Source organism: Paenibacillus camelliae (genome assembly GCF_023715345.1).
Classification (GTDB): domain Bacteria; phylum Bacillota; class Bacilli; order Paenibacillales; family Paenibacillaceae; genus Pristimantibacillus; species Pristimantibacillus camelliae.
Map to the genome: position 1 here is coordinate 1 of NZ_JAMBNY010000008.1, position 57,671 is coordinate 57,671.

General features: G+C 42.0%; 54 protein-coding genes (1 of these 54 running past the window's edge). 42 read left to right on the top strand and 12 right to left on the bottom strand.

Annotated features, from left to right (window positions below):
- The first annotated feature begins 605 nt into the window (after positions 1-605).
- The 8 genes from M3180_RS13650 to M3180_RS13685 all read left to right on the top strand — a co-directional run bounded on the left by M3180_RS13650 (position 606) and on the right by M3180_RS13685 (position 7,378).
- Positions 606-1,373, top strand: a complete 768-nt coding sequence (locus M3180_RS13650; protein ID WP_251668412.1) for a Cof-type HAD-IIB family hydrolase — start codon at positions 606-608, stop codon at positions 1,371-1,373.
- Between the two features lie 40 nt (positions 1,374-1,413).
- Positions 1,414-1,893 carry a DUF456 domain-containing protein gene (locus M3180_RS13655; RefSeq protein WP_251668413.1) on the top strand — a complete coding sequence of 160 codons (480 nt, stop codon included), beginning with the start codon at positions 1,414-1,416 and terminating at the stop codon, positions 1,891-1,893.
- Positions 1,894-1,910: 17 nt separating this feature from the next.
- Positions 1,911-2,624 carry a ThuA domain-containing protein gene (locus M3180_RS13660; protein ID WP_251668414.1) on the top strand — a complete coding sequence of 238 codons (714 nt, stop codon included), beginning with the start codon at positions 1,911-1,913 and terminating at the stop codon, positions 2,622-2,624.
- 23 nt (positions 2,625-2,647) lie between these two features.
- The gene (locus M3180_RS13665; protein ID WP_251668415.1) at positions 2,648-4,312 is read left to right on the top strand and encodes a putative polysaccharide biosynthesis protein; all 1,665 of its coding nucleotides are present in this window, start codon (positions 2,648-2,650) and stop codon (positions 4,310-4,312) included.
- A 72-nt stretch (positions 4,313-4,384) separates the two neighbouring features.
- Positions 4,385-4,723: a thioredoxin family protein gene (locus M3180_RS13670; protein WP_251668416.1), complete on the top strand. Its 339-nt coding sequence runs from the start codon at positions 4,385-4,387 to the stop codon at positions 4,721-4,723.
- 90 nt (positions 4,724-4,813) lie between these two features.
- Complete coding sequence (locus M3180_RS13675) at positions 4,814-5,737, top strand: COX15/CtaA family protein (protein ID WP_251668417.1); 924 nt, start codon at positions 4,814-4,816, stop codon at positions 5,735-5,737.
- A 112-nt stretch (positions 5,738-5,849) separates the two neighbouring features.
- Positions 5,850-6,566, top strand: coding sequence for a Cthe_2314 family HEPN domain-containing protein (locus M3180_RS13680; protein ID WP_251668418.1), 717 nt, complete (start codon positions 5,850-5,852; stop codon positions 6,564-6,566).
- A 38-nt stretch (positions 6,567-6,604) separates the two neighbouring features.
- Positions 6,605-7,378, top strand: a complete 774-nt coding sequence (locus M3180_RS13685) for an SDR family oxidoreductase (protein ID WP_251668709.1) — start codon at positions 6,605-6,607, stop codon at positions 7,376-7,378.
- 50 nt (positions 7,379-7,428) lie between these two features.
- Here the strand turns inward: M3180_RS13685 and M3180_RS13690 are convergent, their stop codons facing one another.
- The gene (locus M3180_RS13690) at positions 7,429-7,674 is read right to left on the bottom strand and encodes a NifU family protein (RefSeq protein WP_251668419.1); all 246 of its coding nucleotides are present in this window, start codon (positions 7,672-7,674) and stop codon (positions 7,429-7,431) included.
- A gap of 107 nt (positions 7,675-7,781) precedes the next feature.
- Between M3180_RS13690 and M3180_RS13695 the strand changes: the two genes are divergently transcribed.
- Complete coding sequence (locus M3180_RS13695) at positions 7,782-8,054, top strand: YuzB family protein (RefSeq protein ID WP_251668420.1); 273 nt, start codon at positions 7,782-7,784, stop codon at positions 8,052-8,054.
- A gap of 117 nt (positions 8,055-8,171) precedes the next feature.
- On the opposite strand, the gene M3180_RS13700 is transcribed toward M3180_RS13695, so the two are convergent.
- The gene (locus M3180_RS13700) at positions 8,172-9,236 is read right to left on the bottom strand and encodes an NAD(P)/FAD-dependent oxidoreductase (RefSeq protein ID WP_251668421.1); all 1,065 of its coding nucleotides are present in this window, start codon (positions 9,234-9,236) and stop codon (positions 8,172-8,174) included.
- Between the two features lie 191 nt (positions 9,237-9,427).
- Here M3180_RS13700 and erpA point away from each other — a divergent pair, with 191 nt between their 5' ends.
- From erpA to M3180_RS22770, 5 genes are all read left to right on the top strand, one after another.
- Positions 9,428-9,787, top strand: a complete 360-nt coding sequence (gene erpA / locus M3180_RS13705; RefSeq protein ID WP_251668423.1) for an iron-sulfur cluster insertion protein ErpA — start codon at positions 9,428-9,430, stop codon at positions 9,785-9,787.
- A gap of 243 nt (positions 9,788-10,030) precedes the next feature.
- Complete coding sequence (locus M3180_RS13710) at positions 10,031-10,558, top strand: hypothetical protein (protein WP_251668425.1); 528 nt, start codon at positions 10,031-10,033, stop codon at positions 10,556-10,558.
- A 15-nt stretch (positions 10,559-10,573) separates the two neighbouring features.
- Positions 10,574-12,823 (top strand): ABC transporter transmembrane domain-containing protein, encoded by a 2,250-nt coding sequence (locus tag M3180_RS13715; RefSeq protein ID WP_251668427.1) that lies wholly within the window; start codon positions 10,574-10,576, stop codon positions 12,821-12,823.
- A gap of 24 nt (positions 12,824-12,847) precedes the next feature.
- Positions 12,848-13,375, top strand: coding sequence for a hypothetical protein (locus M3180_RS13720; protein ID WP_251668429.1), 528 nt, complete (start codon positions 12,848-12,850; stop codon positions 13,373-13,375).
- Between the two features lie 241 nt (positions 13,376-13,616).
- On the top strand, positions 13,617-13,739 hold the full coding sequence (locus M3180_RS22770) for a hypothetical protein (RefSeq protein ID WP_285855732.1): 123 nt from the start codon (positions 13,617-13,619) through the stop codon (positions 13,737-13,739).
- Between the two features lie 139 nt (positions 13,740-13,878).
- Here M3180_RS22770 and pflA read toward each other — a convergent pair whose 3' ends face one another.
- The 4 genes from pflA to M3180_RS13740 all read right to left on the bottom strand — a co-directional run bounded on the left by pflA (position 13,879) and on the right by M3180_RS13740 (position 20,462).
- The gene (gene pflA, locus M3180_RS13725; protein WP_251668431.1) at positions 13,879-14,667 is read right to left on the bottom strand and encodes a pyruvate formate-lyase-activating protein; all 789 of its coding nucleotides are present in this window, start codon (positions 14,665-14,667) and stop codon (positions 13,879-13,881) included.
- The gene (gene pflB / locus M3180_RS13730) at positions 14,667-16,919 is read right to left on the bottom strand and encodes a formate C-acetyltransferase (RefSeq protein WP_251668433.1); all 2,253 of its coding nucleotides are present in this window, start codon (positions 16,917-16,919) and stop codon (positions 14,667-14,669) included. Before pflB ends, pflA begins: the two co-directional genes overlap by 1 nt.
- A gap of 39 nt (positions 16,920-16,958) precedes the next feature.
- Positions 16,959-19,496, bottom strand: a complete 2,538-nt coding sequence (locus M3180_RS13735; RefSeq protein WP_251668436.1) for an iron-containing alcohol dehydrogenase — start codon at positions 19,494-19,496, stop codon at positions 16,959-16,961.
- Between the two features lie 204 nt (positions 19,497-19,700).
- Positions 19,701-20,462 (bottom strand): Crp/Fnr family transcriptional regulator, encoded by a 762-nt coding sequence (locus M3180_RS13740; protein ID WP_251668437.1) that lies wholly within the window; start codon positions 20,460-20,462, stop codon positions 19,701-19,703.
- Between the two features lie 199 nt (positions 20,463-20,661).
- Here M3180_RS13740 and M3180_RS13745 point away from each other — a divergent pair, with 199 nt between their 5' ends.
- From M3180_RS13745 to M3180_RS13825, 17 genes are all read left to right on the top strand, one after another.
- Complete coding sequence (locus tag M3180_RS13745) at positions 20,662-21,129, top strand: GAF domain-containing protein (RefSeq protein WP_251668439.1); 468 nt, start codon at positions 20,662-20,664, stop codon at positions 21,127-21,129.
- A 127-nt stretch (positions 21,130-21,256) separates the two neighbouring features.
- A complete protein-coding gene (locus M3180_RS13750; protein ID WP_251668441.1) occupies positions 21,257-21,919 on the top strand; it encodes a response regulator in 663 nt (220 codons plus the stop codon).
- On the top strand, positions 21,912-23,018 hold the full coding sequence (locus M3180_RS13755) for a PAS domain-containing sensor histidine kinase (RefSeq protein ID WP_432806943.1): 1,107 nt from the start codon (positions 21,912-21,914) through the stop codon (positions 23,016-23,018). Before M3180_RS13750 ends, M3180_RS13755 begins: the two co-directional genes overlap by 8 nt.
- A gap of 275 nt (positions 23,019-23,293) precedes the next feature.
- Entirely contained in the window at positions 23,294-23,881 is a 588-nt protein-coding gene (locus M3180_RS13760) for a copper amine oxidase N-terminal domain-containing protein (protein WP_251668443.1), read from the top strand.
- 164 nt (positions 23,882-24,045) lie between these two features.
- Positions 24,046-24,552, top strand: coding sequence for a DoxX family protein (locus M3180_RS13765; protein WP_251668445.1), 507 nt, complete (start codon positions 24,046-24,048; stop codon positions 24,550-24,552).
- 138 nt (positions 24,553-24,690) lie between these two features.
- Complete coding sequence (locus tag M3180_RS13770; RefSeq protein WP_251668447.1) at positions 24,691-25,224, top strand: DoxX family membrane protein; 534 nt, start codon at positions 24,691-24,693, stop codon at positions 25,222-25,224.
- 145 nt (positions 25,225-25,369) lie between these two features.
- Positions 25,370-25,678: a hypothetical protein gene (locus M3180_RS13775; protein WP_251668449.1), complete on the top strand. Its 309-nt coding sequence runs from the start codon at positions 25,370-25,372 to the stop codon at positions 25,676-25,678.
- Positions 25,679-25,837: 159 nt separating this feature from the next.
- Complete coding sequence (locus M3180_RS13780) at positions 25,838-27,568, top strand: sensor histidine kinase (RefSeq protein ID WP_251668451.1); 1,731 nt, start codon at positions 25,838-25,840, stop codon at positions 27,566-27,568.
- A gap of 2 nt (positions 27,569-27,570) precedes the next feature.
- Positions 27,571-28,935 (top strand): response regulator transcription factor, encoded by a 1,365-nt coding sequence (locus M3180_RS13785; protein ID WP_251668452.1) that lies wholly within the window; start codon positions 27,571-27,573, stop codon positions 28,933-28,935.
- A gap of 172 nt (positions 28,936-29,107) precedes the next feature.
- Positions 29,108-30,796 carry a type 2 periplasmic-binding domain-containing protein gene (locus M3180_RS13790; protein WP_251668459.1) on the top strand — a complete coding sequence of 563 codons (1,689 nt, stop codon included), beginning with the start codon at positions 29,108-29,110 and terminating at the stop codon, positions 30,794-30,796.
- A gap of 67 nt (positions 30,797-30,863) precedes the next feature.
- The gene (locus M3180_RS13795) at positions 30,864-31,757 is read left to right on the top strand and encodes an ABC transporter permease (RefSeq protein ID WP_251668461.1); all 894 of its coding nucleotides are present in this window, start codon (positions 30,864-30,866) and stop codon (positions 31,755-31,757) included.
- Between the two features lie 16 nt (positions 31,758-31,773).
- Entirely contained in the window at positions 31,774-32,658 is an 885-nt protein-coding gene (locus tag M3180_RS13800; protein ID WP_251668463.1) for a carbohydrate ABC transporter permease, read from the top strand.
- 17 nt (positions 32,659-32,675) lie between these two features.
- Positions 32,676-35,105, top strand: a complete 2,430-nt coding sequence (locus M3180_RS13805) for a glycoside hydrolase family 31 protein (protein ID WP_251668464.1) — start codon at positions 32,676-32,678, stop codon at positions 35,103-35,105.
- A 208-nt stretch (positions 35,106-35,313) separates the two neighbouring features.
- Entirely contained in the window at positions 35,314-36,072 is a 759-nt protein-coding gene (locus M3180_RS13810; protein WP_251668713.1) for a response regulator transcription factor, read from the top strand.
- Between the two features lies 1 nt (position 36,073).
- Entirely contained in the window at positions 36,074-37,147 is a 1,074-nt protein-coding gene (locus tag M3180_RS13815; protein WP_251668466.1) for a sensor histidine kinase, read from the top strand.
- 118 nt (positions 37,148-37,265) lie between these two features.
- Complete coding sequence (locus M3180_RS13820; RefSeq protein WP_251668468.1) at positions 37,266-38,042, top strand: ABC transporter ATP-binding protein; 777 nt, start codon at positions 37,266-37,268, stop codon at positions 38,040-38,042.
- Positions 38,017-39,966: an FtsX-like permease family protein gene (locus M3180_RS13825; protein WP_251668470.1), complete on the top strand. Its 1,950-nt coding sequence runs from the start codon at positions 38,017-38,019 to the stop codon at positions 39,964-39,966. The genes M3180_RS13820 and M3180_RS13825 overlap by 26 nt, the downstream gene beginning before the upstream one ends.
- Before the next feature lie 168 nt (positions 39,967-40,134).
- On the opposite strand, the gene M3180_RS13830 is transcribed toward M3180_RS13825, so the two are convergent.
- Entirely contained in the window at positions 40,135-40,842 is a 708-nt protein-coding gene (locus M3180_RS13830) for a metallophosphoesterase (RefSeq protein ID WP_251668472.1), read from the bottom strand.
- A 195-nt stretch (positions 40,843-41,037) separates the two neighbouring features.
- On the opposite strand from M3180_RS13830, the gene M3180_RS13835 reads away from it, so the two are divergent.
- The 3 genes from M3180_RS13835 to sda all read left to right on the top strand — a co-directional run bounded on the left by M3180_RS13835 (position 41,038) and on the right by sda (position 44,695).
- Positions 41,038-43,155, top strand: coding sequence for a DNA topoisomerase III (locus M3180_RS13835; RefSeq protein WP_251668474.1), 2,118 nt, complete (start codon positions 41,038-41,040; stop codon positions 43,153-43,155).
- Between the two features lie 433 nt (positions 43,156-43,588).
- Positions 43,589-44,260, top strand: coding sequence for a YheC/YheD family protein (locus M3180_RS13840; protein WP_251668475.1), 672 nt, complete (start codon positions 43,589-43,591; stop codon positions 44,258-44,260).
- Positions 44,261-44,530: 270 nt separating this feature from the next.
- On the top strand, positions 44,531-44,695 hold the full coding sequence (gene sda, locus M3180_RS13845; protein ID WP_251668476.1) for a sporulation histidine kinase inhibitor Sda: 165 nt from the start codon (positions 44,531-44,533) through the stop codon (positions 44,693-44,695).
- Between the two features lie 151 nt (positions 44,696-44,846).
- Here sda and M3180_RS13850 read toward each other — a convergent pair whose 3' ends face one another.
- The gene (locus M3180_RS13850) at positions 44,847-45,848 is read right to left on the bottom strand and encodes an NAD(P)/FAD-dependent oxidoreductase (protein WP_251668477.1); all 1,002 of its coding nucleotides are present in this window, start codon (positions 45,846-45,848) and stop codon (positions 44,847-44,849) included.
- Positions 45,849-46,328: 480 nt separating this feature from the next.
- On the opposite strand from M3180_RS13850, the gene M3180_RS13855 reads away from it, so the two are divergent.
- A complete protein-coding gene (locus tag M3180_RS13855) occupies positions 46,329-47,522 on the top strand; it encodes an NAD(P)/FAD-dependent oxidoreductase (protein ID WP_251668478.1) in 1,194 nt (397 codons plus the stop codon).
- The gene (locus M3180_RS13860; protein ID WP_251668479.1) at positions 47,522-47,806 is read left to right on the top strand and encodes a hypothetical protein; all 285 of its coding nucleotides are present in this window, start codon (positions 47,522-47,524) and stop codon (positions 47,804-47,806) included. The genes M3180_RS13855 and M3180_RS13860 overlap by 1 nt, the downstream gene beginning before the upstream one ends.
- 102 nt (positions 47,807-47,908) lie before the next feature.
- Here the strand turns inward: M3180_RS13860 and hemQ are convergent, their stop codons facing one another.
- Entirely contained in the window at positions 47,909-48,658 is a 750-nt protein-coding gene (hemQ, locus tag M3180_RS13865; protein WP_251668480.1) for a hydrogen peroxide-dependent heme synthase, read from the bottom strand.
- Positions 48,659-48,844: 186 nt separating this feature from the next.
- Here hemQ and M3180_RS13870 point away from each other — a divergent pair, with 186 nt between their 5' ends.
- The 3 genes from M3180_RS13870 (at position 48,845) to dnaI (ending at position 52,315) form a co-directional block, all read left to right on the top strand.
- On the top strand, positions 48,845-49,135 hold the full coding sequence (locus tag M3180_RS13870) for a YuiB family protein (protein WP_251668482.1): 291 nt from the start codon (positions 48,845-48,847) through the stop codon (positions 49,133-49,135).
- Between the two features lie 646 nt (positions 49,136-49,781).
- Positions 49,782-51,338, top strand: a complete 1,557-nt coding sequence (locus tag M3180_RS13875; protein ID WP_251668490.1) for a replication initiation and membrane attachment family protein — start codon at positions 49,782-49,784, stop codon at positions 51,336-51,338.
- Between the two features lie 20 nt (positions 51,339-51,358).
- Entirely contained in the window at positions 51,359-52,315 is a 957-nt protein-coding gene (gene dnaI / locus M3180_RS13880) for a primosomal protein DnaI (protein WP_251668500.1), read from the top strand.
- A gap of 894 nt (positions 52,316-53,209) precedes the next feature.
- Here dnaI and M3180_RS13885 read toward each other — a convergent pair.
- Complete coding sequence (locus tag M3180_RS13885; protein WP_251668502.1) at positions 53,210-53,698, bottom strand: NUDIX hydrolase; 489 nt, start codon at positions 53,696-53,698, stop codon at positions 53,210-53,212.
- 413 nt (positions 53,699-54,111) lie between these two features.
- Here M3180_RS13885 and M3180_RS13890 point away from each other — a divergent pair, with 413 nt between their 5' ends.
- A complete protein-coding gene (locus tag M3180_RS13890; RefSeq protein ID WP_251668504.1) occupies positions 54,112-54,615 on the top strand; it encodes a hypothetical protein in 504 nt (167 codons plus the stop codon).
- 78 nt (positions 54,616-54,693) lie between these two features.
- Here the strand turns inward: M3180_RS13890 and M3180_RS13895 are convergent, their stop codons facing one another.
- Both M3180_RS13895 and M3180_RS13900 read right to left on the bottom strand, forming a co-directional pair.
- Complete coding sequence (locus M3180_RS13895) at positions 54,694-55,062, bottom strand: hypothetical protein (protein ID WP_251668506.1); 369 nt, start codon at positions 55,060-55,062, stop codon at positions 54,694-54,696.
- A 23-nt stretch (positions 55,063-55,085) separates the two neighbouring features.
- Positions 55,086-55,664 (bottom strand): YdcF family protein, encoded by a 579-nt coding sequence (locus M3180_RS13900; RefSeq protein WP_251668508.1) that lies wholly within the window; start codon positions 55,662-55,664, stop codon positions 55,086-55,088.
- A gap of 376 nt (positions 55,665-56,040) precedes the next feature.
- Here M3180_RS13900 and M3180_RS13905 point away from each other — a divergent pair, with 376 nt between their 5' ends.
- Together M3180_RS13905 and cysT are read left to right on the top strand one after the other, a co-directional pair.
- Complete coding sequence (locus tag M3180_RS13905) at positions 56,041-57,168, top strand: sulfate ABC transporter substrate-binding protein (RefSeq protein ID WP_251668509.1); 1,128 nt, start codon at positions 56,041-56,043, stop codon at positions 57,166-57,168.
- A 41-nt stretch (positions 57,169-57,209) separates the two neighbouring features.
- Positions 57,210-57,671, top strand: the 5' portion of a protein-coding gene (gene cysT / locus M3180_RS13910; RefSeq protein ID WP_251668510.1) for a sulfate ABC transporter permease subunit CysT. 366 nt of this gene lie beyond the right edge of the window; only the first 462 of its 828 coding nucleotides appear in the window; its start codon is at positions 57,210-57,212; its stop codon lies beyond the right edge, outside the window.

A 57,671-nucleotide genomic window follows, 5' to 3' on the forward strand; every position in this document is an offset into this window, starting at 1 on the left:
CTTCATGTAAAGCTTCAACAGCAAGTAATTTGATTTCAACTGGATGCTTACTTTTAGCCATAAAAATACTCCCCATCGGATAAACAGATTTTTTATTTAATCTGTCTACCTAATGGGGAGCATATCAGTTTCCTCTGGAGACCTACATGCTTGCTCAATTTGCTTTAAAGCGAAAGAGGAGGTTAGCTACAAGGCAATTTCTCGGTGCTGAAAGCACGACAACTTCAGATTTGAAGCTGACGAGCTCATAGCTTTAACAGTGCAGAAAAGTCAACCTTTAAGGAAAAAAAGTTGCAGTGACGCAACAAAGTCAGCAGCATATACTATATTATCACTTGATGGAGGTGATCGTATGAAAATAGTTGAACAGCAGGTGATCCCAATGAACAGTGCCGTTCGCCGCTTTTTACTTGTCATTAAAATTCTTACCATCGTTTGTATTGCTGCTACAGGAGGACTATTTAAGTGAAGTGGTTAACAGGTATACAACAGGATAACAGCGCGTATCCTAAACATTTAGAGTAGAGAGCTTCATCTTGACGCGGGATGAAGCTTTTTATTGCATAGGTATGATAAGATATTAGAGAGACATGGAGGGGATAAATATGACAGCATATAAACTATTAGCCTTAGATATGGATGGTACATTGCTGAATGACGATTTACATATCACGGATCTGAACTTGAAGTGGATAAGGAAGGCAGTGGAAGCGGGAGTCACTGTTATATTTTCTACTGGTCGCGGTTTTATTAATGCTATCGACTACGCAGTGGATATGGGACTAGATTCACCTATGATTACGGTGAACGGCGGAGAGATCTGGTCGAAACCGCATGTATTGCTGCAACGTAAAACTTTAGATGCGGACTGGATTAGTAAGCTGCACGGTGTTTCGACTCAGTACCCGAATACTTGGTTCTGGGCATATACGACAAAGCGCATTTACAATAAAGACAGCTGGCATGAGCTGCAAGGGGAGCTAACTGCGCATGAATGGCTAAAATTCGGCTATTATGACGAGGATATTGAGATCATTCAAGCGATACGCAGTGAGATAGAAGCTTGGCAGGGGCTGGAAATATCTAATTCTTCCATTTATAATTTGGAGATAAACCCACTTGGGGTGTCAAAAGCAAGTGCGTTAGAAGCCTTATGCGAGCACATGGGGATTCATATGGATGAAGTGATCGCTGTCGGTGATAGCTTGAATGATATTAAAGCAATCGAGGCAGTTGGGCTTGGAGTCGCGATGGAAAACGCCCAAGAGGAAGTGAAGGCTGCAGCGGATGCAGTTACGTTTTCCAACAATGAACATGGCGTAGCCGAGGTCATTCGGCGCTACATATTTAACGAGGCTGAAGCGGAGCTTTAGCGATAGTTGTAGGTTTTTTGCCGATTAAAGGGGGAAGGCAATGGATATTTTAGGTATTATAATTGTAGTCTTACTATTTATCGTTGGGATGATTGGAACGATATATCCGGTATTGCCTGGAGTATTCGCTATCTATGCAGCATTTTTTGTGTACGGATGGTTTTTTAGCTTTAGCGATTTTAATGTTTGGTTTTGGATTCTACAAACCTTTATCCTTATCGTATTAGTCGTCGCGGATTATATCGTTGGCGCATGGGGAGTAAAAAAGTATGGTGGGACGAAGGCATCGGTCATTGGATCGACGATTGGCATTATTGTGGGGCCATTCGTTATTCCGGCCTTCGGACTTGTGCTTGGACCATTTCTAGGCGCGGTTATCGGAGAATTAATTGTTGGTACGAAGCTAAAGCAGGCATTGCTCGCAGGCTGGGGCTCATTAATTGGATTGTTAAGCAGTGTTATTGTTAAAATAGTATTACAGCTCATTATGATTGTGCTGTTTATCATTTGGATATTGTAATTTAGGAGGAAAATACCTTGATTAATGTAACGATTTGGAATGAGTTTTTGCATGAGAAGCAGCACGAAGAGGTAACGCGTGTATATCCAGAGGGTATCCATATTGCTTTACAAAAAGGCCTTGCAAGTGAGCAATTCAATATACGTACAGCAACGCTAGAGGATCCGGAGCATGGACTTACTGAGGAAGTATTGAATAATACAGACGTGCTAGTATGGTGGGGACATATGGGACATGATCGTGTTGAGGATGCGATCGTTGAACGTGTGCATGCCCGCGTCATGGCGGGTATGGGGTTAATTGTACTGCATTCCGCACATTTCTCTAAAATATTCAAAAAGCTTATGGGCACTGGCTGCGATTTGAAGTGGCGTGAAGCCAATGAGAAGGAGCGTCTGTGGGTTGTCAATCCAGGGCATCCGATTGCAGAAGGTCTGCCTGAGTACATTACGCTTGATCATGAAGAAATGTACGGCGAGCATTTTGATATTCCGGCACCAGACGAGCTAATTTTCCTTAGCTGGTTCCAAGGCGGCGAGGTGTTCCGCAGCGGCTGCACATTTACACGCGGTCAAGGTAAAATCTTCTATTTCCGTCCGGGGCATGAAACATTCCCGACTTATTATAATGAGCATATTCTTAAAGTTATATCTAATGGTATCAAATGGGCGAAGCCTACAATGACTGCAACGCCGGTACGCGGCAACGCTCAGCCTTTAGAGCAGCTGTAGGTGAAAAGGAAGAAGAATAACTTATGACAACGTTAAAAAAAGATTCGCTGCTGAAAGGCACATTAATACTAGCACTGGCTGCGCTTGTAGCCAGAATGCTAGGTATGTTTCAAAAAATTCCGCTTGAATATATGCTTAATTCAGAAGGCCAATATGCTTTCTTCGTTGCGAACCAAATTTATTTAATACTACTAGCTGTAGCGACTGCTGGTTTTCCAAGTGCAATAAGCAAGATGGTATCTGAACGAATGGAACGCGGTAACTATGAGGAAGCTCGCCGCGTTTATAAGGCTGCACTCATATTTGGTGCAGTAGCAGGAGTCTTGTTAACTCTTATATTATTTTTTGGAGCTTCTTATTATGCAACTACGATCGTTAAGGAGCCGTCTGTTTCATTAGCAGTACAAGCGATTGCCCCTGCATTAATCGTATTTCCTATTGTTGCTATGATGAGGGGATATTTTCAAGGTCGTCAAATGATGGCCGCTGGAGGTATCTCGCAAATTGTAGAGCAATTTGCTCGCGTAATATTAGGACTTGCGCTAGGATATATATTCCTATCACTAGGCTATAGTGATACAACTGCTTCGGCAGCTGTTACGTTTGGTAGTGTTTTTGGAAGCATCGCAGCATTTGTCATTATGATCTATTATTCTCGTAAGCTTAAGAAACAGGATGCTCGTTTATCCAATACATCAGCAGAGGCCCGTGCGGCATTGCTGCCTAATCAACCGTATTCAGTAAATAAGGGGCCTAAGCTGAAATTTCGCACAATATATGGCGAGATCCTTCGTATGTCCATTCCAGCATTATTGACTGCGATGACGATTAATCTCGTTTATACCTTTGATTCTTCCTTCTTCAAACGCATAACGGAAAAGGTGTACACTTCAGTCCAAGCAACAGATGTTGCAGCCATTCTAGGAATTAAAGCACAATCGCTTGCAGGCATACCGCCTATTCTAGCGATTGCTTTAGGCTCCTCGATTGTTCCGATTATTGCTGCAGCTTTTGCTCGGAAGGATCAATCCGAGGTAAACAAGCAGACATCGATGGTTATGAAGATCGTCTGCATCTCTGGTGTGCCGATTGCCATGTACTTAACAGTAGCCGCATACTCAGTTACTGGTTTGTTGTTTTCAAGCAATGAAGGCTATGATATTGTCGCATTGCTTTGTGCTGGGACGATATTGCAAATTACGATGATGACAACAAACTCAATATTGTATGGTATGGGTAAGCAGAAGCAGACGATGTACAATACGATTATAGGATTAATGATGAAGGTCGTATTTAGTACTTTGTTTGGTTATTATTTTGGGGTCTATGGTTTTATCATTGGGACGACGATTTGCTTCTTAAGCATTACGCTGTTAAATATTCGTCTCATAAAGCGCGACGTGTCGCTTCATGTTATGGGTAGAAAATGGATTCCTTATATTGCAGCAGTAGTCATATCCACTGCTGCCTGCTGGGGTGCTGAACGTGCGATGCTTTCGTTAACAGGTGAGCTAGCACCTAAGCTTTCTTATTTAATCGCCGTGCTTATATCTGGCAGTATATTGTGTGTTATTTACGGCATATTATTGCTGAAGCTAAAAGTGATCACTGCACAGGATGTCGAGGCATTGCCCGGGAAATTAAGAGGCCCGATGAGAAAGGTAATGCGCGTACTTCGTACTGGTTAATCCATTAGTTCTAGAATAACTGCAGAAATGCTTCTGAATGAACAATGTTTAAAGCTCAAGGAGGATAAAGCAATGATTAGAATTACTAATGATGCACAGTTCCATGATCTCGTTGGGAGAGATAAGCTCACAATCGTTGTATTTAAAACAACATGGTGCGGTGATTGCCATTATATCAATCCGTTTATGCCAGACGTTGTGCAGCAATATGAAGGTAAGGCTACATTCTATGAAGTCGATCGTGATGAGCTTCCTGATCTTTGCATTGAGCTTAACATATTAGGTATACCAAGCTTTATCGCTTACAAAGACGGCAAGGAAATCGCACGTTTTGTGAGTAAGCTGCGCAAAACACGTGAAGAGATTGAACAGTTTGTGAATCGAACAATTGAGATGGCTGAACTGTTATAATATTGTTACAAAATTCACATTTTGAACATGGCTTTTACCTAATGTGCTCGATATAATGAAAAGACAGAACAATAAGAATTAGGTGAGTACATGAAGGTTACAAAACGATTTCGAACTTTAGCGAATCTGTCCTGTATTGGAATGCTGCTCGTACTTCTTGCGGGAGCATTAGTTACCAATACGGATTCTGGTCGCGGTTGTGGAGATGATTGGCCACTCTGTAACGGAAAATTCGTACCAGCCTATACGGTTGAGTCGATGATCGAATACTCTCACCGTGTCGTGAGCGGTGTAGAAGGAATTTTAGTGGCGATCGTGTTTTTCTCTATCTATCGTATGTACAAGCGTGAAGGCAATGCGTACCGTGAACCAATGCAATATGCTTGGTATGCGCTGTTATTTACAATCGTGCAAGCGTTAATGGGAGCTGCTGCCGTTATGTGGCCGCAATCTCCGCCGATTATGGCTATTCATTTTGGTATATCTCTTGTAGCCTTTGCCGCAACAGCCCTTCTCGTAATATGGTGTTATCGAGATAAGAAGGGTGTTGTAGAAAAAACACTGTACCCTCGCAAGCTGATGCCTTGGGCACTGGCAGCATCGGTGTATTGCTACGTTGTTGTCTATCTTGGTGCATTTATCCGTCATACTGAAAGTGCGGGTGGATGTCTCGGCTGGCCGTTATGTAATGGGGAAGTTATTCCAGAGATGACAGGAGCTACGGGTATTGCATTTATTCACCGTGTCGCTGCAGCGATATTAGGTATCGTACTTATTGCATTATATCTTTACATTAAGCGTACAACCGGAAATTCATCTTTAACCCAATCATCTCTTGCTATTGTTGTGTTAGTCATAGCACAAATTTTTAGCGGTGCTTGGCTCGTTAGTACGATCGGTAATGATAATTGGTTCTTGTTCACAAGCTTATTGCACAATTTAATTATTGTAGCGTTATTTGCATTAATCGTTGACTTAGTTATTCGATCTTGGATATATCGAGAACGTCAATAAATTAAGCTGCCATTCGATAACCGAGTGGCAGTTTTTTTGTGCATTAAGGGGGTAGATGCGAGCACAGAACAGAATATGGTATGATTATAGCTAGCTAATAAAATGAGGTGAAATGATGCTGCAATTTTTATATCTGGAAGATTCTATTACGCCAGATCCACTCTTTATTGAAGCAGATCAACTATTGCAGCGCTATGCGGCAGCTGCCTCTGCAAAACGGAATGAAAGTGAAGAAGCGAATAAACGCTGGTCAAAGTTTGAAATATGGAGCCTTGGCTTGCGCAGTTCTCTTCACGAGCTATATTCAAGTCACTATGCTGCGAAAAAATACAAAGAGATGATTACAAGTTCGACCTTAGCAGAAATGGATGAAACTCAGAAGTTAAATTACACACGATACGTTTACTTTGATAAGAATGGATTTATTCGAGTTTTCTCTTTACTGGATAAGCTGGGCACTTTCTTAAATGAATTACTGGAAATGCGCACCGAGCGTGTAAAGCCGCATTTCTCTTACTTTACCGTTCTGAGAAGAATGCGTGAATCTGGTGTTCATCCAGACTTAACAAAGCCATTGAATGACTTAAAGGAAAGCAGTAAAGAGCCTACACATCGTTTAAGAAGAAGACGTAATACAGAAATTCACTATATGAATTCAGAAATGCACGATGATCTTGTTCAGCAAACACGAATGTACGGTCAAGAAACGGAAATAAAGCTAGAAAATTTAGATCTGCAATTACAGGATTTAACTGCTGGTTTACATATGGTTACACAATCCATTCTACTTACCTTTCAATATGCCGAGCGAATCATGAAACAAAAATAAGGGCTTATAGCTAGAGAAGGGGGATAGAATTGAAACTTATGGGGAAAAAGGCGCTAATAACTGGTAGCGCCAAAGGTCTAGGAAAACGAACAGCGATTGAATTAGCACAGCAAGGTTGTAACCTAATGCTGCATTATTATACTAGCAAGTCTGAAGCAGAACAATTAAGGCAAGAGCTTCTAAAGTACAAGGTCGAAGTGAGACTAGCTCAAGCGAATCTATCCTCATCTCATGGTGTTAATGAGTTAGCGGAAGCCGTGAAAAGCTGGGACGGTGGCGTCGATATCCTTATTAACAATGCAGGACCTTTCGTTCGGGAACGGAAGCTTTTTCAACAATATGATCCTGAGCTTATTACGTCACTGATCCAAGGCAATTTAATCTCGGCTATGTTGTTAGATCATCAGGTGTTGCCTTATATGCGCAACAAACGATGGGGTAGAATTATACATTTTGGATTTGGTCATGCCAATGAAGCTAGAGCATGGCCGCAGCGTGCCGTATACGCAGCAGCAAAAACCGCGTTAGTCTCTTTTACAAAATCTCTCGCAGTCGAGGAAGCACCCTACGGTATAACCGTCAATATGATCGGTCCTGGGGATATTAAAGGTGTCTATAAGGAAAAGTCTATTGCAGAGGTGCAGCACGATTATGACGAGGAGCAGCCAACCGGTAGGCCTGGAACAGGCGAAGATGTGGCTAGAGTCATTACGTTTTTATGTGAGGAGAAATCGAGCTTTTTAACTGGCAACATTATTGATGTAACGGGTGGCTTCGATCCGATACGCGCTAATATTCTAAATCAAAAATAAGGCGATCTCGTTTATGCGAGATCGCCTTATGATCAAAACTGATCGTTTATTTAGAATACTTGTACAACCTCTACGATGCCGTCAACTTCCTCAAGAAGAGCACGCTCGATACCTGCTTTAAGCGTAATTGTGGAAGATGGGCAGCTACCGCATGCACCCATTAGGCGAAGCTTTACAATGCCGTCTTCTACGTCTACTAGCTCCACATCACCGCCGTCGCGTTGTAAAAACGGACGAAGCTTGTCAAGGACGTCCAATACTTCATCATACTTAGTATCTTGTAGTTGTTCACTCATTGCATTCATCTCCTTTCTATTCTATTATAGTACAAAGTAATGCAAATGAATACAGTTCTCAGCAAAGTTGTTGAACCAATAAGTTTTTTGAAAGTTAAGGTGTGTTTATGTTAAAACCAACCATTGAATTTTGCACAAGCAATATGCATCACGGTACAGAGGTGCTGCTCGATAAATACGAGCTTGATGATACGTACGAAACAACGGAATATGGATGTCTTGGCAATTGTGGTGAATGCTATCTTAAGCCTTTCGCTTTAGTAAACGGCACAATTGTTGCAGCTGATTCGGTCGCCGAGCTTGATGAAGCAATTCAAAAGTTTCTCGTTGAGGATGCTGAGAATCAAGCTGCTCTAGATCGATTACTCGATGATCTGTAGTTTAAGGCTTAAATAGTGATGATTAGTGAATAATATCGTTGTGTGCACCTTATGATGTGTAAAGAATGAGTTATTATACCTTCCAATGATTCGTGACATCATCACTGTGCCATGACTTTATGAATGCTTTGATCGCCACAATATACCACTTTTGATTAGGCGAGGAATGCGTCCTTTTATGGACATCGATCCCATAACGCCAAAGCCGCTATGCTTGCCAAGTGCACCTAGTGTTCCTCTAAGTTTAATTGGTTCGACAGGAATAGTTTTGTCTTTCCAGATCGCTAGTAAGATATGTGCGATATGCTCGCCTTGAATACCAGCAACTTGAGCGCTAGGTGCATACGGTAAAGAAGCGCAATCCCCAACAACAAATATCGAAGGATCACTTTGCAGCTGGTATTGCTTATTAAGCTTCAGACGTCCTCCCTTATCCTTATCCGCATCCAAACGTTGAACGAGCTCAACAGGCTGGATACCAGCAGTCCAAAGCGTTATATCTGTTTCTAGACTCGAATCTGAGCCTTCAACGAATAAATGATTATGCTCAATACGCTCCAGCTGAGTATTCAATAACAATTCAACATCATGTTCTCTTAGCCACTGTGCAGCATAGTTTTGTATTCCGTCCGGGAATCCACCAAGCAGCTTTGGCCCGCGGTTGATCAAGGATATTTTAAGATCGCCTCTGCTTTCCCGCAGCTCGGATGCCATCTCAACTCCGCTTAGACCGCCTCCTACAATTGTAACTGTGCCATATGGCGCAATATTATTGAGTGCGGTGTATGCTTTGCGCGCAGCTTGGAATGTTTGAATACTGTTGCTGTATTGCGCAGCACCTACAATTCCATGATAATGATCAGTACAACCTAGACCAATGACCAAATAATCGTAAGCAATGGGATCATGACCGGTCACATGCACAAGTTTTTTAGTTCGGTCAAGCGAAGTGATTTCACCTAAAGCTAACGTAACATCAGGTGATTGAGGAAATGCGACTCTTAGCTCTGAATCTGCCGCGGTGCCAGCGGCTAATGCGTAATATTCAGTCTTTAAGCCTTGGAAGGGCTGCTTATCTATGAGTGTAATGGCAATGTCATTCGGTAAACCTTTATTTAATAGCTCATTAATAAGTGCTAATCCCCCATAGCCACCGCCTAGAACTACAAGTTTTTTTTTCATAACGTCATCTCCAGTTGTGTATACACATGTTGTAAAAGTCACTTGTACTATATTACCACAAGAGAAGAGGACAATGTACGGAAAATGGTTCATCTTGAGGTTCACTGTGGAGTGGAGTATACTATAACTATACAAAAGTAAGTTGAAATCTCATTGCTGGGATTGGAATAGAATAGAATGGAGGGAATACAATGATTACAATTACTGAACTAGCTGCTGAAAAAATTAATGAGATGCTTGCTGAGGAAAACAATCCAGATCTGTTTTTACGCGTTGGCGTAAAAGAGGGAGGTTGCAGCGGATTTTCTTATGGAATGGGCTTCGATGATGAGCAGAATGAAACTGACACGATTCTTGAGGTTCAGGGCTTAAAGGTTGCTGTAGACGAGGATAGCGCGAAATACTTACGCGGCCTTATTATTGACTTTAAAGAATCTGCGATGCAAGGCGGCTTCACGATTGATAATCCGAATGCTACCGTTACATGCGGCTGTGGCTCAAGCTTCCGCACGGCGACTGCTGCGGGCAATCCTGCTGCAGATCCTTGCTAAGCCGAGTCAATATTTATCAGCTGCTTAGCTTAATCAGTAAACACTTATCAACAACCAGTCACTCGGCTATGAGTGACTGGTTGTTTTGTTATGCCATGAAAATTTAAATAACTAACGAGTAATAAACAAATATTTTGCAAAAAAACTTTTCTTTACTATCTACTCATCGCTTTATGACTAATGTATGATAGTACCATATTACTATTTTTTGTAACTGTAATTTTTGGAAGCGTGAGGTGCAGCATGCAGGTTGAAGTGATGAGAGTTTCTGCTTTTATGTATGAGCAGCGTTATATGGAGTATGTGCTGGACCGCTATATACAGCTGAATATGCCATATCCCTTTACAGTTTCGTTTAACTATCTCGCAAGCCCAGTACTGATGGATGAGGAAATATTTCTCGCCTTAGATGACGAACATCAGATAGTTGGCTGCTTAAGCTTTATACGTGGAACGGCAGAGCACAATTACGAGAACCGTGAGGTTATTCAGCTGCAAGTGTTCTATATTGAGCCGCCATACCGATCAACCAAGCTATTTCTAGAGCTGCTGCAGCTTTTGGTGCAGTGCCTGCAATACTTGGAGGAACCGGTTAAGGAGCTTCAATTTTGGACGAAGGAAGACTCCATCATTCGCTCGCTCGTAACGAAGAGGCTAGCGATAGAAGCTCAACAGCATCAATCTGTATATGGTTCTTTAGTTTCGTATGTTATTCCATATGAAATGCTGGAGAAGTATGTCTCTTCATTTCCGCAAATAGATTATTTTTAAGGGAGAGCATTCAACATGTGGAAGGTGTTGCAATTAATCGGCACTTACTTAAAAGCCTATAAGCTGCTAACCGTACTATTTTTAATCTTGTTTGGTTTAGATTTAATATTTATATCGATCGCTCCATTAAGCTTTAACTACATCATTGATTATGCGGTCACTCCTAAAGATCAGAGCATGTTTGTAAGGATTGTTGGGATTCTTCTCGTGCTCGGCGTGCTATGTACGATAGCTGGTGTTCTGGCTGATCGTCTGCTTGCTCGCCTTAATGCACTTTTTGAACAGGACCTGAGACAAGGTATCTTTTCTAAGCTGCAGCAGCTAACGATTCGATATTTTCAAGCGAAGCGTTCAGGTGATCATGTTGCTTTGTTTTCAAGCGATATTCCAACGGTTAGCTCAACGATGACTTCATTATTGTCGACCGGCATTCAGTCCGTTGTTGTCGTTATTGTAAGCATGAGTGTGCTGCTCTATTTGGAGTGGAGTATGGCACTCATTATTATTGCTGGTGCTGCACTAATATTTGTAGGACCTCTTCTAATAAGCAAGCGAGCAAAGCAAAGCTACGAGGAGTACAAGAAACAAGCGGCGCAGCTTAATAGTGAAATTACTGAAAATGTAAAGGCGCAAAAGCTTATTAAAAGCTATAATCTACAGCAAATGATGCAGAAGCGTTTCGTAGAACGTACAAAGCTGCTTTTCGTAAGCAGCTATAGGATGAATCTGATTAATGCAGCATTAGGTCGCATACCGATGATTAGCTTGCTCGTGGTGAATCTATCAATTATGGTGTTTGGCTCGTATCTAGCAATCGTCGACCGTATAACGATTGGAGAGCTGATCGCTTTTTATACGATGTACATGTCCATGGGCAACTCTGTGTACAGCTTGACCTTTATCATTCCCGCAATTACCGATGCGAAGGTTAGTGTCGAGCGGCTTCAAGAGGTTCTTCATGCAACAGATGAGTTAGAGGCTGACCATATACAGGATGAGGCTAGTGAGCATGCTCAGTCGAGGCGATTTAGAGCTGCAGCATCGCTTGAGCAATCGGTTGCGATTGAGGCGTTAGCAGATAGAGGAGTTGTGCAGCCACTTCAGGTTAAGTTTAATGATGTCTCGTTTGGCTACGATCGCGAAAGTCGCGTGCTTCACCATGTACAATTACGTATATTAAGTGGAGCAACGGTTGCTTTTGTTGGCAGCAGCGGCTCAGGTAAAAGCTCCATGGTACAGCTTCTGCTAGGGCTTTATGAGCCAGATGAGGGAGAGCTGCTCATTAACGGAGTGCGTCTCGATAAGCACAATCTGTCTATCTTCAGAGATAAGCTTGCAGTCGTTTTTCAAGATAATTTTATGTTTCGAGGAACCATTAAAGAAAACATAGCGATAAGCAAGCAGAATGCATCCGAGGAAGATATTATACATGCTGCCAGGCTTGCAGAAATCCATGATTATATTATGACATTGCCGAAAGGTTACGACACGATAGTCGAGGATGAAGGAACCAATTTCTCTGGTGGGCAGCGTCAGCGTCTAGCAATTGCACGTGCACTTGTGAGAGATCCGCAGCTGCTAATTCTTGACGAGGCGACCTCAGCGCTTGATCCTGCAACAGAGGCCGCGATGAACGAGACGATAAAAAAACTCGGCAAGCAGCGTACAGTTGTATCCGTAACCCATCGCTTATCTACCGTTGCGGATGCTGATCTTATTTGCGTATTTAATAAAGGACAGCTGGTTGAGCAAGGGCGCCATGAGGAGCTGCTCGCTTTACAGGGGCAATATCAATACTTATGGGAAAAGCAGGCCGGCTTTACGTTATCAGAGGAAGGTGACGATGTGCAAATCGATGCCGCTCGACTATCAAGGCTCAACTTTTTCAAGCCTATTGCCTTCGAGCTGCTTGAGGATATCGCCATGCTGTTCAACACTGAGCGCTTTGAGCCAGGTGCAACGATTATTCATGAAGGCGAAAGAGGCGAAAAGTTCTATATTGTCATTCGGGGCAAGGTCGAGGTCCAGAAGCAGTTTAAGAGTGAAGCAGGGCAGCTGGAGGATAGAACCGTTGCTGTTCTAGAGGATGGAGACCATTTCGGCGAAATTGCCCTACTGAGAAATGTCCCACGTACTGCTACCATTAAAGCGCAGACCTTATGCGTCGTCATTTCCTTACAGCGTAAGCATTTGCAGCATATACTATCGAGACATCCAGAGGTTAATCAATATGTTCAGAGCATGTTAGAGGAAAGACTAGGCTGAGAAGCTTAAGAAAGGATAAGCGATATGTACCAATATTCTATTTTTGGCAACTCAGATGAGCTAGGAGCGCAATTTTCATCATTTTTTATTCGTCATCGTGAGCAGTTCTCCAAGGATATGGTGCTGGATGAGGCACTTATTCATTTGTTGTATTGTATGCAGTATATGTCATTGATATTGAGCTACAATGAGAACGATGAGCTAATCGCTGCCATGAACTATTGGACTGTAGCGGATAGAGATGATTCAACGTACGATCCGAACGGACAAATCGTACGAATAAGCTCTGCACTTATTGCTCCACATGAACGAAGCTCCAGAGTATTTATGCATGGCTTTCGAGATTGGTCGAATTACATATATGAACAGAATCCCTCGATTCATACAGTCGTCTTTACTGCCCGAGCGGATAATGAATACTTGAACAGGTTATATCCCAAATTTGCAACCTTTACTAAGATGGTTGATGGACTGCATGGATTAGAACGCCAGTATAAGGTGAGTCTTTTAGACCTGCGGACGTTTCTTAATCGATTAAAGCCCAAGAATTAAAAAATACAAAAAAATGTAAGTAAGGTTACAGATTTTTGAAGGTTTTTGCTATATAATTCTAATTAATAAGTGAGAACGTAAAGGAGGTGCTACAATGTACCCAGCTAGACCAGATTTGAAGAGTAAAGAAGGAACGAAATTAACTAAGCTTTCCATGCTTCCAGTTGAGCTGCTGAAACAGCAAGAAACTTTACGTGCAGTACCAACGAAATAATATTGTCTATATAAAGGAGATGTTACAATGTATCCAGCAAAACCAGATGTTAAAGAAGTTAAAAAGGGCTCTGGCTTCGGAAGAATCTCTATGCTTCCAGTTGAGCTGCTGAAACAGCAAGAAGCTCTTCGTGCAGTACCAGCTAAATAATCTGTAACAACTCAAATCGTTCAAGGCTGATCAACAGCTATGAGCGATTTTTTGTTTTACTAGTGCTACGAAAAAATGCCGAGCATCCGGGATGCTCGGCCAGTCCGCAATGAACAAGGGAGTTATTCGAACGTTGCGGTTATATGATAACAGGGATATCTAATCGGGCTTGCAGCTGATTCTGAACCGCTGCAAGCTGCTCATTCGTTGGAGGCTTCATATGCTCAAGCTCATAACGTAAGCCGAGCTGCTTCCACTTGAATTTCCCCATTTCATGATAGGGTAAAAGCTCCAGTCTTTCGACAGTTGATAGCTTTTGAATCTCTACAGCTAGCCGTTCAACATCTGTCGGATCGGTCGTAACTTCAGGAATGACGACATGTCTGATCCAAAGTCTCGTACCATAATCATTAACAAACTGTGCCATCCTTAGTATTCGATCATTCGATTGCGTTGTCAGCTCCATATGCTTCTGCTCATCAATCATTTTCAGATCAAGCAGAATAAGATCAACAACTTCAAGCAATGAAGTAGAACGTAGATGGGCGGGCTCACAGAAGCCTGATGAATCCATCGCAATATGAAGCTGATGTCTGCGTTTTAGCTCTCTGCCTAAGGCTGCCAAAAAAGGTGCTTGCAGTGAAGGCTCGCCTCCTGAGAAGGTGACTCCTCCACCAGAGGCTTTATAATAAGGAATATAGGGTTCAATCTCAGCAATCACTTCATCGACGGTCATCACCTTGCCCGTAGTCATATCCCATGTATCTGGGTTATGACAGAACTTGCAGCGCAGTGCACAGCCTTGCATAAATAATACGAAGCGAATACCAGGCCCATCAACAGTGCCGAACGATTCGAAGGAGTGAATACGTCCTTTTACACGTCGATCATGATCAACTTGCGCCTGATGCTCAGTAGCGGTATTCATTAGAGTGCCCCATGGAACGTACGACTAATGACCTCAAGCTGCTGCTCCTTCGTCAGCTTAATAAAGTTGACCGCGTATCCAGAAACGCGTACCGTTAGTTGTGGATATAGCTCTGGGTGCTCCATTGCATCCTTCAATGTTTCACGATCAAACACATTGACATTAAGATGGTGTGCTTTTTGACCCATATACGTATCAAGCAATGCGGTTAGGTTTTGACGCTGAGTATCGGAGTCCTTGCCTAACGCCTTGCCGACAATGGAGAATGTATTGCTAATACCGTCAAGGGCATGCTCATATGGAAGCTTAGCAACACTTGTTAATGAAGCAAGCGCACCTTTACGATCACGTCCATGCATCGGGTTTGCTCCAGGAGCGAATGGCTCGCCTGCTTTTCTGCCATCAGGCGTGGAGCCAGTTTTCTTACCGTATACGACATTGGAGGTAATCGTCAGCACGGATTGTGTTGCAATCGAGTTGCGATAGGTTTTATGCTGCTTAAGCATCTTCATAAAACGTTCAACAAGTGCAATTGCGATATCATCTACACGTTGATCGTTATTGCCATACTGTGGATAGTCACCCTCGATTCTAAAGTCAATGGCAATACCTTGCTCATTGCGAATAGGGTAGACCTTCGCATATTTGATCGCACTTAAGCTGTCTGCAACGACCGATAAGCCAGCAATTCCGCAAGCCATTGTACGAAGAATTTCTCGGTCATGTAGAGCAAATTCAAGGCGTTCATAGCAATATTTATCGTGCATGTAATGAATGACGTTAAGTGTATTAATATATAAGCCAGATAGCCATTCCATCACTTGCTCATAATTCGCCATCACTTTATCGTAGTCGAGCACCTCATCGGTTACGGCAGGCAGGTCATGAGGATACACCTTAACGTTCATCTTCTCATCGACACCGCCATTAATCGCGTATAGCAAGGCCTTGGCAAGATTAGCGCGTGCGCCGAAGAATTGCATTTGTTTGCCGATTCTCATCGCAGAAACGCAGCATGCAATGCCATAGTCATCACCATAGATCGGACGCATCAGGTCATCATTTTCATATTGAATCGAGCTCGTCTCTATCGAAACCTTGGCACAATATTTTTTGAATGCTTCTGGCAATTGATTAGACCATAGCACCGTTAGGTTCGGTTCTGGAGAAGGACCAAGCGTATATAACGTGTGCAGAATACGGAACGATGATTTTGTTACCATCGGCGTGCCGTCCAATGCTACACCAGCAATCGATTCGGTTACCCATGTTGGGTCGCCAGAGAACAGCTCGTTGTAGTCAGGTGTGCGTAGAAACTTCACGATACGCAGCTTCATAACGAAATGATCCATCAGCTCTTGCGCTTGTTCCTCTGTCATTGTACCTTCAGCCAAATCACGCTCAATATAAATGTCCAGGAAGCTGGATATACGACCGATACTCATGGCAGCACCGTTTTGCTCCTTCACTGCTCCAAGGTAAGCGAAGTATAGCCATTGAATCGCTTCCTGCGCATTTTCAGCTGGTCGGCTAATATCGTAGCCATAGGATGCAGCCATCGCTTTAAGCTCCTGAAGCGAACGAATTTGCTCAGAGTGCTCCTCGCGTTCACGAATGACATCATCAGACATCGGAGCATGATCTGTGAGTGCTTTATCAGCAAGCTTTGCTTCGATGAGACGATCGACACCATACAGGGCAACACGGCGATAATCCCCGATAATTCTGCCGCGTCCGTAGGCATCCGGCAGGCCAGTGATGATGCCCGTTTTGCGAGCTAATCTCATTTCAGGCGTATAGGCGTCAAACACGCCTTGATTATGCGTCTTGCGAATTTCTGTGAAGGTATCGATGAGCTCCTGGGGAATATCGTAGCCATAAGCTTTGCAGGCATCGACAACCATTTTAATACCTCCGAAAGGCTGAACGGAGCGTTTGAATGGGGCATCCGTTTGGACGCCTACAATTTTCTCGAGCTCCTTATCGATATACCCTGGTCCATGAGCGGTAATGGTTGATGGTGTAGTCGTATCGACATCCCATACGCCGCCGCGTTCTCTCTCCTCACGGGATAGGCGACTAATATGCTCCCAAAGCTTATTCGTAGCTGGAGTAGCTGGTGCTAGAAAGCTTTCATCACCGGTATAAGATGTCATGTTCTGTATAATAAAGTCACGTACATCAATGCTTTCATTCCATACCCCTTGCTTAAATTGACGATAGGCAGCTTTTACGGATTGAACAGTACTCATTTTCATATTCCTCCCTAATCCAATTCATCTGTTATTGTGTTATAGAAACTCACCATAGTAGGCTTGACGGTAAAGCTCAGCTAGCTCGGAAACAAGTGGCATACGCGGATTGTAGTTAGTATATTGATCCTCAAACGCACGCTCCGCCAAATACTCGACCTTTGATTCAAAGGAAGCAACAGGTATACCTGCTTCTTGAAAGCTTTCAGGGATGCTTAAGGTTCGATTGATATGCCGAACGGATGCAATTAGACTGTTTACGCCTTCACTTGTTGAATTAGCAGGTAGACCGGCCATTCTTGCGATTTCGGCGTAGCGTACATCCGCTTGAAAGTGCTTATAGTTCGGAAAATTCTGAAACTTTGTAGGTCTCGATGCATTGTAGCGAATGACATGCGGAAGCAGAATTCCATTGGCGCGACCATGCGGTAGTCCGAACTCAGCGCTGAATTTATGCGATAGGCTATGGCATATGCCGAGAAATGCATTGGAAAAAGCCATGCCTGCTATCGTTGATGCATTATGCATTTTTTCGCGAGCGATGGGATCTCCGGAAGCATAGGACTTTTCAAGGTTTTCCATGACGAGCTGGATTGCCTTTATCGCTAAGCCATCGCTGAAATCATTGGCCATAATGGACACATAAGACTCGATCGCATGGGTTAATACATCTATGCCCGTATCTGCTATAACTGCAGGTGATAGTGTTGCGGTATATTCAGCATCGATGATTGCCACATCAGGTGTGAGCTCATAATCTGCTAATGGGTACTTCGATTGTCCCTTGCTCGTATCGGTTATCGTTGCGAAGGAGGTCACCTCTGAACCGGTTCCAGAAGTGGTCGGGATCGCAACAAGCTTAGCTCTCTTGCCAAGATGCGGGTATTTATAGACGCGATTGCGAATATTCATAAATTTCATCTTAATGGTATTAAAGTTTGTCTCCGGACTTTCATAAAACAGCCACATCGCCTTAGCGGCATCAATAGCCGAGCCGCCACCTAGTGCGATGATGCAATCTGGCTGGAAGGCATTCATACGTGAGGTGCCTTGCATAATGAGATCTATTGTTGGCTCCTGAGCGACTTCAGCGAACACCTCGACTTGAATCGGCTCTGTTCGTTTGCGTAAATAATATTGAACCTTGTCCACGTAGCCAAGCTGCTCCATTTGGTGATCGGTTACAATCATCACTCTGCTGATATCCGGCATCTTGCTCAAATATTGCGTCGAGCCCGCAGCGAAATATAGCTTGGGCGGAATTTTGAACCATTGCATATCGACGTTACGATTCGATATCTTTTTTAGTTGAAGAAGCTCCTTACTGAGCTTGTCACGCATCATCGTACCTTCAATTGACGGTGTGTTCACGATAATCCGACTAGCTCTAAGCTTATCGCTAAATCGACTGCTAACCTCTTCATTGTGACAATGCAGCACGACGGAATGCTTAGCTGTGCCCAGCTGAAGCAGCTGATCAGCAAGCTGAAGCGCATCTTCAACATCCGCTGCTTTATATAGGGAAAGAATCGGGCAAGGCTTTACTGCTGAGAGCGGGATATGTCGTCCTGCTTCCTTCAATGGTGCAATTAGAAGCTTCGTATCGGAAGGTACCTCCAAACCAGCAGCAGCAGCAAGCTCTACCGCTGGCTTGCCAATATAGCTATTGCGAAGAACGCCGTATTCTGTAAATAGATGCTTGTGGATAGCATCACATTGTTTCTCATCAAGCACGTGACAGCCAAGCACAGAAAGCATCCGAACGGCATGTTCATAAAGCTCCTCGTGTATAATCAAAGCTTGCTCTGATGCAAATAGCATACCGTTGTCGAAATTTTTAGATAATATAACGTCTGTAATGGCTTGCTTCAAATCCGCAGATCGATCAATATAGCAAGGGGTATTGCTATACGCTGTGCTAATTGCGGCTTTACCTAGCTGCTTTGCTGTATTGGTGGCGCTATCCTCGCCGTTTGACATAACGAGGGCAACATCAGCATGCGAAATCATCGTCGTTAGCTCGGAGTAAGTAAGATGGTTGAACCACTGCAGACAGTAGGGTGGAGCTCCAGCTAAAATAGCGGCATCATGTACCGTTTGTACGGCCTCAATACTGCTGCGAGCGGCTTCCTTCTGAAAAACAAATACGATCGGATTGCGTGTTTTCACAGCGATCAAGGCTTGCGATAATATCGTTGCAACAGGTGAAATATCTGAAACGACAGATACGATAATACCTGCTGGCTCTGCGATAATTTTATAGCCTTCATAATGATTATTTTCTACTTCACCAACCGTTTTCATATACTTGATGGAGTGGTACAAGCTTTCTGTTGCATGCATATTCATAACAATTTTATCTTCATATATGCCGCGCTTTGTTTCTTCTAATTCTAGCTTGGCAAGCTCCATATGGCGCTGAATACCTGCAAGCGTCATATGCTGCACAATGGAATCAATGCTTGCCTGATCCAGCTGGTTGTAATGCTCAGCTGCAACACGTGCGCGTTCAATAGATGACTTAGTTAGTGAGTCGTCGCTATTAAAATGATGAAGCTTGGATTCCTTTAATGCCATAAATATCACTCCTAACTTCAAAGCACTTTTCAATATACTTTTGAATATATGTCTATTGTAAAGCAGAGCCTCAATGAAGGATGTGCGAAAAATCACAAAGTATAAAATAATAAAATAATCAATAGTTCTGAATACGGTTGGCTGATCAATAGCAAAAAAATGTGCTCACGATTATGATTACAATCGTTTGAGCACATTTTTTTGCTATAGTCTGCATATTTCGTTCGGGCAAGTAGGACATAATGGACAGCCTGCCATATCTTTGAGCGCTTGAATATTTGTCACTACGATATAGCCTGCATGATTGTTTGTAACAATACCGTCCTTTTTCATGCTGGCAAGCAGTCGGTTGACTCCTTCTCTTGTCGTTCCAACGAGCTCTGCAAGCTCATTGTTCGTAAGTTTAATATTGATACGGATATGATGATCTTCAACACGTTCACCAAAGCTATTGCACAGACGAATAAGTGTCGAGGCAAGCGCACCGTTCTTCCCGCCCATTAATAGGTCACGAAGCTTCGATTCGGTTTTACGCTGTAATAAGCCCATCCACATTGCATAGCGATAAGCGAAATCTCCGTGCTTGCACATCAGCATTTCTAGTTGAAGTCGAGGAATAATACCAACCTCGACCTCATCAATTGTCTCAGCTGTATAACGATGAGAAGTATCCCAGGTATCAATATCAGCAATCATATCATCAGGCTGCAGTATGGAAAGCAGAAGATCTTTTCCATCCGAGGTTGATTTTCTAAGCTTAACGCGGCCTTTCAGTATCCAGTATACCGCAATGGCTTCGTCACCCTCCCAGAATATATGAGTATCTGCGGAGTATTTTTTTATATGCATCACAGAAGCAAGCAGATCAAGCTGTTCATCAGTAAAAACGGTGCTTAATGATCCTGGTCTACGATTACTGTCCGGGCGCTTTATTTTTGTTGAATTGTTCTCGTAATATATACTCATCGCAGTATCATCCTTTCTGTTACGGATTGCCATATCTATACTATACGTGTACTTTGTATATTTGAAAATCGGGATAATCCCTACATCGCTGCTAATGCTTTTAAGGATATTCCCTAACATACATTAGGAACTGTCCATTTTATAATTAGGATATTAATCGATTGAACGGTACGATCTCGTCAGAAAGGAGCACAGCGCTATGACTCCAACAACTGTTCACATAGAGAACATATTGCAGCGGCTAACTGAAATAACGTTAAGTGATTTCACAGCGATAGGTACTGCTAATACACATACTAGAAAAATACAATGGCGACCGTATTTCGGAAGCATTAGCAGTCGAACCGTAAAGATTAAACAGCAAATTTATTCTGGCCTGACTGGAGATGCGCTTCGAACAGGAAGGTTTTTGCAGTCCAATGCTGCAAGCAGTCATGCTTCTGATTACAGTGAAGCGATTATGCTGATCGAGAAGTTGAAGCATATCGCTGTATGGCCAATATATCATAAGGGCCAGCAATGCCGAGTGGTCATATTAATCGGTAAACGTGAGCAAGTTTCCTATGAGCCACATCAGATTACTGCGGCGTCAAAGCTTATTGAGGAGCTTGAACAGAACGGCGACTTCCCGATGCTGTGCTTTAACGAAAGTGTGCCCTGTAAATAAATCGAATATTGAACGACAATAAGCCTAGTTTTCGAATCGAACTTCATCCTCGAAGATGATTATAGCTGATTTTCATACGGTGAAACGCTATAATGATAACAGGATTAAAGGTGAAGGGATTGTTTCGATGATTAGGCTTCTTATATGTGATGATCATGCAGTAGTTCGCTCGGGGCTTTCGATGCTGTTACACGGAAAAAATCAGATAGAAGTGGTAGGAGAAGCATCGGAGGGTGATGAGGCAATCGCACTATCTCAGCAAGTGAAGCCACATGTTGTGCTGATGGACTTAAGCATGCCGCATGGTAAAGATGGAATGACAGCGTCAGCTGAATTAAAAAAGCTCATGCCAGAGGTCAATATATTAATATTGACGATGCATGATGACGAGCAGTATTTGTTCCAGGCGATTAAAGCAGGGGCATCAGGATATATTCTAAAAAATGCTCCTCATGAAGAGCTACTTGGCGCGATTCAAGCTGTATCTGCGGGAGAGGCATATCTGTATCCTTCTGCAACGAAGAAGCTGATGAGTCAGTTTATTAATCAGCGTAACGTTATAGCGGAAGACGATGAAATCTATAATATGCTCTCAGAGCGTGAGAAGGAAGTACTGAGCTGGCTTGCAAAGGGATATGCGAATAAGGAAATTGCGCAGCAGCTATTCATAAGTGTTAAGACAGTCGAGGCACATAAAAGTAATTTGATGGAGAAGCTAGGTTTGAAATCACGACCTGAGTTAATCAAATTTGCATTGCAAAAGGGGCTGCTGCATTTTGAAGATGAATAAAGCAATTAATCGTAATCAACGCAATCAATTTGAGCAAATGGATCTCTTTCTTTCTAATTTGGAGAAAAGCATGGAAGATAAACAGCTATTTGAGCTTACGAAGCAGCGTCTCATGCATCTCATTGATGTGCAGTATGCACTTAATGTTAGTTCAATTGTCGCGATTACTGACGTACGAGGGAAGATTACATACGTTAATGATAAATTTGTTGAAATATCAAAATACAGCGAGGAAGAGCTGATAGGGCAGGATCATCGCATTATCAATTCCGGCTATCATCCCAAGCAGTTTTTTAACGAACTATGGCGTACGATTTCATCTGGCAAGGTATGGACAGGTGAGATCAAAAATCGTGCGAAGGATGGCAGCTATTATTGGGTAAATACAACCATCGTGCCGTTTTTAGATGATCATGATCGCCCATATCAATATTTAGCCATTCGTAATGAAGTAACAAGTCTAAAGCAGGCTGAGAAGGACTTGAAGAAGATGATGGTTAAAGTGATGGAGGTTCAAGAAGAAGAACGAAAGCGCATTTCACGAGAGCTTCACGATGGTCTCGGTCAAAGTCTATTCTCCTTTATGATTCAGATCGATCATTTGATTGCGCAGCATAATGAGCTTGAGGCGCTGCAGCAGCTTCGAAACGAAGTATCTGGAATGATGCAGGATGTACGAAGTATGGCTTGGAATCTGCGGCCTTCAGTGTTGGATGATCTCGGTGTCGGACCTGCTATTCGAACGTATATTGAAAACTATACGGACCACTTCGGAATCACCGTTACGTTGGAAGGCTCCTTGAAGCAAAGGCTGAGCTCTGTTAAAGAAACAGTGATCTATCGTGTCATTCAGGAATCTCTGACGAATATCGCGAAGTATGCAGATGTAGATGAGGCACAGATCAATATCGAGGATAAAGGGCATGAAGTCGTTATTACGATTAAGGATCATGGAGCAGGCTTTAAGCGGGGCGAGCTCGAACAAACAGGTGTAGGTCTGTTCAGTATGGAGGAGCGGGCGCAAGGTGTAGGCGGAATATTATCGATTACTTCTGAGCCAGGTCATGGGACTAGTGTAGTTCTTACTATACCAAAGTAAAAACTAAAAGAGAGTGATATAGCGAGACTACTTCGTAGCCCCTTGGCGCAATGAAAAGTAGGTAAAAAGCTTACGGTTAAATAATATAACGTAGGCAATTGAACAAAAGCTATCATCAAAAAGAAAGCAACAGTGATCGAAGCAATTAAGGCACTCTATGGCTAAGCCAGACAGAGTGCCTTTTTGGTGTTCATAATATGAAATAAATATTGACAATTTTAGTTAACTGTACAAATATAAGCTATAATAAGTAAATTTACATAGGATGGTGTAACGTGAAAAGAAAAGCAATAATATTAATTGTTTTAGCTATGTTTTTATTAATGATCGTAAATACAAGTGCATTGGCACATTCAGGGAGGACAGATAGCAATGGAGGCCATAATTGCTCTAACAAATCAATTCAAAAAGGCCTTTGCACTGGTTACCACTATCATAACTCAGGAAAATCCAGTTCAAGCACTAATAGCACTAGTACGAAATCGAAAGCGACAAGTTCAAGCAAAAATAAGTCTACTTCAAAATCCAGCAAAGCAAAGGAAATACAAACCTCTAGCGTTAAATTATCAGTAGATGGATCAATCGTAGCCTTAAGCAATAAGCCGTTGGTAAAAAACAATTCGACGTATTTCCCGATTCGCGAGGTAGCCAATGAGATTGGAGCTTCCATCAGCTTTAATGATAACAAAACTGAAGTAACTTTATCAAAAGAAGATAATAAAGTGACATTTAAGCTATCTAGTAATGATATCATAACGCAAAACAGCACAACCTATGCACCTATTCGTTCTATCGTGGAGCAGCTCGGTGGAAAAGTCTCCTTTGATCAAAAGAAAAATACGATCTTTGTGGAATTTGAGTAAATGATAAATCCTCCGCTTTTAGTGTGGCAATATCAATCTGAAGGCAGGAGGATTCATTTAAAATGAATAAGTGAAAAAATTCACGTAATATGTGATAAAAATCACATTCGCTGAACAGCGAGCATTGTATACTTAAGCCATAAAGAACACAGGGAGTGATTCAAATGTTAAAGTTTTGGAGAGACAATAAATACGCAGCAATCATTGTAGCGGTAGTTCGGATCGTACTTGGATATAAGTGGATAACGAGCGCATGGGGAAAGGTGACTACGGGAGGGTTTGATGCTACAGGATATTTAACAAATGCGATTAACAATCCTGTTGCTAAAGGCGATGAAGTACTCTATCCAGTCTACAATGCATTCATTGAGCACATTGCGCTACCGATGGTAGATGTCATTAACGTCATTATCCCTTGGGGCGAGCTGTTAGTCGGAATTGGACTAATAACCGGTATACTCACATTACCAGCTGTATTCTTCGGATTACTAATGAACTTTATGTTCCTGTTCGCTGGAACGATCAGCACGAACCCACTGATGGTGCTGCTTGGCTTTATCATCATGCTGGCTGCAGGCAACGCGGGTAAATTCGGAGGAGACTACTTTGTAACACCTTGGCTTAAAGAAAAAGTAGGCAACAAAATTGCTGCTAGGTTCAAAAAAGCATAGCTAAACTGAACGCATGGAATAGAAAGTGAAAAAGTTCACAAATTAAGTGAAAAAGTTCACAACTTATGTGATAAAAATCACAAAGTATCAGTTATAATCAAAATATAATTAAGTTATAAAAAACAGGGAGTGATTCAAATGTTAAAATTTTGGAGAGAAAATAAATACGCAGCAATCATTGTAGCCGTTGTTAGAATTATACTGGGATATCAATGGATCAAAGGTGGATGGGGTAAAGTAACTGGAGGAGGCTTTGATGCTACAGGCTTTATGACCAATGCCATTAATAATCCAGTTGCAAAAGGCGATGAAGTGCTTTATCCGCTATACAATGGTTTCATCGAAAATGTCGCTTTACCAATGGTAGATGTCATTAACGTAATTGTTCCTTGGGGCGAGCTGCTAGTCGGAATTGGATTAATTACAGGTATTCTTACTTTACCAGCTGCCTTCTTCGGACTATTAATGAACTTCATGTTTATGTTCGCTGGAACAGTAAGCACGAACCCGCTATTAGTACTACTTGGCTTCATCGTTATGCTGGCAGCAGGCAATGCAGGTAGATTCGGTGGAGACTACTTCGTAGCACCTTGGCTTAAAAAGAATATCGGTGCAAAGCTAACAAAAAGAGACAAAACAAAAACGGATGCTGCTGAATTAAAAACAGCGTAATGTATATAATGATTATGTTGAATATATGTAAGCTAAGCAGCTCTGGCACCAATGCTCGAGCTGCTTTTTTTACAGATAAGGTATGGAAACTGAGCTTGAAAAACGGTAAGCTGTTATTAAATAATGGAAAGGGGCTATTGTACATATGGCACTTAGAGAATGTATCTTTCACTTCAAATTTATCGATGGTCCTGAGACGAAAATGCTTCGTGCTCTTATCTTTTTACCGGACGATCGTCAGCCAAGTATTAAAGACTTTATCGCTGCTTTTGCTCAGCTTGGCTATAATGTTCAGTTAATCGATGAACGGGATTTGATCTTCGCACCAACGAACAGTAAAGAAACCTATAAGCTAGATATTACAAAGATCGAGATGAAGGGTGGCGACGAGCTGCCACAGCATGACGGCGAGCTTCGTTCTATTATTGAGCATTTGCGCGGGGGCAAGTGGTAGAAGGCAATAGTTACTTTAACAAAGCATCTAGTCTGTTGACTAGATGCTTCTTTCTGTTGATTTCGAATAAATATCATCCTATTTCTAAAACATTCTCTATCTCGCACCCACATAAGCCATGATATAGTATTAGGATAGACTGAATGGAGGTATAGCATCATGTATCATTCGCTCCTGAAACGGTATCGAAAAACAACATTTAAATATAGAACCGTAACGATCATTATGCTCAGTGTTATTATACCGTTTACATGTTTAAGCCTCGCATCCTTTATTACGATAAACTCAATATTATCAAATAAAGTAGAAGGATCCATACAAAGTAATTTAAGACAAGAAATATTGAATCTTGAAAATAATTTGAATAACTTGAATCATATCTCGCAGCAAATGGCTTTTGGAGTGAATAACAATAAGCTATTAGAGCTACTGCACGTAGAAGAAGACCCATTCACGAGATCTCGCTATCGAAACGACTTAAAGAGTGACCTGAATGTATTAACGTTCTCTAATCCAAATGTTGGGTTAACCTTTTATTACTTTATGGATCGTTCGATGGTCGATTTTGAAAATTTCTCGGTCAGAGAAGACTTTAGTGTTGAAGCACTTCCACTAATGGAAAGCTATCCCGAGATCACATACTATGGTCCGCATCGAAGCTATAACCGATCCAATAATCATCTAGTGTTCAGTACCATGCGTAAGGTAAATGTCACGCATGAGGACGTATATGTGTACATAGAAACCGGATTTAATACAACAACTGCATTATTCGAGCCAGAAGATGAGATCAAGAAGTCGCGGCAAATGCTTATTCTAAACAATGAGGGAAAAATCACCTATAGCCAGAATGAAGAGATTTTTCCCGTGAATAGCAGCTTTCCCTTTATTAATGAAGAGACGAGCTCAGGAAAATTCGACAGATACATATGGCATCGTGAAGTAAGTAATCAAGGCTGGAGTATTGTGTCCATCTTCCCTAAAAACGAATTTAATCAAGAAAAAAACCAGTGGTTCATGCAGCTTATTATTCTTATTTTCGTGTTTGGCATTGCAGCAATCATTATCGGTACACTACTATCAAGAATGGTGTACAGACCACTTGAAAAATTCAACACGGAATTGAAATCTCTAGTTAATTCTAATGTAAAAGATAATACTGATATGATTCACATACCTGAATTCGATTACTTGCTATTCAAAACGAGAGAAATGAAGAAAAAAATATGGGAGCTTTACGGTGAAATCGAAGTAAAGGAGAAAAGAAGAGCTGATCTGGAAGTGGAGAAGCTGCTTTATCAAATTAATCCACACTTCCTTATGAATACACTCGATACTGTTCATTGGATTGCAATGATGAATGGGCAAAAGGAAATAGACAAGCTTGTCCTTTCGCTTAATAAGCTGCTACAGTACAATTTGGGCAAGATGGGTGATGCAACAACGATTGGCGGGGAAATCGAAGCTTTAAAGGAATATATGCAGCTGCAACGCATTCGCTATAATTTTCAGTTCGACGTTGATATTGATGTAGATGAGGATGCGATGTCACTTACAATTCCTCGATTTATACTGCAGCCGGTAGTAGAAAACGCTCTCTATCATGGGGTAAGTGATGATGGCTATATACATGTAAATATTTCGCTAGATAAGAGATTAGATATAACGATTCAAGACAATGGTACAGGCATGTCACAGGAACAAATGAATAAGCTGCTCCATCAAGATACTGCAGATAGCAAGAAGGTTGGAATGGGTATCGGGATGAAATATGTGATTCGAATATTAGAAGCGAATTACGGGCAAGAAGCAACGTTCCACATTAAAAGTGATGTGGGCAAAGGAACAATCGTTAAAATGAGTCTGCCAGTCAGTCGAGGAGAACGATAACTATGATATCTGTATTAATTGTAGATGATGAAAAAATCGTTAGAAAGGGTCTCGCTAGCTTTATGCCATGGGAAGAGTTTGGCATGAAGGTCATTGGCGAGGCCAATAACGGTGAGAATGCACTTAAATTTTTGGAATCCAATACGGTAGACCTTATGTTTACAGATCTTGCAATGCCAGTAATGTCTGGCATTGAGCTAATGAGGATCATTACGACAACATATCCTCATATACAGATTGTCGTACTGACGCTGCATCAAGATTTTGATTATATTCAGGAAGCATTGCGCTTAGGGGCTATTGATTATATCGCAAAAACAGAGCTAGAAAAGGAGCAATTCGAGGATATATTAAGTCGAATAGCCTCATTGCTTGATATGAAGAAGATACGACAGCTTTCACAGCCGTCAATGGAAGATCAAGTGGCTTCAAGCATTTATGTAGCGTATCCGTTACACCCAAGCATTGAACTGGGTCAGGATGTACCAGGAGGGGCTGATGGGGGAGTAGAGGTTGAGGCAGGCGTATGGTATTGGAGCTATTGTCCTGAACCTATAATAGAGTCGTTCGCATACTTTTGCATTGAAGGAATCCACGGCATGGAGCGTAAAGAGCTGCTTAGACTGATTCGCAATTATAATCGTAACGGTCTTTTTTACGATTATAATCCTGATGTTCCTTTGCAAACGATTTCAATAGAGGATTTGCATGAACGACTAGATTATGAAGTCGAAGTCGATATATCTGCTATTAAGCAAAGCTGGCTCGAATCAGACTGGATATTCGATGATAAGCTGTTCGAGAAGCGAATAGCAGAGCTTAGTGCGATTCAATTGCCTGCCATTCGCTTAATGCGATTATTTTTCTCTCTTACTGATGAATGGAACCGAATGTATAACAACGTATTGGATGAAGAGCTCGTCATGGAGGATCATTTCCTTACGTTTGTCCAATTCTCCCATTGGCTAAAGCTTACTAGACAGCAGCTTAGAGATTCTAGCGAGAAGCCACAATTCTCAATAGAAATACAAAGCAGCATTACAAGGGCAAAAACTTTAGCTCTGCAAAACTATAAAAACGCAGTGACCGCTGCAGAGATGGCTAAGCATGTCAATATGAGCTTGAGCTACTTTAGTCAGTGCTTTAAGCAAATTGTCGGCAAAACCTATACCGATTATATTAGAGATGTACGAATGGAGCATGCCAAAAACTATTTAGTGCATACGAGCAAAACGATACAATGGATTGCTGAGGAAGTTGGCTATAACGATGAGAAATATTTTAGTCGATTATTTAAGGAATTTGTAGGTGTATTGCCTAGTGATTATAGACTAGGTCATCGACCTGATCGATTGCGTAAAAAATGATTAAGGAGGAGCATGTTCGAAAATAGGGTAGACGATTTTCGTACATGCTCCTTTCTTACATAACATTATCCCCCTATTTAACACGTTTTCTCTAACGCAAAATAGGGCTTTGAGACATTAGAATAAAACATGTAAACAAACAAGCACAAGAAAAAAACTAGGGGGAATTGTAATGAAAAAAGGCTTGAAAATTGTCGCATTGAGCCTGGTCGCAGCTTTGAGTGTTACTGCATGTTCAGGTAATACGAACAATGGTGCTAGCAATGGTAACACTAGTCAAAAAGAAAGCGGAAGCGGGCAGACGGCTGTATCTACGGATACATTTGCTAAGTATGAGGAGCCTGTTGTTGTATCGATTGGTAGATCCATCGATCCATCTTATACCTATGAAGGTAATGATACAGCAGAGAACAACTTGTATACACGTTGGTTATTAGATGCATACAACATCGAGATTAAACATGAATGGGAAGCAGCAAGCTCAGACTACGGTCAAAAGGTTAGCTTAGCAATAGGAAGTAATGATTTGCCAGATGCAATGATCGTAGATGAATCACAGCTTAGACAAATGGTGAAGGCAGATCAGCTAGCGGACTTAACAGAAGTGTACGAGCAGTACGGTTCAGAGCGTTTGAAGCAGATCTATGATTCCAATGAAGGTCTTTTAGAGGGTGTAACCTTTGATGGGAAGCTGTACGCATTACCTGAAACAACACTTCCGTCGGCACCACTAACATGGATTCGTAAGGACTGGCTAGATGAGCTTAGTCTGAATGAACCGAAAACGATTGCAGATCTAGAGGAAGTTGCTAAAGCATTTATAGATAATAAAATGGGCGGGGACAACACGATTGGTGTTGTAGGTACGCAGCAGGGCGGCTCATTGTACTCAACCTTCCTATCTTCTAGTGATCATTTCTTAAACTTCTCTTCTGTATTTTTCGCTAAAGATGCATATCCTGGCATTTGGGTAAAAGATGATGAAGGCAAAGCAGTGTATGGTTCTACAACAGAGGAAACGAAGGAAGCTTTAGCTGTATTAAGAGATTGGTATGCAAGTGGCGTACTGGACAAAGAAGTTGGGATTAGAAAAAGTACACAGGAAGTAATCGCAAGTGGACAAACAGGTATTTTCTTTGGTCCATGGTGGTCAGCTTATAATATCATGGATTCAATCAAGAACGACGACAAAGCGAACTGGAGACCTTATGCTATCCCTGTAAATGAGGAAGGCAAGTTTAATTCCAATCAAGCAACAGGCAGCAGCTTTATTGTTGTAAAGAAATCATATAAAAACCCTGAGGCAGTCATCAAGCTTCTTAATATCCATGTAAATGAGAAGGAAGAAAGCTATAAAACGGCTGTTGGTAAAGAGCTTACTTCTCAGGAAATTCCATTATTCCTTATTATGGGACACGGAGATCAGCTTAATTATGCTGTAAACACAACACAGAAGGTGCTTAGAGACGAGATTACGCTTGAAGAGGTAGATAAGCTGAACTATGGCTTCACATATGAAATCGCATCACACGTAAAAAATGTTAAGCTTGAGCCATTTGACAACTTCGATATTCAGTACTGGGATCAAGAATCTGATCCGGACTATTTCTCTCATCTTTATGCGCATTTGAACGGGGGCTCGACCTTCGTTAATGCAGATATCAATTGGGTAAAAAGTCTTGTAACGTCTCAAACTAAGACGATGCAAACAAGATGGTCGAATCTGAAAAAGCTTGAGGATGAAACATTCCTTAAAATCATTATGGGCAGTGCACCGATCGAAGAATTCGATACCTTTGTAGAAAAATGGTATCAGCAGGGCGGAGATCAAATTACACAAGAAGTTAACGATTTACAGTAAAGTGAAGAATAATGTTAGACGAGCGCAATGTCGCTCGTCTAGCATTATCCATTAAGGAGAAATAGATATGCAGAATCGTAGTGCTTACAAACATTACTACTTAATGCTCCTGCCAGGTTTATTGTGGCTATGCTTTTTTAATTTACTACCGATGTATGGCATTGTCATGGCCTTCAAAGATTTTAATCCCGGACTCGGAATATTTCGTTCAGACTGGATAGGCTTTGAGCATTTCAAATATATGTTCGAGCTTGATGACAGTAAGCAGGTGTTTAAAAATACGATTATTATCGCAGTAATGAAGATGATTGGTAACCTCATCGTACCGATGCTTTTTGCACTAATGCTCAATGAAGTGAAAAATCGTTTATTTACACGCTCGGTACAAACGATTGTATATTTACCGCATTTCTTATCCTGGGTCATTATTGCCGGAATCCTGCTTGATATTTTCTCTTACACAGGACCAGTCAATCAACTACTCCAAACTTGGTTTGGAAAGGACCCGATTTTATTTTTTGCTAATGCAGAGCTTTTCCCATGGTTAGTCGTAATCAGTGATGTATGGAAGGAATTTGGCTTCGGAGCCATAATCTATTTTGCGGCCCTTACATCGATAAATCCTGAAATGTACGAAGCAGCTGCTATTGATGGGGCATCCCAATGGAAACGATTAACAAGCATTACGTTACCTAGTATCTTACCTGTTGCGATATTGCTAGGTACATTAAGTCTTGGAAATATTCTAAATGCTGGCTTCGATCAAATATTCAACCTATATAACCCATCGGTATATTCTACCGGAGATATTATTGATACGTGGGTTTATCGTGCTGGATTGATAGATATGCAATACGGTTTAGCGACCGCAGTAGGCTTGCTTAAATCAGTGGTCGGCCTTATCTTAATATCGATCTCATACACACTAGCATATCGTTTTGCGAACTATAGAATCTTTTAGCAGAGGATGAACGAAGATGATAGAAGAACGCTCTCTTATATCCAAGTTTTACAATGGATTTAATGTGATTTTAATTATTGCGATCACATTATTATGTATTCTGCCAGTTTGGTATACATTGGTGGTCTCTCTGAGCGATCGAGCAGCTGTAGCAGCAGGGAATGTATTTCTGTTTCCAAAAGGATTTACGTTTTCTTCCTATGAAACAATTATTAGCGATAGCCAGTTTCTACGATCGTTTTTAATTTCTGTTCAGCGCGTGATCTATGGAACGATCATCACCTTTATCGTCGTATTGCTTATGGCATATCCTCTCTCGAAAACAAGTAAAGAATTCAAGCATCGTAATATTATTATGTGGTTGCTTATCTTCTGTATGTTGTTTAATGGCGGAATTGTACCTTGGTTTATGACGATGAAGTCGCTAGGACTGATTAACTCCATATGGGGATTAGTTCTTGGTGGTGGCTTACCTGTATTTAATGTCATCTTGGTTATGAATTTCTTCCGGAACCTACCCAAGGAAATGGAGGAATCGGCATTAATCGATGGAGCGGGTCCATGGCGTATTCTTTTCGGAATATTTTTACCGTTATCAACACCAGTTATCGCAACGATATTAGTGTTCACGATTGTCGGTCATTGGAATGAGTTTTTCCAAGCACTTATGATCATGACGAAAAATGAAAACTATCCACTGCAATCCTACATTAGACAGGTTACCGTAACACTGGATCCTTCAAAGGTAGATGCTGAAACGGCGAAACGGTTAACGAGCCTATCTAATCAGACATTAAATGCAGCTAAAATCTTTATCTCTATGCTGCCACTGCTAGTTATTTATCCATTTTTTCAAAAGTATTTTGTTAAGGGGATTACGCTTGGTTCAGTAAAAGGATAATAAGTTGAAGGAGAATCATGATGAAAACAAGTGAAAATATACACCCAGATAAACAGCAAGGGCTGGATATCGAAGAGAAGCTATGGACACCTGGAGCTATAACTGCTGCAAAAGCATTAGAGGAAGGTGGCTATCTGTTTGAAACAGAGAGGGCAGCCATTCTGCTGCAGCCTGTAACAGAGCAGATCATTCGCGTAAAGCTAATGACTGACCAAGAGTTAAGCTATAAAACTACGATTGCAGTACAGCAAGATGTGTTTTGCAGCGTAGAAGGCGAATTAGTAGAAACGGAGGAGGCTTATCACGTAAAGCTTCCAGCTGCAAGTGCTGTAATTCATAAGCACAATGCTTGCATCGATCTATATAATCAAGATGGTGAGCTCGTATCTAGCGATGTAGGGCTATATTCTTCGGCAAGAGGCAAATATGGCTGCAGAAAACAGAACGAGAAGGATTCGCATATTTACGGTTTAGGAGAGAAAACAAGCTTTTTGGATAAAGCAGGAGAGAAATATGATATGTGGAATTCAGATGTTTTTGATCCACATGTCCCTGAAATCGAATGCTTGTATGTATCTATTCCTTTTTTCATTCATTTTAACTATGATAAAGCGCCATATGGTATTTTCCTTGATAATCCAGGGAGAACGTCCTTTGACTTTAGATCATCGGAAGAATCCTATAGCTTTGAGGTGCAATCAGGAGAACTAGATTATTATTTCATTCTTGGTAATACGGTAAAGGACATCGTTTCCCGCTATAGCTCACTGACTGGACGTATGGATCTGCCACCAGCTTGGGCGATCGGTTATCATCAATCAAGATACAGCTATATGAGTCAGGATGAGGTAATCGCACTAGCTCATACCTTTAAGGAAAAGCAAATACCTGTTGATGCGATTCATTTAGATATTCATTATATGGATGAATACAGAGTATTTACATTTGATCCGATCCGTTTTCCACATCCGCGTAAGATGATTGAGGAATTAAACGAATTAGGTATTCGTATTGTAACAATTGTTGATCCGGGAGTTAAAAAGGACCCTGATTATAAACAATATCAAGCTGGGATATTGAATGATTATTTCTGTAAAAAGCTTGAAGGCGATCTGTTTTTTGGAGATGTATGGCCTGGAACAAGCGCATTTCCGGATTTTACAGAAGAAGAGATTCGTCAATGGTGGGGAGAGCAGCATCAATATTATACAGAGCTTGGAATCCACGGCATATGGAATGATATGAATGAACCAGCTGTGTTTAATACAACGAAAACGATGGATCTTGATGTTGTCCATCGTAATGACGGTGATCCTAAAACACATGGGGAATTGCATAATTTGTACGGCATGCTTATGTCCATGGCAACTCAGCAAGGATTGAAGCAACAGCTGTCTGGCAGCCGACCATTTGTACTGACTCGTGCGGGCTACGCGGGAGTTCAAAAATATGCGGCCACTTGGACGGGAGATAATCGCAGCTTCTGGGAGCATCTAGCAATGTCTATTCCGATGGTTCTTAATCTAGGCTTATCCGGACAACCGTTCGCAGGACCAGATATTGGTGGATTTGCTCATCATGCATCACCAGAGCTGCTAGCACGCTGGACGCAAGCTGGTGTATTCTTCCCTTATTGCCGTAATCATAGCGTAATTGATTCGATTCGCCAGGAGCCATGGGCATTCGGTGAGGAGATTGAAGCGATCTGCCAAAGCTACATACGAATGCGATATCAGTTTTTACCATATATCTACACAAAATTCTATGAGGCGCATAAAACGGGTCTACCGATCATGAGACCATTGCTCCTAGAGTATGCTGACGATCGCAACGTATATAATCTATGTGATCAATTTTTAGTAGGCACAGATTTGCTTGTTGCTCCTATCTTACGACCAAGCACAACAGCTCGTGCCGTATATCTTCCGGAAGGAGAATGGGTCGATTATTGGAGTGGTGAGCGCTATGAGGGCGGAAAAAATATATTAGCAGATGCGCCGCTTGATCGACTTCCACTATATATTAGAGCAGGTGCGGTCGTTCCAAATTTGATCAGCGATGCTTGGAAGCCGCAATTGAACGAAGAAGCAGCAATTAAACATATCGTATATGCCGCAACAAAAGGCAGTCAGATAAAAAGTCAATGGTATGAGGATGACGCGAATACGTATGACTATGAACAGGGGAGCTATAACCTGCTGCAATTTTCAACGAGCTTTGAACAAAAGTCGATGAGTATCGATGTATCGTATGTGGCGAAGAACTTAACGAAGCAGCGTGAATCCATTAAAGTTGAAATCAAGGAGCTGCTCTTCACCCCAAGTCAGGTTATGGTGTACGAACATGATGTAGCTGGAAAGTGTGAATGCAGCTATAATGCCGAGACTCGCTCGATAGAGCTCGTGTTACCCAATCATTTTGATCATGCACGTATCACTATTTCATAGAAATTAACTATAATTAAAAGCCCTTCAATACGGCCAGCTGCGGATCATCGCAGCTGGCTGTTTTGCATTGAACGAATAGCATTCATCAATTATTGACGGTGTATGTTATATGATGAGTAATGCATGTTAAAATAAAGCGTAGTTCAGGTTGAACTATGTTTTTTCTTTTTACTGTGAATTGGATAGATAAGGGTGATGATTAATGAGTATAAACCGGATATTCATCGTAGAGGATGATGTGAAGATCGCTCAGCTGTTGAAAGTGAAGCTTGAGCAATATTCCTATCATGTTACACTTGCAAGTAATTTTCGGAACATTAGTGAAGAAATTGAGCAGGCTGATCCTCACTTAATGCTGCTGGATATTAATTTGCCCTATTATGACGGATACTATTGGTGTAGGCAGGTAAGGAAAACATCGAATTTGCCAATCATATTTATCTCTGCACGAGAGGGCGAGATGGACCAAGTCATGGCCATCGAAAATGGCGGAGATGATTACATAACGAAGCCTGTACAATTGGAGCTGCTTGTTGCCAAAGTCCGTGGTCAGCTTAGACGCGCATATGGCGAGTATGCTATGCCTTCTGTGCAAGAGACTGGAACAGCCGAGCGAACAGAGGGATCAAGCGGTGAGCAAGGTCAAGAGCAGGATCACGGTAAGCTTGAGGTTAATGGTCTTGTACTATGGCTTAATCGCAACGAGCTTCATTATGAAGAGCAACGCATTGACCTTACACGTAATGAGCTGCTGTTAATGGAGATGCTGCTTATTCAATGTGGCGAGGTCGTTGCACGTGATAAGCTGCTGGAGGCGCTGTGGGATGATGTGCAATTTGTAGATGATAATACGTTAACCGTAAACATGACAAGGCTCAGAAAAAAGCTAAGTGAGCTCGGTTTGCCCAGTGCAATCGAAACGATACGTGGCCAAGGCTATAAGCTAAAGCTAAGTGAAGGAGAATAGGATGAAGAAGCTGCAAATTTATTTGCGTGATCGGCTGCTCGTCATCATTGGTCAGCTCGCCATAGTTCTGTTAGGAGCGGGTCTGTTCCTAATTGAGCGTTACCGGCACGCAGCACTGATCGATCTCTCAAGCATGTACTATTACATAGTTCTTGCATGCGTAGCTATTGCGGTCGGGCATATGATTAACTACATACGTATTCGTCCTTATTACGAATCCTTGCTTGAAGCAATACATAGTAAAGAGCCGCTCGAAGCGATTTATATATTGCATGGGGAGGTAAGTAAAGAGCAAGAGCTGATGCAGCAGCTGCTCGTTAATCAACAGAGAATGTATAAAACCCAGCTTGATGCGATGGAGAGAAAACGCGAAATCCAGCATCATTTCACACTGCAGTGGGTCCATCAGATGAAAACACCACTTTCAGTGCTCGATATGCAGCTGCAGCAAACAGCTGACCGATTAAAGCAGGGGAAGAGCTTGTCGACGAATGAGCAAGCTGATCTGAGTCGCAGCATGAGTGAGGAAACAGAAAAGCTAAACAATGGACTTGATCTGATGCTTAGCTCAGCGAGATTAGACAAGCTAGAGCTTGATCTGCATATTAAACCAGTAGAGCTGCATACGGTCATTCGGGAGTATATTAATCGCTATAAAAAGCTGCTTATTCAATATTCAATTTTTCCTAAACTAACTGGTGAGGCGATTGCAGCAACCGATCAAAAATGGTTTGGATTTATTATGAATCAGCTTATAACCAATGCAATTAAATACAGTAAACTCAAGCCTGGCAGTAAAAGTCTATACATTGTAATTGACCAGCAGTCCGATGTAACGAGTGTAACAATAAAGGATGAAGGGATCGGTATAGCTGCTACAGATATTAAGCGTATCTTTGATCCTTTCTTTACTGGTCAGAACGGACGAATGACTGGGGAATCGACAGGAATGGGGCTTTACCTTGCCAAGGAGGTTTGCCAGCGCTTAGGACATATGTTGAAGGTAAGCTCTTCACAAGGTGAAGGAGCAGAATTTACTTTAATCATCAAGGAATCTGGTATTCACCGTTTGTAGCATGGGTTAGATGAAGGTGACAACATTGTAAGGTTCTCTGAAAGGTACATCGATGTCTAAGCGCCATAGGCTTCGCTATAATAAAAGCATCAAAGAAAGCGATAAGGAGAATTTTACAATGAGTGTACTAAAAACGATAGCCCTTGGGAAAGTATATGGTTCCAATAAAAATGTATTATATACTGCCTTGAAGGATGTTGATATAGAGATTGAAAAAGGAGAATTTGTTGGGGTGATGGGACCATCAGGAAGCGGTAAAACAACGCTGCTTAACCTGCTGGCAACGATTGATAAGCCGACGAGTGGTACGCTCGAGATCAACGGCATTGACCCGACAAAGCTTAATGATCACAAGCTTGCGCTGTTTCGCCGACGCGAGCTAGGCTTTGTGTTCCAAGATTTTAACTTGCTGGATGCGTTAAGTGTGAAGGAGAATATAATTCTTCCATTAGTCATGGAAGGCTTAAAGCCAAAACTAATCGAACAGAAGCTGAAGCCTATTGTACAGCTGCTGCAGATCGAGGATTTGCTTAACAAGCGCACCTATGAGATCTCTGGTGGACAGAAGCAGCGTACGGCAATCGCACGCGCCATTATTCACGAGCCATCATTGCTGCTTGCTGATGAGCTTACAGGCAATTTGGATTCGAAGGCCGCGAAAGATGTGATGGACACCTTGAAAAAAATGAATGAAGAGCTCAGTGCGACAATTCTAATGGTAACGCATGATCCATTCTCGGCAAGCTATTGCCAGCGCATTATCTTCATTAAAGATGGTCGTCCCTTTACGCAAATTAATCGCGGTTCAAGCAGACAAGTATTTTTCCAGCAAATTTTAGATGTACAGAGCATGCTAGGAGGGGATTTTGATGACCTTTCGTTCCCTCGCTCTTAAAAATGTAAAAGAAAATTGGCGTTCCTATAGTGCCTTTTTCTTAAGCAGCTTGTTTTCCGTGGCGATCTTTTACATTTACTATGCATTTCTTGTACATCCAGATGTCGTGAACGGTAAGCTGTTTGCTGCCAATCAGGTTCGAACTGGAATGAGTTTTTGCTTATACCTTATTGCGATCTTCAGCTTTATTTTCATTCTATATTCTAGTGGTTCCTTTTTGAAATCTCGTAAAAAGGAATTTGGATTGTTTTCTTTATTCGGCATGACACGAGTTCAGCTTCGTAAGCTTGTATTTATTGAAAATATGGTGATTGGGCTGTTGTCGACATTAGCGGGAATAGCAGCCGGTATTCTGTTTAGTAAGCTGTTCTTTATGGGATTAGGAGCAATACTGGAGCTAGAAGAACAAATTCGTTTTGCTGTGCCGATCAAAGCCGTCGTAATGACGATCATAATTTTTGTTGGAATATTTTTCGTTATTACGCTGTATACGACGATCCGTATGGGAAAAGGGCAAATTATCGAAATGCTTCAAGCTCATAAACAGCCGAAGGGTGAGTTGAAATATTCAAAGTGGCAGGTTGTTGTTGGATTAATTAGTATCGTATGCGGCTACGGCTTAGCAGTTACGATGACTCCAATGACCTTTATTATTACTGCATTGCCAGTACTTGCCTTCGTCGTTATTGGTACGTATTTACTGTATTCTCAGCTTAGTATTGTGTTTTTGAATGTACTCAAGCGAAGAAAAAAATTGTTTTATAACAAAACAAATATGCTAATTATTGGACAGCTTGGCTATAAAATTAAAGATAATGCACGAATCCTGTTTACGATCACTATACTAAGTGCGGTTGTCATGACGGCAATGGGTACGATCTATGTGCTGCATACATCAGGTAAAAATCAATCCTTTGCCGAAAGTCCATATGCGGTTGCATGGGTCGAGACAGCTGATCCTAATGTAGAGCAGCTGGACAGAAAAGTGCTAGACGAGCTTATCGCTAAGCATAAGCTAAACGTGAGCAAGGAGCAGCAGATTAACGGGTTAAAGCTTGAACAATATAAATTAAATATTAATGAAATTACTTATTCCTTCGGCAACGATGAGCTATCGACGATGATCATTCCGCAATCTGAATTTAACGATAAAGTTAAAAGCAGTAAGCAGCTTAAGCTGTCGAATGAAGAAGCAGTAGTTTCGAAGAGTTATTTCAATAATTTGGTCGATTATACTGGAACAATCAAGGGGAATGTTGGCGATCAAGCGATAGAGCTACCTGTTAATGAGATTCGTACAGATACGGTCATGAACACGATTTTTTATTGGAGTTACTTTCTCGTCATCGTATCCGATGAATATTATGAGCAGCTGTTAACACATGAGAATGTACAGACTTTTTCTATACATGGCATTGAACTTTCCGATTTGAATAAAAGCTTGCCGATGCTAGAGGAGCTAAGAAGTCATATCTCCGAAGCTGCAGATGAAAACGTTCATTACACACGTAATATCGTATATCAAAACTTTGTACAATCTACTTCCTTAACGATTTTTATCGGGATGTTTATCTGCTTGCTATTCTTTATTGCTGCAGGTTCATTGATTTACTTTAAGCTATTTACCGAGCGCGATGAGGATGTGGCGATGTTCAAAGGTTTAAGCCGAATCGGTATGACCTATAAGGAAATGAGAAAAATTATTACGACGCAAATCGGCATTATCTTTTTCCTTCCATGCATCGTTGGCATCATTCATGCGTTGTTCGCGATGCTGGCACTTGATAGTTTGCTGGGGGAAACATATTGGATGTACGCGATGATTGTGTTTGGGATCTATGTAGTGATGCAGATCATTTACTTTATTATTGCAAGTAATAGTTATTTACACAGCATTGGTAAAGGCTCCAATCCTGTAACATAATTTACGAAACAACGCAGTAGGAGAAACAAGCAATAGGGCTGTTATGATCTGAGAGAGATCATAAGCAGCCCTATTATGCTATTCTCGAAGGAAAGATAGGACTTGTCACCATTTGAGGAGGAGATGTAATGAAAGTGACCAATCAGAACGGATCGGCATTGAGTTTTATTAGCGATTGCGAATACCTGGAGCATGATATACGTAAACATCGCCTGCACGATATTCAGCATCCGTTGAGCAGGAATAGCATAGTCCATTAGTAAAGTCGACCAGTGATAAGCGGTAGCCATGCTTCGCTCCGGTATCAATGCCTATTCTGCATTCATCGACAAACAGTGAGCCAGGATTGACTCCAAGCTTGAATGTTGGTGTATGGCCGAACACGATGCGTTGACCAGCCGTTCCCCCCGCATCTGAGTCTAGCTTAGTTCGCAATGTAGAAAGCGGATGCCTTGTAAAGGACTCCCGAATCTCTGTCAATTCTCGCAAAGGATGCAGATTAAGCTGTAGACCTGGTCTAACTCCAGCGTGTACGAAAAGATATCCATTTTCTTTATAGTAGGATGGCAGCTTACGGATAAAGCGTAAATATCTAAGACGTTGTGCCGCACTTCCGCGTCTTAGGGTTGCCAATTTAAGCTCATGATTGCCTGGTAGAGCAACGGCTCCCTTATCCACTAGCTGGTGCACAGTATCGACGAGACGCCAAGTAATCGGTTCCCCAGCTTCAATAAAGTCCCCCAAAATGACAAGCTGATCCTTGCTCGCGTCGTACTTTGCGGCTTCAAGCAGTGAAAGAAAGCCTTGCCGATGTCCGTGAATGTCTGATATAGCCAGCAGCCGTCGTTTTGAGCGTCTAGCTGATCCATGCTGCACTGCATTCACTACCTTCTTTTTTAGTTGAAGTCCTACACTTAATATATACGCGAAGTGCCCTAAATGTCTCGGACAGCAGTCTAGTTTACATTATATTAGCCTGTCTTTTTCATAAGTGTGTCGCACCTAAGCGTTTGCCAGACCAGCGCGTCATATGGTATGTTGAAGCATATGCGATAGATTGGAGTTATCTATATGAAGTCATTAGTTTTAGCTGAAAAACCAAGTGTAGCAAAGGAAATTGCACGTGTGCTAGGCTGCACCAATAAATCAAAAAGCTATATTGAAGGCCCAAAGTATGTCGTAACATGGGCGCTAGGGCATCTTGTTGAGCTAGCGGAGCCAGAGGCTTATGATAAAAAATATAAAACGTGGGCGCTAGAGGATTTGCCATTGCTTCCTCAGCGTATGAATATCCGAGTAATGAAGGAAACCTCGCATCAGTTCAAAGCGATTGCTGCACTCAGTAAGCGTTCGGACATTAAAGAGCTAATTATTGCAACCGATGCTGGAAGAGAAGGAGAGCTCGTTGCGCGCTGGATTATGGAGCTCATCCATTGGAAGAAGCCGTTTTATCGGCTATGGATTTCTTCACAGACGGATCAAGCGATTCGTGACGGCTTTAGCAAGCTAAAGCCAGGAGCGGAATATAATAACTTATATCGCTCAGCTGTATGTCGCGCTGAAGCCGATTGGCTGATTGGGCTTAATATGACGCGCGCACTCACATGTAAATACAATGCACAGCTTGCAGCAGGACGTGTTCAGACGCCGACGCTTTCTATCATTATGGAACGCGAGCAGGAGATTGCTCAGTTTCAGGGCAAGCCTTATTGGCAGCTGCAAGCACAGCTTGGCGGCTTTACCGCAATGTGGAAGCAGCAATCGTCACATGACGGTAGACTATGGCAGCAAGAGCAGGCTGAGCAGATTAAAGAGAGCATAAAGGATGTAAAGCAAGCAACAGTAGCGTCGCTTAAAGTTAGTGAGAAGCAAGAGCAGCATCCACTTGCCTATGATTTGACAGAGCTGCAGCGGGATGCGAATAAAAAGCTCGGCTTTTCTGCTAAGATGACGTCAAATGTGCTGCAGAAGCTGTACGAGCAGCACAAGCTCGTTACGTATCCCCGGACAGATTCACGTTATTTAACGAGCGATATGGCAGCGACACTTAAGGTGCGTTTAGAGCGAATTGCGATAGGTCCTTATCGCGATTCTGCGAAGGCTATTCTGAAGAAGCCACTTAATATTACAAAGCGAATCGTTGATGACAGCAAGGTCAGTGATCATCATGCGATTATCCCGACAGACGAGCCTGTTCAGCTCAATGTGCTCACTAACGATGAACGTCGTCTATACGATCTAATTGTCCGGAGATTTCTAGCTTTATTTAGCGGCCCATATCGTTACGATGAGACGAGCGTCGAGCTAGCAGTGAAGGATCAACGATTTTATGCGAAGGGCCGAGTCGAAAAGGACAAGGGCTGGCGTGAGGTTTATACCGTATCAAGGGAGCCTGAGGAGCAGGAGGAGGAGCTGGCGCTGCTGCCAACTCTAAAGAAGGGAGATCAGGTTGCGCTGCGCGGCATGATTGTTAAATCAGGCATGACAACGCCACCCCCACGTTATACTGAGGCATCGTTGCTCTCCATCATGGAAAAGCATGGTCTTGGTACTCCGGCTACCCGTGCTGATATTATAGAGAAGCTCCTATCCACGGAAACGATTGAACGTCGTGGACACTCGCTGCACCCAACAGCGAAGGGCAAGCAGCTTATCGAGCTTGTTGTAGAGGAGCTAAAAAGTCCGCAGCTGACTGCAAAATGGGAGAAACAGCTGGAGGATATCGCGCGCGGACGAGGCGATGCGAAGCAGTTTATGACTCATATAAGAACGCAGGCCGAGCAATGGGTCGGTCAAGTGAAGCGTGAGAACAAAGAGTATAAGCCGCACAATATAACCAACTCTCGCTGTCCACAGTGTAACGAGCCGTTGCTTGAAGTGAAAGGTAAGCAAGGCAAGCGATATGTGTGCGCGAGCAGAGAATGTAATTATAAGCGGATGGCAGAGCCAATCAAAATTAATAAGCGTTGTCCGCAATGTCGTAAAAAAATGGAGCTACACGACGGGAAGGCCGGAAAATACGCACAATGCCGTCCTTGTAATGTCATCGAGAAGCTGGATGATAAAGGAAATGCTAAAGTAAATCGTAAAGAAACAGCGAAGCTTCTTAAGCAGTATAGTAATGATGGCGGCGGCCTAGGTAACAGCCTTGCTGAAAAGCTAAAAGCGGCACTAGAACAAAATGAGTAAGCAATGATATAGGGATAATAAAAAGCCCGCATGTTTTTCGATCGAATCGGAAAACATGCGGGCTTTTGTATTTCATCTATGAAACTTAAAGTCTAGTAGACGGCTGCACAAGAGTTATAGACTATCTTTCATATACTGTTAGAGGTAGTTCAAAAAGACCGCCTTTGATCACGAAGTTTTACTGATCGTTTATTCGGCATCGAATTTTGAATTCAGCCGAGCTTTCCGATGCTCACGTACCAAAAACGTACGCTGCGCTTCTCAAGCTCTAGCTTTATTCAAACTTCTCGTTGCTGAAAGGCGATCTTTTTGAACATCGATTTGAAGTGGTAGTTCAAAAAGTCCGCCTTTGATCACGAAGTTTTACTGAATGTATATTCGGCATCGAATTTTTGAATTGGAACGTTAGATAGAACTGAAAGGAGAGACTTATATGTCTTGGCATACTGGTCGCAAAATCGCAAGCAAGACCGTTAAGCAAGCTGCACTGCTGTCTCATCCTGAAATAGCATCGCATATACCTCCAACTAGAAGCTTTAGCTATGAGAATTTAAGAGATATGCTCTATCAGCATAGTATGGTTTATATTAAACCAGTCGTAGGAACTGGAGGCAATGGGGTCATTCAGGTTAAGAAAACTACGGAAGGCTTTGCCTTTCATGCTAAAAGCAGTATTCAGCGTTTTCAAAGCTTTGACGCTATGTTTCAACAATTAAAAAGAAAAATGAGAAATCGTAAGTATATGATACAGAAAGGAATAGATCTGCTGACGATAGATGGTTGCCCAGTAGATTATCGTGTAAAGTATGTGTACGAATCCGGAAAGTGGCATTATCGCGCCATTGTAGGCCGTAAAGCTAAACGAGGTCTTGCCGTTACAAACTTGACACAGGGTGGTAAGCTGCTGCAAGGCTCCGTAGCTATTCGTAAAACGCTGGGAAGCGGTGCGGTACAAAGTAAGAAAGGGCAGATGCTCCGATTAACCGAGCTTAGCACCAATGTCCTTACTAGACAGTATCCTGGACTGACTCATCTCGGCTACGATTATGGCATTGATAAGTACGGTAAGGTATGGATGCTGGAAGTGAATACGAATCCTCACTAAGGACGAGAGGCATAGTATAATAGTCTTATAGATTGATAGTGTAAATTAATAGAAAAATAGTTTCTATTAATTATTTTTATAGGACTGTTGGATTAACGGACTGTGGATAACTGTATCCACATTATACCATTAGTTAAACGTGGAAATTTGACAAATATACACATCAAATACACAACATATCCACAATAGTTTGTTAATAATGGCAAGTCTTGTCGTATTTCGAAATAGATGCTAGTATTGGGTTAATCCAATAATTAGGAGGTGGTTGTAGTGAGGACTTTGAGTGATGAGCAGATGAAAGAGCTATATATTGAGGCTGTATCGAAGGATGTTGATAGCGATTTTATTCAGCTGATCGTGATAGAGCTACAACGACGTGGACTCGGAGTTCACATGGCCCCATCCAAATTGACGGAGCACCAATATACGGCATAACACAATGAAAACGGATTAGATGATGCAATTGATCTACTTATTCGTATTGGTAAGGTTAGAAAGTCGATATAGATAAAGAAAGGGAGGCTATTGTGCAACACGCTAATTGCAGTGTTGCACAATAGCCTCCCTTATATTTATTGCGCCGAAACTACAGCTTCATATTACTGCTATGTCCTGGAGACAGCTTAGCCGTTGGATCAACATATACCTTTGCGTTATTGATCGCTGTTGGAGCTTCACCGAATCCTACAGCAATGAGCTTCAATTTACCTGGGTATGTTGTAATATCGCCAGCTGCGAAAATACCAGCAATATTGGTTTCCATTCGAGTATCCACGACGATAGAACCACGTTCGATCTCAATTCCCCATTCTGCTATAGGGCCAAGAGAAGATACGAATCCAAAGTTAACGATCACAGCATCAACGTCAATCGTTTGTTCTTCTTTGCTCTTAACATCCGTAAGCGTTACGCTAGTAATTGTATCATCACCATGCAATGCTGTTATTTCAGTTGGCGTAATAATGTTAACAGAAGAATTCATAAGCTGCTCAACACTATGCTCATGAGCTCTGAATTTATCACGACGATGTACAAGCGTTACGCTTTTAGCAATTGGTTCAAGCATAAGTGCCCAGTCTACGGCAGAGTCACCGCCGCCGCTAAGTAGAACGCGTTGATCTTTAAACCGATTCAAATCACCAACGAAATAGTGTAAGTTCGTTTTTTCAAATTTTTCAGCCTCTGGCAATTCAAGACGTCGAGGAGAGAAGGCTCCTACTCCAGCTGTAATAATAACCGATTTTGCATAATGAACCGCTTTGTCCGTCGTTACCTCGAAAAGGCGCTCATCAAGCTTTTTAACGTTGGTTACTTTTTCTTCTAAGCAAATCTCTTGCTCGAATAAGGACATTTGTTGCTTCAAACGATCGACTACCTCTTGAGCAGTTACTTTAGGGAAGCCGGCAATATCATAAATATATTTCTCAGGATATAAGGCAGCAAGCTGACCGCCTAGCTGAGGCATGCTTTCAACAATTTTAACAGAAGCGTGGCGCATACCACCATAAAATGCTGCAAACATGCCAGCAGGGCCGCCACCGATAATTAAAATATCTACTGCTTCTGTTTGACTTACGGGATTAGTCATGATTTACCTCCAACATTCTATTTATAAATACCCTATTATTATAGACAATTATTTGCCAGAAAGGAATGCGCGTTTTGTAATTTTCACTATGATTAATTGTGCAGTATGCTAAATATTTTCGTATAAAATAACCTTGAAAATATGTTTGAAAGTCTGTATCATTTCTGATGTATATATGCAAGCTGTAAAATTAACTCCTGTTAGCGTTTGTCTTAACGACATTTTTCATGCACTAGAGTTACCTCACTTCATATATGAACATCAATAACACAACGTTGATGCTTGTGTTATTTTTTTACATATGAAGTCGAGAATAGCTTATAATGAGACAATGTTTCATTACGAATACATTTTATATATAATGAATGTTCAAAGGACATACTGGAATTTTTGAACATTTATCTAAAGAGAGAGAAACTTTATACCGTAATATGGGGTCCAAATATACAGAACAGATAAATGAATGGATGGGATTCTACGATGAGCAACATACCGAAAATAGTTATTCTCGGTGCAGGATATGGTGGCATTCTAACTGCACTAAGGTTGCAAAAAGAATTAAATTATAATGAAGCAGACGTCACGCTCGTTAATAAGCATGATTACCATTATTTCACGACGCATCTGCATATGCCAGCAGCTGGTACAGATAAGCCTGAAAATGCGCGAGTTAATATTTCGAAATTAATTGATGAATTTAAAATTGATTTTGTAAAGTCGACAGTGGTGCAAATTCGTCCACAAGACAAAAAAATAATATTAGAGGATGGCACGCTCTCTTATGATTACCTTGTGATCAGCTTAGGCGGAGAGCCTGAAACGTTTGGCATTCCTGGACTTGCTGAGCACTCCATGAACATAAGAAGCATCAATTCCGTGCGCCTTATCCGCGAGCATATTGAATATCAATTCGCACGCTATAAGCGCGAGCCACATCGCCTGGACTATCTTACGTTTATCGTGGGTGGCGCTGGCTTTACTGGGATTGAATTCGTCGGTGAGCTGTCTGATCGAATTCCAGAGCTGTGCAAGTTCTATGATGTAGACCCTGCACTTGTAAAAATCTATAATATTGAAGCTGCTCCAACCGCTTTACCAGGCTTCGATCCTGAGCTAGTTGAGTATGCAATGGACGTTCTAACGAAGAAGGGTGTAACCTTCCGACTAGGAACACCAATAAAGGAATGCACATCGGAAGGTGTCGTTATTGGTGAAGGAGAAGAGATTAAGTCTGCGACAGTTATATGGACTGGAGGCATACGTGGTAATCGTCTAATCGAAGAGGCAGGCTTTGATACGATGCGTGGTCGCGTTAAGGTCGATGAATATTTGCGTTGTCCTGGAACTGAGAATATTTATGTGCTCGGTGACAATTCTTTAGTATTTAACGATGAAGGACGTCCATACCCGCCAACAGCTCAAATCGCGATGCAGCAAGGTGTTGCATGCGCTCATAACTTAACTGCTTCGATTCGCAATCAAAGCCTGACGAAGTTTGAATTTAGTAATAAAGGTACGGTCGCATCTCTAGGTAAAGGTGAAGCGATAGGTCTTGCATTCGGCAAAAAGTATACAGGTCGCAAGGCAGCTTGGATTAAAAAGCTTATCGACATCCGCTATCTATTTATTATCGGTGGTATTCCACTCGTGTTGAAAAAGGGTAAATTTTTATAATGAGACATTGCAGCGTACAGGTTAGAGGATTGCTGACGCGAGATGAGCTTGATCGATATAATGCATTGATGGAAGTAGGCTCATACTTGGAATCGCAGAAGAGATATGATCTATCTGCTACTGTGCAGAAGGAAGTAGATATTCTTATCTTACCTGCGATTGAACGTCTTAAGGAAAAAAGCCGTGCAAGGGATGCTGCAACGGCAGAATATTTAGAGCAAAAGCGTAAAGCAGAAATCGAAGCTCAGCTTGCTGCATTAGCAGCTGAAGAGGATGAAGATTAACGGATAGCTTAACTGCTAAGAAGTAAATAGGGGTGATCTTTTCGACAATGTCGATAAGATCACCCCTATTCGTGCTGTAGCTTATACAGCTAGAAGCATAGCTTATACGCTAAGCAGCTTTGTCCACTTTTGTTCGTCTAAAGCATTTCCTACATAGAAATCGCCGAACTCGCCATAACGTGCACTCACTTCATCGAAGCGCATCTCGTAGACAAGCTTCTTGAACTGCAACGCATCATCAGCGAACAGTGTTACGCCCCACTCCCAGTTATCAAAACCGACAGAGCCAGTAATGATTTGCTTAACTTTTCCAGCGTAGGAACGCCCGATCATGCCATGACTGCGCATAAGTGCCTTACGATCATCCATGCTAAGCATGTACCAATTATCATTTCCTTCACGACGTTTGTTCATCGGATAGAAGCAAATGTGCTTAGCATTAGGCAGTGCAGGCTTCAGTCTTGCAACCACCTCTGGGTTTTGCATAGGATCCCCACCACTGCCGCCTGCCAAGTAATTGCTCAGCTCAACGACGCTAACGTAGCTGTAAACATTGTATGTATACGAGGCGAAGCTTGTTTTGTTAAATGCAACCTCGAGCTCATTGAGCTCCTCCAGAGATTCGCGCAGATGCATGAATACTAGATCTGCTTTCTGACCTACAATAGAATATACAACGGTGCTGCCTGTGCGAGCCTCGCTTACTGAACCCCATTCCTTTAAGAACTGTTGAAGCTCCTCGGTTGCTTTTTGACGCTCAGCTTCATCAGCCAACCTCCATGCTGTCCAATCAATCGCACGGAAATCATGCAGAGCATACCAGCCTTCTAATGTTTGTGCTGCTTCACTCATTATATTTAAAACTCCTTTCAATAGCAGATGATATAGATATGTAACCATTGTAGCTTAATGAAATGAGGGTAGCAAATGGCGGGAATGTGACAAAAGCGAAGATGTGAATTGACTTTGACTTAGGGATTCATTACACTGAAAAAAGCTAGTTACATAGAGGAAATGGTAGATAGGAGGCTGCAAGCAGTGCTACAAATTATTTTTGCGACGATGCTTTTTATGGTTATTACGTTTGGCATCGGATTTATCGTAAATATGCTAATAAAAACAACTTGGTTTCCGACATATTTCTTTATCGTTTTAATTATCGTATTGGCATTCTGGGCACCTTGGAATGGAAATGATGAAAAGCTTATCGATGTCATTACGCAGTATACATTTATTGACTTTATTCCAGTTATCGGCGCAATCGCTGGAGCAATCATTAGCGGATATGCGATTCAAGCGCTACGCAAGGGCGGTTACAAAATGTTCTAGTATATGGGCGTTGCTTAATACTAATAGACTGATGTACAATAGATTTCTCATGAGTGGTAGTTCAAAAACTCGAAGTTGATTACGAAGCGACATGTTCTAGTATGGTCGACATCGAATATGACCGGCTACCGAAAACTCCGTTGCTCACGTACCAATTACGTACGCTGCGCTACTCGTTTTCTAGTATCCAGCCATCTTCTCGGTACTGAACTCCGAGCTTTTGAACCTTTATTGAAGTGGTAGTTCAAAAACTCAAAGTTGATTACGAAGCGACATGTTCTAGTATGGTCGACATCGAATATGACCGGCTACCGAAAGATTATGCTTCCGATGTATGTTTTCTACGAAAACATTTAAGCTCACGTACCAATTACGTACGCTGCGCTACTCGTTTTCTAGTATCCAGCCATCTTCTCGGTACTGAACTCCGAGCTTTTGAACCTTTATTGAAGTGGTAGTTCAAAAACTCGAAGTTGATTACGAAGACTCCGTACCGAACTTAGAAACGAATATTGAATGTATACAATAAAAAAGAACTTCAGCTACTGGGGTTCTTTTTTATGTTTAACGACACGAAGCATACGAACTCAAGTAGATTTATGTTAAAATAGAAGGAAGATTGTCAAAAGGATGGAGAGTCGATTTAATGCGGATTCAACAGTTATTCGAATATACTGAGCATCATCGTTTTTATTGTGTCCGTGATTTTTCATTAAGTACAGTAGATTATCGAATGCTCGCTTTAATCTATAAGCCGCTCGTTGGTGCATTTGCGATATCACTGTACGAGCAGCTCTGCGCAATGGTGCCTGAAGGCAAGACGGGCTATTCGCCGCTTGAGCCGCATCGACGCTTGCTGCTAGGTCTTGGACTTGCTTTGAATGAGCAAAGCCGGAGCTATTTGCTAGAGCAGCTGTCTCGCCTAGAGGCAATTGGCCTTTTGCAAAGTGCGCGCTTCATTCAAGCGGAGGATGATGATTATATCTATGAATATGAGCTTGCTAGTCCGCTTCCACCAAATGAGTTTTTTCAAAATATACATTTTACGATGCTGCTAAGAGATAAGCTTGGCAAGTATGCGGTTATCGATATACGTGAACAGCTACACGCGCCACTACCAGAGGAGCTTAGTGAGCTGGATCATGAAAAAGAGAATTTATCAGTGCCATTTTACGAGTTATTCAAGCTGAACGCTTCTATAGTGGATGACGAGCTTGAGCAAGCGTTAAAGGAAGTAGCTCCAACGCGTGCAAAACCAACGGTACATATGACTGCATCAGCAGGTTATACGTACAGCGAAATTATTATGCGTTTCCCGCGTAACTCGAGTAATCGATATTTTGTTGAGCAGCTGCGAACAAAAACAGAGCAACTCGCGCAAATTAACTATGTTGCTTACAAATACGAGCTATCACTCATTCAGATCTCGAGATTGCTTGATGAGGATGGAGTATTCGATGTAAGTGGTGAGCTTGATACGGATTATATGCAGCGAATTGCAGTACAGCTGTTTCGTCAGGACAAAAAGCATGATGAGGATCGTGCTCGTCTGTTAGCTCGAACGGAGAAGTTCCAAGAGGATATTCAAGAGGAGGCCTCTACTGAGCACGTTGAAGAGCCAGAGCATGATGTGGACGAGCAATATTACTTACCAGTTCCAAAGCTGCTTGCAGGCTACTGCGACATTCAACAATACAATGCGCTTATGCGCAATGAGCCGCATATTCAATTTCTTAAGCGATACTTTCCAGGTCAGGTGCCTGATTGGGTGTTAAATGTGTTTGAGCGTATGGATTTACATTACAAGCTTGTTCCGCCAGTGATTAATGTGTTAATCCATTATGGTATTGGTATGAATGAGACTGGACGCGTAACGAAGGCTTATCTGGACTCTATCGCATCCAATATGCTGATGAAGGGGATAGACAGCTATGAGAAGGCTGTTCAATATGTACGTGATCAGGAACAGCTTGAGCAGCAGATAGAGCGACGTCGAGAGGATGCTAATAGTCCTGCCATTCGACCAGCTGCAAATGCAAGCAATGGCGGTTATGCACCTCGTAGCAGCAATCGCAATCGTGGCTTTAGACAAAAACCAGTTATTCCAATCATTAATAACGAACAAGTGGCTGCTGCACAGATCTCAGCTGAGGAGCTAGAAGAGCTGCGTCAGCTAGCTAAAAAGTTTGATCAACAGAAATAAAATATTAGAGGTGAACAGGGATGGAATCGTTAGGAAAATTGCTTAAGTCGATGCCTAATGGAGCGCAGATGATGCGCATGGTAGAGCAAAAACAGGCTGAGTTGCTTGATGACCCTCTGATTGTCGCATTGCGTGAGAAGCATCCAGACCTCACCGATGAAGCTATTCGAATGAATTTGAACAGGCTGCACCAATATGTGACCGAATATCGCAGCTGCAGTAATTGTCCTGGGCTAGAACGATGTCCTAACGATTTTGCAGGGCATTATACGATGCTTCAGGTTGAAGAGTTGAACGGACAGACGCAAATTATCGATAAGAAGGTTTCCTGCAAAAAGCTGCGTGCTAAACAGCATGAAAATCAACTTCGCAGCCGCATTCGCAGCTTCTTTATCGATGACAAATTGCTTAAGCGTCAATATTCGGCTGATGATATTATTGCTAGTGATCTAGAGCGTGCTAAGATCGTTGGCGAGTTGTTAAAATACATTGATCGTACCAATGAAGAAGGCTTGTCTGCGAAGGGGCTTTATTTGGCTGGTGATTTTGGAGTAGGTAAGACGTACTTAATGTGCTACGCGCTACAGGAACTCGCTAAGTCAGGTTATTCTGGCGTAATCGTCTATATGCCTGATTTTGTAGAGGACTTGAAGGTGCTCATGCACGAGCCCGCTAAGCTAAAGGAAACGGTAGACTTAATGAAGGAAACAGATCTGCTCGTATTCGATGATATCGGTGCCGAGAATCTTAACCCTTGGGTGCGCGATCATGTGCTTGGGGCAATATTAAACTATCGTATGGATCGCAAGCCGACATTCTATACATCCAATTATCGACTTGCTGATCTAGAGAGTCATTTTAGCTTTACGAACAAGGATGGGGAAGAGCATCATAAAGGTAGACGTCTTATGAATCGTGTCGCGCCTTATGTGGATGAGCTCGTTGTAACTGGAAAAAACAAACGAGGTCACTTCTAGGCTCCGCTCAAATGTCCCATCGCTCGAACATTCCTACGGAATGAGGGTCGCGGATGGATACATTGAGCTGCGCGGGGGCTTCTCTTTATTTATGTTTGGCTACGATGAAAAGATTCATCTGCATAGACTAACGTAGCAAAGTTAGAGGGGTTCATCGCTTTGCTCAAATATCTCGTTCGCTCGAACATTCCTACGGAATGAGGGTCGCTCACGAGACATTTGAGCTCCGCTGATGCTTCTCTTTTTTTATGTTTGGCTACGATGAAAAAGATTCGATGGCATAATCTAACGTAGCAAAGTGAGTGTCTCAGCGCTCCGCTCAAATGTCCCATCGCTCGTACATTCCTTTGGAATGAGGGTCGCGGATGGATACATTGAGCTGCGCTGGGGCTTCTTTTTTGCTGTTTGTCAGCGATGAAAAGATTCGTTGGCATAGTCTATCGTAGCAAAGTATGAGTGTCTCAGCGCTCCGCTCAAATGTCCCATCGCTCGAACATTCCTACGGTATGAGGGTCGCGGATGGATACATTGAGCTGCGCTGGGGCTTCTTTTTTGCTGTTTGTCAGCGATGGAAAGATTCATCGGCGTAGACTATCGCAGCAAAGTGAGAGGGGTTCATCGCTTTGCTCAAATATCTCGTTCGCTCGAACATTCCTACGGAATGAGGGTCGCTCACGAGACATTTGGGCTCCGCTGATGCTTCTCTTTTTTTATGTTTGGCTACGATGAAAAGATTCGATGGCATAGTCTAACGTAGCAAAGTAAGTGTCTCAGCGCTCCGCTCAAGTTTCCCATCGCTCGAACATTCCTACGGAATGAGGGTCGCAGATGGAGACATCGAGCTTCGCTGGGGCTTTTTTTATTGAATTTCTTAGAAGGAAGAGGCGCTATCATCTAGATTAGTCGTTGCAGCTTGAGCTCACAGTCCTTTGTATTAGCAGTATAGTATTCCAAATAGTTTACGGAGCCATTGTAGTTCAAGTAAGCCTCATACCGCATGCGAATTGCGGGTAAAGCAATGAAGTCAAGCACCTTATCCTTCGGTACCCACTTACAATCGCTCGTTTCATCAGAAGTTGTTAATTCTCCGCCAACAGCTTGGCATACGAAATCGAACATGACCTTAGTCGGTACGTCGGTCACACCGTCATGCCATTTATGTATCGCGGTATTTGATACCACATTAACGAGATGACTAACAGATGCGTCTATGCCACTTTCTTCCTTGATTTCACGCAGTAGGCCATCAATAAGGTTCTCACCTATTTCTGTTATCCCTCCAGGATACACCCATCCATCGTCATGTGCTTTTACTAATAGTATATTTCCTTCGCCATCTTCTACAATTCCGCCAGCCGATACAATATGTGTAGGGAATGCCATATTTCAAAACCTCCAATTATTATGAGTTACATACAGATTCCACATAATACCGTATTTCCCTGCTGTTACATATTTTCTGTTGCAATCGGAATGAGGATTCGAAGATGGGGAGACATTGAGCCATGCAAGGGTTTATACTAGAAAGCAAGGAGCGCATCGTACGCTCTTGGTACGTGAGCACGCAGTTTTCGGTAGCGTTCAAGATTCGCCGTCGAATAATCATCATAAGCATACGCATCGTCATCAAAGTCGAGTATTTTGAACTACATCTCTAGAAGAATCTGGACTTTAGTCTAGTATTCTCCCTCCCCCTCCGCACGATGTGCAGCGTTTTTTTCTATGTTACACTTCATATTGTTAGTACATAAAAGGTTGATCGGGCATTTAGCTCAAATATCGAAAGGGTGGAACGTATGTTAAGAAAGGCAATTGTAGGACCTGTCCTATTGCTTCTAGGGGTATACTTTTTGTTAAATCCAGCTGGAGAAATGAGTACAGGCTACATATTTGCTCATTTTTGGCCAACGCTGTTTGTAATACCGCTTGGTTTGTTTTTTCATTGGCTGTACTTCGGAGTACTTAATAAAAAAGGAATAGGTCTGCTTATTCCGGGGGGGACCTTGCTCGTAGCAGGAATTGTCTGCCAGATATCGATGCTGCTGGATAACTGGGGAAATATGTGGCCTGGTTTTATATTGGCAGCTGCAGCAGGGCTGTTTGAATTTTACTGGTTTGGCACTCGTAATAAATGGCTGTTAATACCAATCTGTGTGTTAACGATCTTGTCACTGCTATTCTTTGCCGTATTTGCGTTAGGCAGCTTGATGAATGAACAACTCTTCGGTCAACCGATTCTAGCCATTGTGCTTGTGCTTGCAGGTCTGTTCTTTATGGCTAACAAAAATAAATCTACATAGTACCACTCAAAAATTTTATACGAGCAACAAATTTGGAAAGGGGCTATCACAAGATAGCCCCTTCAATTTATAGCGCAACTACTCTGATAAATTAATAGCATCATGTGTCACTCTGTAAACTACGTAATGACGACTCCACATTTGTTTTACTGTAATGATTGTTTCTTGACCGTTCTTTTCAAAAAAATAACCAGCGCCTTCCTGATCTATGAAATTCCATCCTTCTTTCATCATTTTTTTGATAAGTCTTTCGTTTTGAGCATTGGCTTTCGTCAAATAGTCGCCTTCCTTTTCCATTTTGAGAATTTGATTTGAATTTTTATTGAGTTCAGTGATCAGCTTAATATTGTGATATCCGATGTTATTGATGAAAATTGCTGCAGCAATTATACTAACCAGAAAGAATGCTATAACGCTTGCTATAACGATTTTCCAAGTTTTTTTCATATAAGAAGCTCCCTTGAGAAATACTATTTTAATAGATATTTATAGTAGGCTGGGAATTCTCTTATAATTGAGTAAAGATCTCTAAACTCAAAGATGTCGGCATGAGCGGAGTAGATTTCCTCAATTCCCATTTTACTAAACGCTGATTTTGTCCTAGATATATGAAAATACTGCGTAATAATCATTACCGAGTCCAATTGTTGCTCATTCATAATATGGCTAGTATTTTGAGCCGTCATATATGAGTTGTACCCGTTATTATCCTCTATTATTTTATCTTCCGTTATCCCTTTTTCTATTAAGTATTCCTTCATAACCTTAGCCTCATCAAAGCCTTCTTTGCCAATACCGCCACTTACAACGATATAGGTGAAGTAGCCTTCTCTGTATAGCTCTGCTGATTTGTCTAGCCTTGCTTGTAATCGCTTAGAGGGCTGTCCTGTAGTCTCAACTTTATTGCCTAATACTACAGCTATATCAACTGGTTTTAATTCATCGTTCAGCCCGTCCATTACAATGACTATCGTGTGAATGATAAACCAAAGCAATAGAGCTGCTGCGGCTGCTAAGAAAAAACGTTTAATAAAATGAACAGTGTTCAACTTCACACCTTCAATCATTATTTTTTGGTATAACGCATTGTATGTTTATGCCTCTTCTTGCTACCTAGTTAACGAAGCTAAGCAACGTAATGTTGCAATTGCAAATCCAATAGTAAAGCAGATTACGTGAATCAGCTAAGTGAGTATTAGGTGAAGCATTATAATGTGGGAGCCAGCAATAGACTTAAAGCTACATGAAGTGTAATAAGTCATTTATAAGTAAATCTAATCATTCGCATAAAAAAAACTATTGACAACGCATGGCAGTAATTGTTAATATCACGACATAACCAACTAAACAGATAGGAATAATAATTAATGACCGGACCACCGGAATGAACGTTAGCCTATCCCGAATAATAAGGGGGAAGTGTCTATGTATATCCGGTCTATTCGTCAATTTTTATTATTGTTCTCAGCAGTAATTCTTATGGTGGGTCTGCTTGTTGCTTGCGGTCAAGGAAACGGCAACAACAGCAATGAATTGAGCTCATCGAATAAGGTTAATAGCAATGGGAAAGAGGAGTCAAAAAGCAAAGAGTCTAACGAGCAAGCTAAAGCGAAGGACGCTGTGAAATTATTAAATGTATCCTATGATCCAACGAGGGAGCTATATGTTGAATTCAACGAAGCCTTTGCCAAGCATTGGAAAGAAACGGCCAATCAAGAGGTAACGATCGAGCAGTCTCACGGTGGATCGGGTAAGCAAGGTCGTGCTGTTATCGATGGTCTTGAAGCAGATGTTGTTACGCTGGCACTTGGCTACGATATTGATGCAATTGTAGATGCAGGGCTTATCGAGCCTGACTGGCAATCGCAATATGAGCTGAACAGCTCGCCTTACACCTCAACAATTGTGTTTCTTGTTAGAAAAGGAAATCCAAAAAATATAATCGATTGGGATGACCTGATTAAGGAAGATGTAGAAGTTATTACGCCAAATCCAAAAACGTCAGGTGGAGCAAGATGGAATTACCTTGCCGCATGGGGCTATGCATTAAAGCAAAACAACAACGATGAAGAGGCTGCGAAGCAATATGTCGCTGAGCTGTTCAAGCATGTTCCAGTTCTAGATACAGGGGCGCGCGGCTCTACGACAACGTTTGTCGAGCGAGAGATAGGAGATGTACTGCTAGCATGGGAGAACGAAGCGTACTTATCGATTAATGAGCTAGGTCCTGATAAATTCGACATTGTCTATCCGTCATTAAGCATACTAGCTGAGCCGCCTGTAGCGATCGTAGATAAGGTTGTTGATAAACGCGGAACAAGAGAGGTTGCAGAGGCTTATTTGCAGTTTCTATACACAGATGAAGGTCAGAAGATAGCCGGGAAAAATTACTATCGACCAACGAACCAAGCGATAGCAGAGCAATTCAATGATCAATTTCCAAAGCTTGAGCTGCTGCAAATCGATGAGGACTTTGGTGGCTGGAAAGCAGCACAGGAAAAGCACTTTGCAGAGGGTGGATTATTCGATCAAATCTACACACCTGGGAGCTAATTCATCGATTCTTCAGTACAATTTAAAGGAGAAAGATTGCCATGTCAAAACGTTCCATCATTCCAGGCTTTCGACTCAGCATCGGTATATCTGTGTTTTATTTAAGCATACTCGTACTCATTCCGCTTTCGATCATCTTTATCAAATCATTTGAGCTTAGCCTAGCGCAATTTTGGGATACGATCATTAATCCACGGGTATTGGCTTCCTATCGCATCAGCTTTGTTACAGCATTTTGCGCAGCCATAATCAACACCGTTTTTGGGCTAATTGTAGCTTGGGTGCTCGTACGCTATCAATTTCCAGGTAAGAAGATAATTGATGCGCTTGTCGATATTCCATTTGCACTGCCTACTGCTGTTGCTGGTATTGCGTTAACTGCACTATATGCGAAAAATGGCTGGATTGGTTCGTTGCTAGAGCCTCTTGGCATTAAGGTTGCCTATTCACCGCTTGGCATCATTGTTGCCCTGACTTTTATCGGTATCCCTTTCGTAGTAAGG

Coding starts and splice junctions, on each gene's coding strand:
- M3180_RS13650 (WP_251668412.1), top strand. CDS start 606: ATGACAGCATATAAACTATTAGCCTTAGATATGGATGGTACATTGCTG.
- M3180_RS13655 (WP_251668413.1), top strand. CDS start 1,414: ATGGATATTTTAGGTATTATAATTGTAGTCTTACTATTTATCGTTGGG.
- M3180_RS13665 (WP_251668415.1), top strand. CDS start 2,648: ATGACAACGTTAAAAAAAGATTCGCTGCTGAAAGGCACATTAATACTA.
- M3180_RS13670 (WP_251668416.1), top strand. CDS start 4,385: ATGATTAGAATTACTAATGATGCACAGTTCCATGATCTCGTTGGGAGA.
- M3180_RS13675 (WP_251668417.1), top strand. CDS start 4,814: ATGAAGGTTACAAAACGATTTCGAACTTTAGCGAATCTGTCCTGTATT.
- M3180_RS13680 (WP_251668418.1), top strand. CDS start 5,850: ATGATGCTGCAATTTTTATATCTGGAAGATTCTATTACGCCAGATCCA.
- M3180_RS13685 (WP_251668709.1), top strand. CDS start 6,605: ATGGGGAAAAAGGCGCTAATAACTGGTAGCGCCAAAGGTCTAGGAAAA.
- M3180_RS13690 (WP_251668419.1), bottom strand. CDS start 7,674: ATGAGTGAACAACTACAAGATACTAAGTATGATGAAGTATTGGACGTC.
- M3180_RS13695 (WP_251668420.1), top strand. CDS start 7,782: ATGTTAAAACCAACCATTGAATTTTGCACAAGCAATATGCATCACGGT.
- M3180_RS13700 (WP_251668421.1), bottom strand. CDS start 9,236: ATGAAAAAAAAACTTGTAGTTCTAGGCGGTGGCTATGGGGGATTAGCA.
- erpA (WP_251668423.1), top strand. CDS start 9,428: ATGATTACAATTACTGAACTAGCTGCTGAAAAAATTAATGAGATGCTT.
- M3180_RS13710 (WP_251668425.1), top strand. CDS start 10,031: ATGCAGGTTGAAGTGATGAGAGTTTCTGCTTTTATGTATGAGCAGCGT.
- M3180_RS13715 (WP_251668427.1), top strand. CDS start 10,574: ATGTGGAAGGTGTTGCAATTAATCGGCACTTACTTAAAAGCCTATAAG.
- M3180_RS13720 (WP_251668429.1), top strand. CDS start 12,848: ATGTACCAATATTCTATTTTTGGCAACTCAGATGAGCTAGGAGCGCAA.
- M3180_RS22770 (WP_285855732.1), top strand. CDS start 13,617: ATGTATCCAGCAAAACCAGATGTTAAAGAAGTTAAAAAGGGCTCTGGC.
- pflA (WP_251668431.1), bottom strand. CDS start 14,667: ATGAATACCGCTACTGAGCATCAGGCGCAAGTTGATCATGATCGACGT.
- pflB (WP_251668433.1), bottom strand. CDS start 16,919: ATGAGTACTGTTCAATCCGTAAAAGCTGCCTATCGTCAATTTAAGCAA.
- M3180_RS13735 (WP_251668436.1), bottom strand. CDS start 19,496: ATGGCATTAAAGGAATCCAAGCTTCATCATTTTAATAGCGACGACTCA.
- M3180_RS13740 (WP_251668437.1), bottom strand. CDS start 20,462: ATGAGTATATATTACGAGAACAATTCAACAAAAATAAAGCGCCCGGAC.
- M3180_RS13745 (WP_251668439.1), top strand. CDS start 20,662: ATGACTCCAACAACTGTTCACATAGAGAACATATTGCAGCGGCTAACT.
- M3180_RS13750 (WP_251668441.1), top strand. CDS start 21,257: ATGATTAGGCTTCTTATATGTGATGATCATGCAGTAGTTCGCTCGGGG.
- M3180_RS13755 (WP_432806943.1), top strand. CDS start 21,912: ATGAATAAAGCAATTAATCGTAATCAACGCAATCAATTTGAGCAAATG.
- M3180_RS13765 (WP_251668445.1), top strand. CDS start 24,046: ATGTTAAAGTTTTGGAGAGACAATAAATACGCAGCAATCATTGTAGCG.
- M3180_RS13770 (WP_251668447.1), top strand. CDS start 24,691: ATGTTAAAATTTTGGAGAGAAAATAAATACGCAGCAATCATTGTAGCC.
- M3180_RS13775 (WP_251668449.1), top strand. CDS start 25,370: ATGGCACTTAGAGAATGTATCTTTCACTTCAAATTTATCGATGGTCCT.
- M3180_RS13780 (WP_251668451.1), top strand. CDS start 25,838: ATGTATCATTCGCTCCTGAAACGGTATCGAAAAACAACATTTAAATAT.
- M3180_RS13785 (WP_251668452.1), top strand. CDS start 27,571: ATGATATCTGTATTAATTGTAGATGATGAAAAAATCGTTAGAAAGGGT.
- M3180_RS13790 (WP_251668459.1), top strand. CDS start 29,108: ATGAAAAAAGGCTTGAAAATTGTCGCATTGAGCCTGGTCGCAGCTTTG.
- M3180_RS13795 (WP_251668461.1), top strand. CDS start 30,864: ATGCAGAATCGTAGTGCTTACAAACATTACTACTTAATGCTCCTGCCA.
- M3180_RS13800 (WP_251668463.1), top strand. CDS start 31,774: ATGATAGAAGAACGCTCTCTTATATCCAAGTTTTACAATGGATTTAAT.
- M3180_RS13805 (WP_251668464.1), top strand. CDS start 32,676: ATGATGAAAACAAGTGAAAATATACACCCAGATAAACAGCAAGGGCTG.
- M3180_RS13815 (WP_251668466.1), top strand. CDS start 36,074: ATGAAGAAGCTGCAAATTTATTTGCGTGATCGGCTGCTCGTCATCATT.
- M3180_RS13820 (WP_251668468.1), top strand. CDS start 37,266: ATGAGTGTACTAAAAACGATAGCCCTTGGGAAAGTATATGGTTCCAAT.
- M3180_RS13825 (WP_251668470.1), top strand. CDS start 38,017: ATGACCTTTCGTTCCCTCGCTCTTAAAAATGTAAAAGAAAATTGGCGT.
- M3180_RS13835 (WP_251668474.1), top strand. CDS start 41,038: ATGAAGTCATTAGTTTTAGCTGAAAAACCAAGTGTAGCAAAGGAAATT.
- M3180_RS13840 (WP_251668475.1), top strand. CDS start 43,589: ATGTCTTGGCATACTGGTCGCAAAATCGCAAGCAAGACCGTTAAGCAA.
- M3180_RS13850 (WP_251668477.1), bottom strand. CDS start 45,848: ATGACTAATCCCGTAAGTCAAACAGAAGCAGTAGATATTTTAATTATC.
- M3180_RS13855 (WP_251668478.1), top strand. CDS start 46,329: ATGAGCAACATACCGAAAATAGTTATTCTCGGTGCAGGATATGGTGGC.
- M3180_RS13860 (WP_251668479.1), top strand. CDS start 47,522: ATGAGACATTGCAGCGTACAGGTTAGAGGATTGCTGACGCGAGATGAG.
- hemQ (WP_251668480.1), bottom strand. CDS start 48,658: ATGAGTGAAGCAGCACAAACATTAGAAGGCTGGTATGCTCTGCATGAT.
- M3180_RS13875 (WP_251668490.1), top strand. CDS start 49,782: ATGCGGATTCAACAGTTATTCGAATATACTGAGCATCATCGTTTTTAT.
- dnaI (WP_251668500.1), top strand. CDS start 51,359: ATGGAATCGTTAGGAAAATTGCTTAAGTCGATGCCTAATGGAGCGCAG.
- M3180_RS13885 (WP_251668502.1), bottom strand. CDS start 53,698: ATGGCATTCCCTACACATATTGTATCGGCTGGCGGAATTGTAGAAGAT.
- M3180_RS13890 (WP_251668504.1), top strand. CDS start 54,112: ATGTTAAGAAAGGCAATTGTAGGACCTGTCCTATTGCTTCTAGGGGTA.
- M3180_RS13895 (WP_251668506.1), bottom strand. CDS start 55,062: ATGAAAAAAACTTGGAAAATCGTTATAGCAAGCGTTATAGCATTCTTT.
- M3180_RS13905 (WP_251668509.1), top strand. CDS start 56,041: ATGTATATCCGGTCTATTCGTCAATTTTTATTATTGTTCTCAGCAGTA.